Here is a 49,151-nt window from a genome sequence, read left to right as displayed (position 1 = left end):
TCAACATGGAACCCCAGTCCCCCGCCGCCACCATTTCGCCAAGCCATTCCCTGAAAAAAGACATTCTGGCCGGGCTGTTCGTCCTGCTCGTGTCCTCAGCGGTGTTTGTCGTCATCACCCGGCAATGGCAGACTCCCCTTCGTCTGCCGCGAAGTTATTCCAGCGATTATCTGGTTTACCTCACCTGGGTGGAGACGATGATCGAGGAGGGGAGTTATTTGCACAACTCGCGGGTCGGCCGACCCCTGGGCACCGACTGGCGCGCCTTCCCCACTTCCGACGGCTGGCTCAACTGGCAGGTCATCCGCGGGCTCGCGCTCCTCAACCCCGAACCCGCCTGGGTCATGAACTGGTTCTACTGGCTCACATTCCCTTTGGTCGGCCTCAGCGCCTTTGCCGTCGCCCGCTTGCTGGGCCTTTCCCGGTTGATCGCCGTCGCCTTCGCCCTGCTCTATGACTTCATTCCCTACCACCTGATGCGGCATGAACATGTTTTCATGACGGCCTACTACCTCGTCCCGTGGTCTCTGTACGCCTGTCTTCAATGGCGGTCAACCAACACGCTCATCGGAAAGGGGAACCGCCAATCTCTTGTGTTCGTCTTGCTGGCGGTTCTCACCGGATTGGGGTACGTCTATTACGCCTACTTTGCCTGCATCCTCATGCTGGTCGCCGGCATCGCCCGGTCCGTGAATGATCGTTGTCGGCAGCCATTAGTCCTCTCCGCGGGCTGGTGCGCCATCGTAATAGGCACGCTCCTGGCCACGTTGATTCCGGAAATCACTTGCAAGTTGACCACCCAGAAAAACCCGGATGCCCCGCAGCGAAGTCCCGCGGAGTCCGAGTTGTATGCCTTCAAGATCACCCAACTGCTGATGCCGGTCCCCGATCACCAGTTGAAGCCGTTAGCCAAGATTCGGGCCAAATATAGCGGTGTTTCGCCGCTGACCAACGAAAACGAAACATCCAGTCTTGGCATGGTCGGGTCGGCCGGGTTCCTTTTCCTGCTATTTCGGTTCTTGTTTCGCCGGGCCGGGACCGCCGAGCAAAGCGAGGATTTGCTGTCTTTGTTCACCGTGGTCATCGCACTACTGGCAACCATCGGCGGTTTTGCCTCGGTCATCAACTGGACACAGGCCACCATTGGCATGACGCCGTGGATCCGAAGTTATAACCGCATCAGCATCATGTTGGGGTTCATCGTCCTGTTGGGTCTGGCAGCGCGGGCGGAAGCCCGTTGGAACACACTTCGGACAGCGAGAGAAAGAATCGTCTTCGCGGTTCTGACCATCGCCGTGGTTGCCTGGGGGATCTTCGATCAAACGCCACGGCATGTTAGCGCAAATAACGCGGTCAATGCGGAGCAATTTTTGTCGGACGAGGAGTATTTCCCCGCCATCGAATCGCAAGGCTCCCCCGGCGATTTCGTGTTCATTCTGGGCTATCGTTATTATCCCGAGTGCCCCATCGAGCCGTTCACCGATTATTCACACTTCCGGCCCTACCTCCACAGCAAACAACTCACCTTCAACTACGGAGCCTTGCGGGGCGAGGCGAACGACCTGTGGTTCCGGATGGCGGCCAGCCAGCCCGTCCCGGAGATGATCGATCATCTGGCCCGCATGGAGGCCCTCGGGCTCCTCGTCTTCCGGCCCAGCCACAAGGACGGCGGCAAGAAAATCGAGGCCGAGGCCGAGGCACTTCTCGGCGTCAAGCCCTTCGTGAGCCCCGACCGTCAGTTTGCCTTTTTCAACCTCCGAGCCAGGAGCGAACGACTCAAGACCGAAACGCCCGCCGGACAATGGGAGGCCGCCAAACTCCGCATGCGCCAGCCCCTCACCCCCGTCTGGCGAAAAAACTTTAACCCCGAATGGTCGTTGGGCGATCTGTCCGGCATGACGCGGGATTTTGGACGCGAAGCGGAAATCCGGGTGACGAACACACTGGATGTCCCGCGTCAATTGGAACTGCGGTTTTCCGTGAAAGTCATTCACCCAGAGGACGAAGGAGACCCTCGCTGGCTGCGAATCTCACATAACGGACAGGATGACATCGAACCGGTCCCCCGACAAGGCACGGCCATCGTCAAGACCTTCACCATCCCGCCGGGCGAGACCGTCATCAAATGCACTCCGGCCTTCGAGCGGGAACATCTGGCGCCGGGAGGGCGTGGCTCGCCGTGCTGGATGGTCATGAGCAAGATCTCATGGGCTGAAAAATGACACCGCGTGGCGAAGTCAGTCATTCGATCCCGCCCTTCCCTTGTGAAGATGACATATACTGAACGTGGTCGAAATCGCCCGTCGGCCTGAAACAGCCGACATCGTTTACGGAATCTTCGCACGCTGGTGGAATCGAAATGAAAGTGCTTGTGATTGGTCGGGGTGGTCGGGAACATGCCATTGTGTGGAAACTCAGCCAGTCTCCCCGCGTGACGAAGGTGTATTGCGCCCCCGGAAATGCCGGGACGGCCATTGATGGCGAGAACGTCAACCTTGACATCACCGAGTTTGACAAGCTCGTGAGGTTCGCCAAAAAGGAACAGATCGGCCTCACCGTCGTCGGGCCGGAAGAACCGCTCACGCAAGGTCTCGTCGATGCCTTCCAAAAAGAGGGACTGCGCATCTTCGGGCCAAACCGCTCGGCGGCCCGGATCGAGGGGAGCAAAGTCTTCTCTAAGCAACTCATGCGGCATGCCGACGTTCCGACGGCCGAATTCAAGATTTTCGACCACCCGGAACCGGCCAAATACTGGGTGGACACGCGGGAATATCCGGTCGTCGTGAAGGCTGATGGTCTCGCCGCCGGGAAGGGCGTGATCGTTTGCAACACCGGCGAAGAAGCCAAGCGGGCCATCGACCGGGTAATGATTCACGAAGAATTCGGCGGCAAAGCCGGCCGGCAAATTGTGATCGAAAAGCGGCTGGAAGGCGAAGAACTCAGCGTGCTGGCCCTTGTCTCCGGGCGGGCGATTTTGCCGTTGCCGGGGTCGCAGGATCACAAGGCCGCCCTGGACGGAGACAAGGGGCCGAACACCGGCGGCATGGGGGCCTATTGCCCGGCCACGAAGGCCACGCCGGAATTAATGAGCAAAATTGAAAGCGAAGTGTTTGTTCCCGTGGTCCACGGCATGAAGCGGGCGCGTTACCCGTTCAGCGGGTTGATGTACGCCGGGATCATGCTCACGAACCAAGGCCCGCGCGTGTTGGAATTCAACGCCCGCTTTGGCGACCCGGAAACACAACCGCTCATGATCCGACTCAAGAGCGACCTGCTGGATTTGTTGGAAGCGGTGGTCGATGAAAAACTCGGCGACCTGACGGAAGATCAAGTCGTTTGGGACCCTCGCCCGGCGGTGTGCGTCGTGATGGCGGCCGGCGGTTATCCCGGCAAATACGAGAACGGCAAGCCAATCGCCGGACTGGATGAAGCGGCCAAATTGCCGGACGTGAAAGTGTTTCACGCCGGAACCAAGCGGGAAGACAACCGCGTCGTTACTGATGGCGGCCGGGTGCTTGGCGTGACCGCCCTCGGCGACACACTGGCCGACGCCCGAAAACGGGCCTATGAGGCGGTCGCGAAAATCAGCTTCAAGGGCGCCCACTACCGGACGGACATCGGTGACAAAGGCTTGAAGGGGTGATTGTAAACGGTCACTCTGTTTTGACGACTTGAAGCGTGTCCGCCCAATCCGTTTGTTCCATTCGTAATTCGCCGATCTTGCAAGGCTCGTCCGCGAGAAGAGCCAGCCCCACCAAGACCGGCTTGCCGCCAATTTTGGCAACCCCGGCCAGTTTCACCCATTCTGATTTTGGCTTGCCCGCATCCGGCGATTTCACCAGCCGGTGAAACGTCGGGGCGAAGCCCGGCAGCGACAGTTGGGCAGGCCAGATTTTCACGCGGGGTTTGTCGCTTTTCAGCAAGCCCCCCAAGCCCCGAAGCACACTGTCCAGAATTTCCGGAGCCTCATCCGGCGTGACCGCTTTCTGATTGCCCGCCGGGGCGATCACCACCAGCCGAATCCGCACCGGAACGCCGTTCACCTGAAGCTGTTTCGGGCCAACACTCGCCGGTGGCGGCGGGTAATCGGCAAGGTTTTCGTTCATCCCCTTTTCAAGATTCGGATGCTTCTTTTTCCCGGTGAGAATTTTGAACAAGACAAACAACACCACCAGGCCCCCCACAGCCGCTGCCGCGTAGATGACCAGATTGGAGTCCGACTTGACTTTCTCGACCACATCGTTGACCTGTGCGAATAACATTCGTGCCTCGGTTGCTTATGATGAAAGGGGACGAGAGCCTTGAAAGTGTCGATCTTTTCTCCCTGAGATTCAAGAGGATATCGCATGTTTCCGCTGCTTCTGGCCCTGAGCATCGCCGCCGAACCGCCAAAATGGACCGAAGAGGAAAACGCCCATCTGACCAACATCAAAGCGGTCACCTCCGAATACGTGCGGGCCGGGGAAGGCTATTTCTCGCCGGACGGCAAAAAGATCATCTTCCAAGCCGAGGAAAAGGACACCGGCAACCCGTTCTACCAGATCTTCGTGCAGGATCTCGCCACCGGAAAAGCCACCCGCGTCAGCCCCGGCGTCGGCCGGACGACGTGTGCCTATTTCACCGTGGACGGCAAGCGGATTATCTTCGCGTCCAGCCATCTGGACCCGGACGCCAAAAAGCATCAGGAAGAAGAAATCAAGCAACGCGAGGAAGACAAAAAAAAGGGCGTTCGCCGACGTTATTCGTGGGACTTTGATGCCTACATGGATATCTTCGAGGCCGACCTTGACGGCGGGAACATGAAAAACCTCACGAACACCAAGGGTTATGATGCCGAGGGATCGTTTTCCCCGGATGGCAAGCAAATCGTGTTTTGCTCGAATCGCGGTGGCGATCTTCAGCTTTACATCATGAACGCGGACGGCACCGGCGCCCGGCAACTCACGAAGGCCCCGAACTGTTACAACGGCGGGCCATTTTTCTCGCCGGATGGCAAAAAAGTGATTTTTCGCAGCGACCGCAAGGAAAAAGACCGATTGCAACTCTATGTCATCAACGCGGACGGTACCGGCGAAAAAGCCCTGACGGACAACGACAAATGGGTGTATTGGGCGCCGTATTGGTATCAGGACGGCAAACACATCATCTACACGGCCGCCGACCATTCCGATGAAAAAGCCCGGCCGAATTACGACCTATATTGGATGAATCTCGACACCGGCAAAACCACCCGAATCACCCACGCCCCCGGACAGGACGTGTTGCCAGTGTTCAGCCCGGATTACAAAAAGCTCATGTGGACGAGCAGTCGGGACGGGCGATCCCCCACCCAACTCTATATCGCAGACTTCACCCCGCCGAAGGATTGAACTTCTCAAAAATGTGCTAAGCTTGGTCAAATGGTTCGGGCCGTAGTCGCACATGACCGCCGAAGAGGCCGCTTTTCTTGAACTTGTCTGTGCGTCGCCGGAGGACGATGTTCCCCGGCTCGTTTTCGCCGACTGGCTGGACGAACGGGACGACCCTCGCGGCGAGTTCATCCGCATTCAATGCGCCCTTGCCCGGTTGTCCCCCGCTGATCCGAACCGGCCGACGTTACTCGACCGGGAAGCAATGCTAATCGCCCGGTTTCATGCCCCGTGGTCGGAACCCTTGAAGGGAATCGCCGGCTGGACCGAGTTTCGCCGCGGCTTCGTTGAAACCGTGAACATCGAGACCCGGAAATTCCTCAGTCGCGGCAAAGACTTGTTCAATCTGGCGCCGGTTCGCCATGTCCGCTTTCTGGACGTGGGAAGCAACCTTCCGCGCCTGACGGCCTCCCCGCTTCTCAACCGGTTGTCGGCCATCACCATGTACGCCCAGCATCTGGGGGATGAACTGGCCCACTCATTGGTCGATTCGCCGCATCTGGGTGATTTGAGGCAACTAAACATTGGCCGCAACCGCATTCGCGATCGGGGGGTGCAACGACTGGCCCGCTCTCCCCGCTTTGAACAAATCGTCGGCATGGATCTGAGCGACAACACCATCCGAGATCCGGGCATTCGGGCGGTGGCCGAGTCCTCCAATTTGACAAACTTGGTCAGCTTGGAACTTCGCCGCAACGAAATCACCCCCGTTGGCCTCGGCATGTTGTGTTCGTCAGCGACACTTTCCAGCCTTCGAGAACTCGGTGCGGGATTGAACTACATCAGCACCCCTTACGAGGGCAACATTCCAGCGGCGGGGGCCGTCGAACTGCGATCCTTGGACCTCAGTGAAAACGGCCTCACCGTGGAAAGTCTGCGGGAGATGATTCGACTGCCGGGATTCATGCACTTGGAACAATTGGATCTCGGCCACAACGAGGTGGGCAACGCCGGAGCCACGCTGTTGGCCGACTGGTCCGGAGCGGCCAGCCTGCGCATCCTTCGATTAACGCACAACCGTATCGGGGACGACGGCGCCAGAGCCTTGGCCCGCTCCAACTACCTCTTCAATCTGACCGATCTGGATGTCAGCGATAATCCCATGCACGACCCCGGGGCGTTCGAGTTTTTAAACAGTTTGGGCCTCCCCCGCATGAAAAACCTCGCCATGCCCCATCTGGGCCTCACCCCACGAATGAAACGCGCTCTCGCGGGCCGGTACAACTCCTGACGATTTCCCGCTTTTTGAATCGTGCTGATGCCGGGCCGCCCTCTTGCCGAGGCATTTCCCTAAATTAATTGTCTGGACAACCATTCTTCGGACGATTATAGTTTGAACATGGGCCAATCCTCATCGACAACACGTTCAGCCCTGCGGTTTGACTCTCCGGAGCAGGAAGCATTCCTGAATCTGTGGAGAACCTACGACCGTCTTCGGTCTCTTGAAGACGAGTTGTTTGGCCGGTTTGACCTCACCCCGCAGCAATACAACGTCCTGCGTCTTCTGAAAGCCCGCGACCCGGAACCACTGCCGACGCTAACCATCGCGGAAAGCCTCGTTTCCCGCGCTCCGGACATCACCCGGATGATTGACAAACTGGAGACACGGGGTCTAATTCTTCGCACCCGGCCGCCCGAAGATCGCCGCACGGTGTTGGTGGGCATCACCGTGGCGGGGTCAAGTTTGCTGGACGAAATGGCCGGACCGTTGCGGGATTGCCACCGTCGACAGCTTGGACATCTCAGCCGGGCCGATCTCAAAAAGCTTGTCTCCTTATTGGAAGCCGTCCGTTCGCCGCACGAAACCGATGACAGCCCTTGGAAACAATAACCTCTCTTGGAGTTCGATCATGGTTCAGGAAAAACATTCAGAAACCGACGTGATCGTGATCGGCGGCGGGCCGTCCGGTTCGGCGACAGCCACCCTGATCGCCCAGCAAGGGCATAAAGTCACGCTGTTTGAGCGGGAGCATTTCCCCCGGTTTCACATCGGCGAATCGCTGATCCCGCAGACCTACCACGTCATCAAGCGGCTTGGCTTGCTTCCGAAGATGAAGCAAAGCCACTTCATCAAGAAGCACAGCGTCCAGTTCGTGACGGAACACGGCAAATTGTCCGAACCGTTCTATTTTCACGATCACAAGCCCGAAGAATCCTCGCAAACCTGGCAGGTTCGTCGCAGCGAATTCGATCACCTCTTGCTGACGAACGCTCGCGAAACCGGAGTGACCGTTCACGAAGGGGCGCGGGTTCTGGAAGTGTTGTTTGAGGGGCAACGGGCCGTTGGTGTAAGGGTTAAACTGGATGACGGGTCGGAACAGATCGTGCGGTCAAAGATCGTCGTTGACGCGAGCGGCCAAAGCTCCCAAATCATTGACCGGTTCAATCTGCGGGAATGGGATCCGGTTTTGAAGAAGGCCGCCATTTGGACGTATTGGAAGGGGGCCTACCGCGACACCGGCCGGGACGAAGGGGCAACCATCGTCATTCAAACGCAAGGGAAGACCGGTTGGTTCTGGTACATTCCGCTCCACGACGACATTCTCAGCGTGGGCGTGGTCGCCCCGCACGAATACCTGTTCCAAAATCGCGGGAAGGATTACGAGAAGATTTATTTCGAGGAAGTCGCCAAGTGCCCCGGCGTACAACCCCGGATCGCCAACGCCACGCGCTGCGATATCTTCCGGGCGCAAAAGGAATACTCGTATCGGGCGAGCAAAGCGGCCGGAGATGGCTGGGTGCTGGTGGGCGATGCCTTCGGCTTCCTTGATCCGCTTTACTCCTCCGGGGTGCTGCTCGCCCTGACCTCGGCCGGAATGGCGGCCGACGCCATCAACGAGGGATTGGCCAAGGGAGACACCTCCGAGGCCCAACTCCGCAAATGGGAAGCGGGCTACATCGCCGGCATGGACCGAATGCGGCGGCTCGTGGTCGAGTTCTACGATGGCTTCAGTTTCGGCCGGTTTGTGAAGAAGCATCCCACCCTTAAGGGCCTTGTCACGGACGTGCTGATCGGCGACTTATTCAAGGACGATGTGGATGTCCTGTGGCCGTTGATGGATGAAATGCGAGCTGAAAAAGCCCAATACCTGGCCACCAAGGCGGCTCAGGCCGCCACCACGAGCTGACATGGAAACTTCTTCGCCTCGCCCCGTCCGAATCGCGTTGTTCTATGGTCTCACGCTGGCCACCGGGGTCGGGTTGTTTTTCCTGATCCGTCAGACGGGCGAGGGGCTTCAGCCTCCGACCGCTGAATCGACGGCGACGGCCAAATCGGGCGGCGCCAAACTTGATGTCCTCGTCCATGTGCTGGCCACGCTGGCGGCGGTGATCGCCCTCGGTCATTTGCTTGGCCGGGTGTTTCGGTTCATCGGCCAACCGCCGGTCATTGGCGAAATCGTGGCGGGATTGTTGCTCGGGCCATCGTTCTTGGGGGAAATTTCCCCGGATATGATGCACTTGCTGATCCCATCGCCCACCGACGATCCGGCGGGGAAAGTTCGCGGCGCCTTGCAGATGATCGCCCAATTGGGCGTCATCCTTTACATGTTCCTCGTCGGCATGGAATTAAATCTTGGCACGCTCCGCCGAGAGGCAAAATCGGCGGTGGCAATTTCGCACAGCGGAATTCTGCTGCCGTTCGTCCTCGGTTCGGCATTGGCCCTCGGCTTGTTCCGGGATTTGGCCCCGGCGGGCGTGCCGTTCACCAGTTTTGCCCTGTTCATGGGCGTGGCGATGTCGATCACGGCCTTCCCGGTTCTGGCGAGAATCCTCACTGATCTCCGGATGGAAAAGACACCGCTGGGCGTGATCGCCCTCGGGTGTGCGGCGATGGGGGACGCGACCGCTTGGTGCATCTTGGCATTTGTCGTCGGGGTCGCGCAAGCCCGAGTCGGCGGGGCGGTGTTTGTCACCGTCGGGGCGCTGAGCTTTGTGACGGTGATGTTTATCTTGGTGCGACCGCTGGCCACGAAACTGGCCCGCCGGTGGGAGACGGGGCCGCTGCCGCCAATTCTGTTGCCTTCCGTGTTAACAGCCGTCATCCTCTCGGCGCTGGCCACGGAATCCATCGGCATTCACGCCATTTTCGGGGCTTTCCTGCTCGGGGCGGTAATTCCCTCGGAGAGCCGGCTGGCCGCCGAGTGTCATCGGAAACTGCATGATCTGGTGACGATTCTGATGCTTCCCGCATTCTTCGCTATCACCGGGATGAACACCCGTGTCGGCCTCATCCAAGGTGTCGATCAATGGATGTGGTGCGGACTCATCATCCTCGTGGCAACGGCCGGCAAGTTTGGCGGCACCGTGCTGGCCGCCCGTTTCACGGGTCAGAATTGGAAGATGGCCAGCGCGCTCGGAGTGTTGATGAACACGCGAGGACTGATGGAATTAATCGTCTTGAACGTCGGCTTGGAACTCGGCATCATCACGCCGACGTTGTTCGCCATGATGGTGCTGATGGCCCTCGTCACCACGATGGCGACTTCGCCGATCCTCGTCTGGCTTGTCCCGACGCCGAAACCGGCCCCGGTGAAGGCAACCGAACCGGTCGCCGTTTGAATTGAAAGGAACACGGGCCGGAACTTCACGCTCCGACCTGTGTTTCGCCGATCACTTCTTCAAAGACACGCAGACAATTTCCTTGTCGTTTCGCACGAACACGCAGCCATCGGCAAAGGCCGGATGAACCCAGGCGACCGTTCGACGGAAGGCCGTCGTGGTCGGCTCGATGATCTTGGTCCGGCTGATTTCCTCATACCCCTTCGGGCTGAGATGGGCGAAGATCAAGTCCCCGTTTTCCGTGAACAGGATGTGGCGGTCGCCATTCTTCACGATGAAAGCAGTCGCGGCCTTGTTGGCTTTGCCGTTGAACGGCTCGACCGATTCCCACACCCGTTCGCCAGTCTTGCCATCGACACAGCGGAGATGCCCGGTCATGTCCACGCCATAGAGATAGCCCCCTTCAAAGAGCGGCGTCATGTTGAGCGGAAACATCGCGTTGGTCTTTTTGGCCCGCCAGAGTTCCTTGCCCGTGGGGGCGTCTTTGCCAAGCTCGATCATCACGGCGTTCCCGCCTCCCTCGCCCGCCACAAACAGCAGATTACCATCCATTCGCGGTGTCATGATCGACATCTTGTAATCCGCCTGCACCGGGACGGACCAATTCTTCTTGCCCGTCGCCGGGTCCAGCGAGTTGATCGAGGTCGCGTGCCAGACGAGCAATTGCTTCATGCCTCCAGCCTCGATCATTGTCGGGGCACTGTAGCCTTGCTCCTCGGCTGTCAGTGATTTCCAGAGTTCCTTGCCAGTGTCCTTGTCGAAGGCGACCACACAAGAACCTTCGCCGCCGACGACGGAATACACCGTCTTGCCGTCCACCAGCGGATGGCTGCAATAGCCCCACAGGGCGGTTTTCGCCCCGTAGTCGGCCTTGAAATCTTTCTTCCAAATCAAGGAACCTGTCTTGGCGTCCAGACAGGCAAAGTTGCCTTCCGTGCCAAGGAAGTACACTTTGCCGTCCACGACAGTCGGCGTGGTCCTTGGCCCGATGGGGTATGAGACGGTGTACTTGCACTCATACTCGTATTTCCAAACCGGTTTGCCGGTCTTCGCATCGAGGCAATGCAGTCGTTCGATGCCGGTGAAGTCCGTGCGGTCGAAGACTTCCTTCTTCACGTCGGCGGTCGTCAGGTAATCCGGAACGTAAACCAAGCCATTCGCCACGGATGGCCCGGCAAATCCACCGGCGAGCGGAGTAGTCCAAAGGGGTTTCAACCCGTCGGCCGGGAATTTCTCGATCAGGCCGGTTTCATGCCAGACGCTGTCCCGTTTCACGCCCAGCCATTGCGGCCAGTCTTCGGCAAACCCGGTCGCGGCGGCGCTTGCCAGCACAGTGATCGCCAGTAATCGCTTCATCGGTTGCTCCTCGTTGTCATTCCTTCGCCAGAGACACACAGATTAACTCACGGTCGCTCCGAACGAACACACATTTTTCCGCGAATGCAGGCATGGAGAACATGAGATCCCGTCCGAAGGAGTGGCCCGTCGGTTCGATGATCTTTGTCCGGCCGGTCTCCTGGTAACCTTCGCGGGTGAGCTTGGCGATCAGGATTTCACCCAGTTCGTTGAAGATAAAAAAGCGGTCGCCGTTCTTCACCAAGAACGCGGTCGCACACTGGCCCGCCTTGCCGCCGACGGGTTCCAGCGATTCCCACAAGCGTTTGCCGGTTGCCATTTCCATGCAACGAAGCTCTCCCTTGCTGTCGATGCCATAGAGCAACCCGTTTTCCACGAACGGCTGGCTATTCACCGGGTAGACCCCCTTGCGGCGGTCGCCGATCCAGATTTCTTCGGCACCCGGCTGATCGGTCGTCAATCTGAAACCCTTGCACACGCCGTCGTACCCGCCGACAAACAAGTGCTCTCCGTCGCGGGACGGAACCATCACCGCCCCGGCGTTGGTGGCTTTCAACGGCGAAGACCAAAACTTCTTGCCCGTCTCCGGGTCGAGACTGTTCACCGATTCGGAATGCCAAACCAGCAGTTGGCGTGCCCCGCCAGCCTCAATGATCCCCGGCGAGCTATACCCCGGTTCGCGGGCGGTGAGGTTCTTCCAGAGTTCTTTGCCGCTGTCTTTGTCAAACGCGACAACGCAAGCCCCTTCGCCACCGACGATGCAAATGAGTTTTTTTCCGTCGATGAAGGGATGGCTCGCATAACCCCAGAGCGGCGTCTTGGTGGCGTAATCTTTGTTGAAATCTTTCGTCCAAAGTGGTTTTCCGGTCACGGCATCGAGACAGGCGAGATGCCCCTCGGCCCCCAAAGCATATACTTTGCCGTCCGCCACCGCCGGGGTGCAGCGGGGGCCGTTGGGGAAGGAGATTGTGTAAGTGGCGGGCTGTTCGTATTTCCAGAGTTCCTTGCCGGTCTTGGCGTCGAAGCAGATTAGTCGTTCGGTTCCTTTATAGTTCGTTCGCTCGTAGACCTCTTGCTTCGGATCGGCGGAAGAAACGAAATCGGCGAGGTAGACTTTCCCGCCGGCCACCGCCGGCCCCGCATAACCGCCGGCCACTTTCACTTTCCAAAGCGGTTTGAGACCGGCTTTGGGGATCGACTCGATGATTCCGGTTTCCCGCCAGGTATTGTCCCGCTTCGGCCCCATCCATTGCGGCCAATCGTCGGCGGAGACAAGCCCGGTGAGCATGAGCGAACACAAGAGGGTGAGAACGATTCGCATGAAACGGATTCCCCCGAATGAAAGAAACAGGCGATGGCGTAACGCCCACAATCAACCCCGGTCAATCATGGCCATCGCCGCGGCCGCGTATCGAGCCCCGCTGACGGGGGGCAGTTCGTGATTCAGGAAATGGCGGTCGGCTTCGGTGAGCTTGATGGAAGCGGCCGCGATGTTTTCCCGGAGATAGGTCCGGTGTTTTGTCCCCGGAATGGGCACGATGTCCGGTCCCCGGTCGAGCAACCACGCAAGAGCGAGTTGGCTGGCTGTCCGGCCTTGTTTGGCGGCATACGCCTTGAGTGCCTCGGCCCGGCGCATATTGGCGGCGAAGTGTTCTTCCTGAAACCGGGGCATCCCCTTGCGGTTGTCGTTGTCGGCCGCGTACTCGGCGGCGGTCTTCACTGCCCCGGTGATGAAGCCTCGGCCAAGGGGGCTATACGGGACGAAGCCGATTCCGAGTTCTCGGCATGTCGGCAAGATCTCGGCCTCCACTTCCGGCTCGAACAACGAGTATTCCGACTGCAGGGCCGAAATGGGATGAACCTTCATCGCCCGGCGAAGCGTGGACGGCCCCGCCTCTGACAGGCCGATGTAACGGACTTTCCCCTGTTTGACAAACTCGGCCACCACGCCGATGACCTCTTCAATGGGAATATGGGGGTCCACCCGGTGTTGATACAGCAGGTCGATATGATCCGTTCCGAGCCGTTTGAGGGAAGCTTCCACCACTTCGCGAATGTGTTCGGGCTTACTATCCGCTCCGGTGATCTGCCCGGCCGCGTTGAAGGTGAAACCAAACTTCGTGGCGATGAGGACTTTGTCCCGACGATCCCGCACAGCTTTGCCGACGAGTTCTTCGTTGGTGAACGGCCCATAGACTTCGGCCGTGTCCAAGAAGTTCACCCCCAAGTCGATGGCCTCGTGAATCGTGGCAATCGATTCGTTGTCGTCCCGGTTCGTTCCATACGCCCAAGACATGCCCATGCAGCCTAGGCCGAAGGCCGACACCGTAAGACCTTGATTGCCGAGTTTGCGCTGTTCCAAGATGTTCACCGGGAGAAGATGATTTAGATTCGCACCACGACATCCGACGATTTGAAGCGGACCTTGGGAACGGCCGCGTATTTGTCATCTGCCGCCCGATATCCCACCGGGCAGGAAATAACGCTGCGGTAACCCATTGCCGGCAGTCCCAAGATGTCGTCGTACTTCTTCGTGTCAAAACCTTCCATCGGGCAAGTATCCACGCCCATCACGGCGGCAATGGCCATCAATTGCCCGATGGCGATGTAACATTGCCGGGCGGCCCATTCATTGGAGTCGAAGTTTTCGTTCAGCAAAGTCCCGGTCATCGCCTTCCGGAAACCCTTGAGGGCCTCGACCGTCGTGTTCCGCACTTCGGCGATGCGGGCGAGATAAGCATCGATGTCCGGTTCGTTGAGGTCCGTCCTCGCGGCGAAAACCACCATGTGTGAGCAATCGGACGGTTGACATTGCCCCCAAGAGCAGGGAACGAGGCTCGCCTTGATGGCTTGATCGGTGATGACGATGAATTTCCACGGTTGCAGGCCGAAACTGGAGGGCGTCAACACCAATGTGTCTTCGATGGCCTGCCAGACATCATCCGGGATCCTCCGGGCGGTATCAAATTTCTTGACGGCATAACGCCAATGGAACCGGGCAAGTACTTCGGCCGGCGACAGCGTCTTCATGGAATCCTCATGCGGATCGGATCGGCTTTCAATCGAATGATAGGAAGGGACGAAAACTAAGCGACCGCACCGGTCAGGAAGAGTGACCGTTTGTCTGTTCGGGCGATTAAGGATATTACACAACCGTAACCGATGTCTTACAAGAGAGATGAAGTTGCGCGATCATCGGCGGGAAACGAAAAACGGGATCGGCATAAAGCCGATCCCGGTGCGTTGCATTGATCGATTGTGACCCAGACGATTAACGCTTGGAGAACTGGAAGCTGCGGCGAGCGCCCTTGCGGCCGTACTTCTTGCGTTCCTTCATACGGCTGTCCCGTGTGAGGAAGCCCGAATCCCGGAGCTTCTTGGACATGCCGTCTTCGGTGCTTTCCGTGCCGTCCGCGTTGGTGGTCGGCGTTTCGGTCGCGCCGAACATCGTCTTCAGGGCGCGGGCGACGCCTTGGAGCGTGGCGCCAGCCTGACCGGTGTGGCCGCCGCCGGCGACGTTGACGAACACATCAAGCCGGTTCCGCATGTCGAGCAGAAGCAGCGGGCCGACGACGTAGCCTTGGTCTTGCAGGATGGGGAAGAAGTCGGTCAGTTCGCGTTTGTTGATGACGATCTTGCCGGAACCTTCGCAAATCCGCACGCGGGCCACCGAGGTCTTGCGACGGCCGGTCCCGAGATAAAATTTCTTCGCAGCGCTCATGCCTTCAAAATCCTCTGACCGCACCTAGGCGGATGAATGTTCAGGAAAGTTTCAGTTCTTTGGGTTGTTGGGCTTGGTGCGGGTGAGAGTTCCCGGCGTAAATCTTCAGTTTGCCCAACTGAGCCCGGCCGAGACGGCCGCGGGGAACCATCCGCTTCACGGCTTGGTACAGGATTTCTTCCGGCTTGCGGGCGAGCATTTCCTTGGCGGGAATGATCTTCTGGCCGCCGGGGTAACGGCTATAGGTCTGGTAGGTCTTTTGATCCCACTTGTTCCCGGTGAACTTGATCTTCTCCACGTTCGTGACGACCACGAAGTCACCGGAGTCGGTGTGGGAGGTGTAGGTCGGCTTGTGCTTCCCGCGAAGGACGTTTGAGATCAAAACGGCCAGCCGCCCGACGACTTGTTCAGTCGCGTCGATATAAAGCCACTCGTGCTGAGCGGTCTGCGGGTTCAGTAATGTGGTCTTGGTGGACATGCGGATTCTGTCTGCCTGCTTGGTTCGTCAAAAAAATCATCTTAAAATCCCGGCGAATAGCGTCAAGTAGGGGATGGGAGTTTTTCCCCTCCCAAGGCTGAATTTCACGGAGAATCTTCATGAGCGGCCAACTTCCCAAACCCACCACCCCGTTGGGGTTGCCTCCCGGCAGCATCCGGGGATTGCTTGCCGTCCAGATCACCACGATCTTTCTCCTGCTTTTGCTCGTGCCGGAGGCCAATCAGGTGCCGGTGCCCCTGAATTTGTATTTCCTGCTGTCATTGGTCATGGTGTTCTTCGTCGCCCACGGCGCGTCAATCCGCGAAAAGTCCGATCCTTCCCCCTCGCCCCTTTACCTCCCCGGCGGCACCTTACGATTCCTGATGCTTGGCGGAACCATTGGCGCCTTGGTCTACCTCGGCATGAACCATCCCGAACGGTTTGACCGGCTGACACCCGACCCCGGACAGTTCGCCAACTGGAAGTTTTATCTCGGCAGCCTGGCAGGCGGGTTCTTCGTCGGTCATCTTCTGAAGATTTCCCCGCTGCCGCATGGTTGGGCGTTTCAATCGTTTCAGGCTTGGGTGGCGTTGATTGCCATGCTGAGTCTGGTGGTCGAAACGATTCTTCAGGTCTTTGCGAAACCGTCTCTGGTCGAGAAACTCGACTTCGTCACCTGGCAGTGCCTCGTCACCGGCATTACAGCGTTTTATTACGGCGTCCGGTCGTAAATTCCGGCGAAGGGGCGAAATCGAGCAGGATTTTCGATGTTCCCGGTTCTGTCCATTTCATTTAATACCCACATCAACGTTCCCGGAACCGGGAACGATTTTCACCGGCCAGGCCATTAACCCGGCCGGGATTTGATTCCTGTTCGTTTTTTGTCAACCCCATAGCCGTGTGTCTCCGTTTGCTTTCATCAAGATCCCGTGCCCGGTCCGCTGTTCATATAGAGAACTCACCCGTTCCAAGCCGGCCTGCCTGACTTGGTCGCGACGAGTTATTGTCCTCATCCGGTGAACGTGTTTTTCCGCACAGCGAGGTCGGCGACCATTCGTCCCGGCCCCATCCGGTCGGCATCGTCCCTTCGGAGATCTTTGAGAGAGCGCAGGAAGACCGCGAAGGAGCATTCTTCATGTCCCTCGAGGCCGCCATCCTCGGGATTTTACTGGCCTTGATGGCCGGTGTTGGAACGGGCATCGCCGTCGGGCGAGCCCTGATGCAAGGCAAGGTTCGGCAGGCTGAAACCCTCGCCAGGGGGCAGGAAGAACAAGCCGCCGAACGCGCCCACGAAATTCTGGAAACGGCCCGCAAGGATGCCGACCGGATCACCAAGGATGCGGAACTTCGGGCCAAGGACGAGTTTTTCCAGAAACGAGACCAATTCAACCGGGAGACAGACACCCAACGCACCGAACTCCGGGATTTGGAACGCAAGCTTCAAAAACGAGAAGACACCGTCGAAGTTCGGCACAAGGAAGTCGTCAAAAAGGATCGCGCGATCGAGGCGGCCCAAAAGAAACTCGTCGAAAAGCGAGAGCTTGTTGACAAGGAAGCCATCCGGTTGGAGGAGATGGTCCGGGAGGAAATGGAACGCCTCACCAGCCTTTCCGGCCTCACCCGCGATCAGGCGGAAAAGCTGTTGCTCGAACGCCTCGAACATGATCTGACGGAACAAATCGTCGTTCGCCTGCAACGTCACGAAGAACGCCTTAAAGCGGATTCCGAACAAAAAGCCCGCGAAATCCTCGCGTCGGCGATCCAACGATTCGCCTCCCCGCACACGGCCGAGGCGACAGTCAGCACGGTGGACATCCCTTCGGACGACATGAAGGGCCGGATCATCGGCCGCGAAGGACGGAACATCCGCACCTTTGAGAAAATCAGCGGTGTGGACGTGATTGTGGACGACACCCCCGGCGTGGTGATCGTGAGCGCCTTCGACAGCGTCCGGCGGGAGATCGCCCGCATCGCCTTGCAAAAACTCATCCTCGACGGTCGAATCCATCCGACCCGCATTGAGGAAGTGATTGCCGAAACTCAAAAGGAGATGGACAAGCACATCATGGAAGTCGGCCGGGCGGCCGTCGCCGAAGCCGATGTGGGTCTGGTTCACGACAAACTGATCCAACTGCTCGGCCGGTTGAAGTTCCGCACCAGTTATTCGCAAAACGTGCTGAATCACAGTCTCGAAGTCTGCCACCTCACCGGCATGATGGCCTCCGAAATCGGTTTGGATGCCCGGTTGGCCCGGCGTTGTGCGCTGCTGCACGACATCGGCAAAGCCGCCGACCACGAGATGGAGGGGGGGCACCCCAAAATCGGGGCGGAACTCGCCAAACGGTACGGGGAAACCAGCAAAGAAGTCCTGCACGCCATCGTCGGCCACCACGACGACATCACCGTGGATAATATTTACACGGTTCTGGTCGCGGCAGCGGACGCCATCAGCGCCTCCCGTCCGGGCGCTCGTCGGGAAACGCTGGAAAAATACGTCAAGCGACTGGAAGAACTGGAAGCCGTGGCGTGCGGGTTTCCGGGCATCGACCAAGCCTTCGCCATTCAAGCCGGTCGGGAGTTGCGCGTGATCGCCAGTTCCCAGCGGACGACCGATGCGGAGGCGGCGAAATTGTGTCACGACATCGCGAGGGCCATCGAGCAACAACTCGATTACCCCGGCGAAATCAAGATCACTGTCGTTCGTGAGTCGCGGAACGTGGAGTTTGCCCGTTGAGGCCGGCGGCCGGGGAGCGGGATGAGACTGCTGTTTATCGGGGATATTGTGGGGACTCCGGGCGTGAACATCGTCCGCAAGGCTGTCCCTGTCCTGCGGAAAATCCACGCGTTGGATGTCGTGATCGCCAACGCGGAGAACGCCTCGGCGGGAGCAGGACTTTATCCCAACACTTATCGGCAGCTTTCCTCGGCGGGAATCAACGCCTACACGATGGGCGACCACATATACAAACGGGTGGAAATCTTCTCTCTCTTCGACGCCAAAGAACCCATCGTCAAACCGGCCAACTTCCCCCCCGAGGCGCCGGGGCCGGATCATTGGATCGTTGATCTCCCGAGCGGGTTGCGTCTGGCCGTCATTTCACTGCTTGGCCGCACATTTATGCGATCCGTCGATTGCCCTTACCGGGCCGTCGACCGGGTGCTGGCCGGGTTGCCCGCTGATGTTCGCCATATTTTCGTGGATATTCATGCCGAGGCGACGGCCGACAAATATCTGATGGCCCACCACCTGCGGGGCCGGGTTAGCGCCGTGATCGGCACACACACTCATGTCCCCACGGCTGATGAACAAATCATGGAGGGGGGAACTGCCTTCTTGTGCGATGTCGGCATGGCCGGCCCCTACGGCGGGGTGCTGGGCCGCAAACCGGACCGCGTGCTTCCAACTCATCTGGACTTTATTCCCCGCCCCTTTGACATCGCCACCGAAGATGTTCGAATCGGGGCTGTCATTGTCGAAACAGACGACCAGACCGGGCGGGCCGTCTCCATTTCCCGCCTGATGGTCCGTGATTCCGACCTGACAACCCCTTGACAGACCCCGGCCGGAATGGCATAAGCCCGCCTCTCCGGGTTCCGGAGCAATCGGGGGGATGTTATGTACCGGATACGCGCGGCCCTGTTGCTGGGCTCGCTGGCCACCGCAGGGTGCATGAACGGGCCGTTGTTCGACAACCCGATGAAAGTGGATGCGACAAACGCCGATTGCGCCTGCGAAAACCCGGTGCTCATCAACCCGCGCACCACTTCGACCACGGCTTACGCCGATACGTTCGACAAGGTGCTGGATGTCGTCAACGATTTCTTTGAGATCGCCTATTCCAACCGCTATGACGGCCGCATTGTCGCAAAACCGACAGTCTCCCCGGGATTTGAACGATTTTGGAAACCCGGCTCGCCTGATTTTTACGAGCGAACGTTGGTGTCACTTCAGCCTTACCGCTATCTGTGCGAAGTGCGGATCCGTGAAGCCGAGCCGTCGGGTTATTTTGTGCAAGTGACCGTCCGCAAGGAGTTGGCTGACTATCCGGTTCCGTCGGGTCCGTTCACTTCGTCGCCGGTGTTCGGGGATGCGGCAACAGTGGACCGGGATCAATTTGTGATCGTCGCCCCCGACGCCGCCACGCCGCTGTCCGGCGCAAAAGACCGATGGATCCCCAAGGGACGTGACACGGCTTTGGAACAGGTGATTTTGCGGAGACTTCAGAAGTGTCAATGACCGGCGGGGGCAAATCCCGCCGAGGCGCCGAAATGAGAATCAACGGATAATGTGGCTGCAGATGGCCAGGACTTCACACTTCAACACTTCATGACATTCCCGGCTGCCGGGATGTTGACTCACGTTCATCTGGATGACCACCTGATAAATCGCCCGGTCCAGATCAGTCCCGTTCGGGTACATGATCCGCAGATAACCAATGGCGGCGGGTTCTGTTTGATTGAGGGCAAGAAATCCACGCCCGGCCTCTTCCAAGGTGATCTTCTCCGCAATCAGATTCTTCAAGATCTCCTGGCGAAGAGCCATTCGGCTCAGAATTTGTTGGTCGTTGCGATCTATCTCCCGATTGCGGACTTCACCGCGAGAGATTTGGTCTTCCAATTCCCCAAGATTCCAGAAATCAAAGCCAATTTCCTCGGCCGTGACCGGCGACTGAAACCAAATTCCAACGCACAACGCCACGAAACCCAAGCATGTCACGGATCGAGTTCGAATCTTCATCAGAAAAACCTCCAAGATTGGGCGTCTTGATAATGGCGGGGGAGGGAGTTCCGCCGGGGGCAGTTTTCAACGGCAACGCCGTTTTAGGGTGGGAATGCTTGAAACTCACAAGGAAGCGGAGAAAAGCCAGTGAAGTCCTGACCCCGTTTCCACGGGATCACTTAAGGCAAGCTCTGTGCCAAGGCCGGGGACGCCAGAAGCAGAATGTTTTAAACCCCGTGTTTTCATGGAGTTCGGAATCAAAAAAAGATTTGAAGAGGATAAGTCCGGCAAATTTATGTCAACATCGCGAGCAAAATGTGATTACAAACCACCCATGACCACTGCTGAGACCGCCAATATTACGAGCATTATGTGATTACAAATAACGCACACTTATCGCACTCTTGAAGATCATCGCTTGAACTGGCTCGCTGAGTTACAATTTGAAATACTGTCGGGAACAAAAAAAGAGGCAGCAATGACTAACAATTAGTCATTGCTGCCTCTTTTTTAAGCAAAACCAACAATCAAGATTCAAACTATCACTCACTCAACGAATCGAGATAGAAGCATTCACATTTGAGTTCTTCGTAAGAAATCATTGGCTTGTGCTTGCGATCTCCGCTTGATCTGATGCTCGCATAGGAAAGAATTTGGGCGATCATGCTGTCCCGAAATTCATTTGTCGGAAACTCATTGTGACCACGGGTTAGCCCCAGATTGATTGCGCGAAAGCGTTCAAGTGTCTGGCGGGGCGTGTCCAGTCCGTCTAACAGGTCATCCACGGCTTCTTGCTTCATCATCGTGCGATCAAGGGCCATCATCTCCTCGTCGTTCAGGCGAGAAACGACTTCCGATTTTGCCTTGGCGGCTTGTGGATTGTTCCTGTCCGCGTAAGCCGCCAGCCAATCTTGGCTGGCGTCGAACAGCATGACAAAAAACGGAGCAACGGCGGCCAACATGGCCGTGCGGCTGAGAATCGAGGTCAAAGTCATGGATCCAATCTGCTTCGGGCGAAGTAAATCAACGTTTTGAAACGACACCATGCAAACAGCATGAGGGTCGTTGGTGGTGGGAGATCAGTCTCTAAATGACTGATCTTTTCATCTCTCGCTACATGATAGGATGCAGGGGAAGGGCAAAAGGTTCCATTAAGCCATCATGAAGAAACCGGATCAATTTCTGCGCGAATTTTACGGGTTCACTGCGAAAAACGCCCGTGTAAACGACACGGGCGCGGATGGCCTTCACAAAACAATCATCGTCATTTCACAGGTCGTTTTCCAGAAGTGAGTTCCTCGGCCACACTGTCGGCCTGATACACGGATCGCAAGGCTTCAATGATCGCCCGAGAATCCACACTTACCGCACGAGCTTGTTGGTCCTCGAAGATGAAATCCAGCACCAGGCTCTGGATGTTTCCATCGAAAATCAATCCGACCACTTCGCCGTTTTTGTTCACCACCGGGCTTCCGGAGTTCCCGCCGATGATGTCGGCGGTGCAGAGAAAGTTGAACGGCGTTTTGAGGTTCAACTTGTCCTTGCGGGTTTCCCATAGAGCGGGAAGATCAAACGGAGATTGGTTTTTGTGTTCCTTTGAACGGGCGTACAGCCCGTCGAACATCGTGAATGGTTCAATCGTCTTGCCGTCCTCGGTGTAACCCTTCACGGTGCCGAAAGCGAGCCGGAGGGTGAAGGTCGCATCTGGGTAGGAATTAGTCCCGTCGAGGGCAAAGCGAGCCTTGGCGATGGCCCCGGCCGCCTGGCGTTTCGGCTCTTCGATTTGGTTTTCAAATTGTTTGCGGAACTTGCGGGCGTCGGCATCAATCAGGCGGGCCAATTCAATCATCGGGTCTTTCGCCTCGGCAACGGCCTTGGCCCCGCCGTCAAACAGTTTCTTTCGCACGGCCGGATCGGCGACCTTTGTGCCGCTGACCAATTCAAAGGCCCGCTCACGCGGCGATTTCCCGGCGAGGATCTTTTCTACCAGCGAGTCGTTCGCCCCATAGGCCCCGGCCAGGTAGGTCAGCGAATCGGCCAGTTTGATGAGTTCGAGGTCGGGATAGATTTCCTCATCCGAGAGCAATTGAAACTTGAGCGACCCCAACCGGGCGTCGCCGAATTCCCGCAAACGTTCGCCGGAAGGTTTCGGCAGTTCGTCACCGGCCCGCAATAGCGTGCGGGCGATGCCAAACAGGGCACTGTTGAAACCGGCCCCGCCTTCGAGAATGTTGACATCACGGGCAATCTTCAACCGGAGCTTTTCGCACTCCGCGATGGTGTCAAACGCCTTGACCGCTTCTGTCGATCCTTGCTTGCCGACGAATTCCCGCAATCGCTTCTCGTCGGCCACCTTGCGGGCCATGATCTTCGGATCAAGCAATCCACCGAGTCCGCCGATGCGGGCCTTGCGGCTGTTTTGCACACCGAACAGATCATCCTTCACACGCCGGTGATTTTCCTCGCTCCGGCCGCCCCACGCGGAATAGAGCACTTCAAGCCGGTTAAGTCGTTGCAGTTGCAGCGGGTATTGGTAATCCCGCAGGTATTCCAGTTCGGCCACCGTGTTCTGGCGATTCGTGCGGCCCGGATGTCCGGAGACGAACACCAGTTCATCCTTCTGGCTCCCGGCCGGGCTCCACTTGAGGTAATGCTCGACCTTGAGAGGCTTGCCATCTTCGTAGACGCGGAAAAAGCACATGTCGAGGTCATAACGGGGGAACTCGAAATTATCCGGGTCGCCGCCGTAGAACGCGATTTGTTGTTCCGGGGCGAAGACCAGGCGGATATCCGTGTGCTTTTTGTAAGTGTAGAGGTGATAAGCCCCGCCGGCGTACAGCGTCACCACATCAGCCCGGATGTTCTTCTTCTCGTCGGCAACGGATTTTTCAATCTCGCCAACCGCCTTGCGACGGGCGTCCGCCGCCTCGCCGGGGGTCATGCCTTCCTTCACCGCCCCCTGCACTTTGGCGGTCACGTCCTCGATCTTGAGGAGGACGTTCAATTCCAGCCCTTTGCAGGGTTTTTCATCCGCGAGCGTCTTGGCAAAGAAGCCAGTCTTCAAGTAATCGTTCTTCTCGTCCGAGAGCTTTTGAAGGTCATCGGCGCCAACGTGGTGATTGGTCATCACCAAACCATCCGCGGAGACGAACGAACCAGAACCGCCGGAGTTGAACCGCACCGATCCCAGCCGGAGGTGATCCAGCCACGCATCCGTCGGCTCGAAACCGTATTTTTTCTTCAGATATTCCTTGGGGGCATTGGTGTACAACCACATCCCCTCGTCGCCGTACAGATGCGAACTCTCCATGCAGGCTCCCACGATGGCCAGGCACAGCCCGGCCATGATCCGCCGAATCATCATGATGGTGTCTCCCGATTGGTCAATTTGCCGGCCAATCCGCCGGAAAGGTTTTATACGCGAACCGGGGCGGAACTGCGTCTCGGGAAGATTTTGAAATGTTTTGCGCGAGGCGAACTGGCTTCAACTTGAAAAGGCCGGCCGGGTGGCCGGCGAGGGGACGGCCGAGTCCGCCGGGAGGGCGTCTTTCAGAACAGCTTCGAGGATGTTGAGGTATTCATGGAACCGCGTCCGGCCGGCATCGGTGAGATGCACCGTCGTCAGGGGCCGGTTGTTCCGGTTTCCCTTTTCGATGCGGACCAAGCCCCCCTCTTCCAGCAGGTTCAAATGTCGGCTCAGGTTGCCGTCCGTTAGGGCGCACCGGTCCTTGAGTTCGTTGAATGTGAGTCCGGCCGAGGATTCGCGAATCAGGGAGGTGAGAATCCCCAACCGGGCCTTCTCGTGAATGAGCCGATCCAATCCTTCGTAGGCGAATCGCCCCGAAATATCGTCGTCAGGAACGGGCATGGGTGCGCTCCACAGTCCAGTACAACACAGCGGCCGCAATCAATTGACCGACACCAAAAGGAATCGCCATCGCCCACGGATGAAACGCCCACTCCCCGCGAGCCAGCCCCAGCGCGAGCAATCCGGTGCCAAGGTAAAAAAGCCCGACCGACACCGTCAACCGAGGCAACAACCGGCACGCGGCAAACACTCCTTGGCTGAAAAATATCTGCCATAGTCCCGGCAGCAGCCAGGAAACTTCCGGGGCATACCGCACAATCACCAGCGTGGCCAAAGCCGCCGACCCGAGGCATGGGGCAAACTGCGTGATTGCCAGCCAGGTGACCGCCCGCGTCCGGGAAGTTCCGATGAGATTATCCCGCAGGGTCATCGTCAGCCCCGTCAGGCCAATGCTGACGGCCGCGACCACCGACCAGAATAACACATACGCCGCCACATCCGGGACCGGATTGCCCACCAATAATGGCTGCAAAAACCCGGCCACCAACGCCAGGGCCGACGAGCAGGCAACCGGCAAGGCCCGGTAACCCCGAAAGGTTTCCGTTTCGACCAGTTGCCGCCGAATCACTGAAAGGCTGGAAATCGCCTCGTGAAGTTCCATCGTCGTCCCGCATGGGCTTTATAACACAAAGTGTAAGACCAACGGGGGAACTTGTCGATGCCGAACGCGCCGGACTGGGATCGTGTGCTGATTTTGGAAACATCCGGGAACGTGGGGCAAGTGGCCCTGTCTTCTGGCGAAACTCTCGTGGCCACGGGGCACCTCGACCGCGAACGGCGTCGGGCGAGCGACCTCGCGGCAATTTGTCAGGAGTTGCTGACCCGGCACGGCTGGCCCGCCAAGACTCTCACGGCCGTGGTCGTCGGCCTAGGGCCGGGCAGCTACACCGCCCTTCGGGTCGGCGTCGCCTCCGCGAAAATGCTGGCTTATGCGACGGGTTGCGCATTTGTCGGCGTGGAAACCTTCGCCGCTTATGCCAGCCAAGTTTGCTTCCCGAAAGTCACGGTGATTGCCGACGCCCTTCAGGGCGAGGTTTATTGCCGCTCCTACGAGACGGACTCGCGGGGATTGAACCCTGTTGGTGATCTGGAAATTCGCCGACTGGATGAATGGCGGCAACACTTAACCCCGGAAACAATCGTCACCGGGCCGGGTATCCGCTTGTTGAAAGACAATCTGCCAAAATTGGCTGGAGAAGAGTTTCAAACTCTCCAAATCGGTTCCCTGCTAAACGTCGCCCGACAATTCCCTTGGGCGGTCAACATGGATATGTGGACAGCGGAGCCGTATTATCTGCGTGGCAGTTCAGCCGAGGAGAAAAAACGCAAGGAAGGTTTAGCGGTTTGATTTTACGCGAACAGGAGCCAAGGCGGGCAGGCCAAAGAGGTCGGCGGTTTTTTGCAAAAACGTAATTGAATCTTGCTCAGATGTGGGCGAATAACGAATGACCGCTTCGCAAAAAAGTTCCCAAGAACAATCAACCAAGCCATCGATGGTCCGTCGGATCATACGGTTCTCCCCAGATCGTCGCTTGGGTTCGGGTAATACCATTTAGGATCGTCCCTTGGTAGGCGAATCCTGAAGGTCATCCCTGAAAGTGGCGTAATCGCTTGGAAGAACTATGCCTTGAATCTCGCCGGAAGCAAACCAAAGTCGCCCCGGTTTGCCAATTTTGCGTGGTGTGACGCAGAATTGGCAAACCGGGCAAACTGGCTTGACTGTGGCAGTAAGGCAGACAACGACCGACTGGCTAATTTAGCCGGGCGGGAGAATCACCGGCGGGGCATTGCTGGTCGACCCGCAGCTATTGCACGATGGCGACGGTGCCGGGGGATAGTAGGAAGCCGGGCGGTAGGAAGAACTGCCGCCGCAGCACTTGTGACGGCAGCCCATCAGCGGGAGCATCATCAGGCCAATCAAACCGGCCATGAGAATTCGGTTGCGAAACATAGGGTGTCTCTCTTAAGTTGGTAATTCTTTTGGTCTTCACCTCAGTGAAGTCACATGCCCCGGATTGTTCCCTTTTCGGGGCAAATCAGCCGGAAATCCTTTCCGAGTACGAACATCATTAGCCAGTCAACTTGCGTCCTGTCACAACCGTATCTCCCCGATTCTCACCAATCAATCATCACAGCCTGACAATTCGTTCGATCCCGCATAATTCGGGCAAGCTGATCCGGTTATAACGATTGGGAGTGATGATCGTGGTGATTTTGCCAACCCTGCGGCCTCTGACGGTCTCGGAGGATTTTCCTGATGAACAATGACGGCCGACCACCTATTGACGACATCCGCATGCGGGGGTTCGGGAAATTAACGCCCGTGAGCGAGGCCATCGAAACAATTGACCGCCAAAGGGGAGACATCGGGACGGAAACCATCGGCTTGTCATCGGCGGCCAATCGGGTGCTGGCCGGGGAGATCATTGCCCCGGTCAATGTTCCGAACTTCCGGCGATCAGCAATGGACGGATTCGCCGTGATGGCGAGTGAATCAACGACCATCCACCAAATCGTTGGTGAAGCCAAGCCGGGCCGGCCATATCGGGGAAGCCTCCAACCCGGCCAAGCCGTTCGCATCATGACCGGGTCTCCCGTACCCGTCGGGGTTGATGCTGTTGTCCCCGTGGAGAATTGTCGCTCAACCTCCGAATCGGTGGAGTTGCTCGAACCGATCCGGAAGGGCAAACACATCGCCCTGCCCGGCGAAGATGTTCGGACGGGCCAAAAGGTTTTGGAAAAGCATCGGATTCTTCGGCCGCAGGATATCGGCTTGCTCTCTTCGCTGGGCATCTCCGAAGTGACGGTGATCCGCAAGCCTCACGTGAAGATTCTGACCACCGGCGAAGAACTGTTGCCGCCGGGAACACCGCCAACGGAATGGCACATCACCGATAGCAACTCTGTGATGCTGCGGGCCTTGATCGAGCGAGATGGCGGCACCGTATTGGAAGCCAAACAATTGCCGGACAATCCCGAGATGATCCGGGCCGAAATGGGTTCGACGGGTTGGGATCTCTTGCTGGTGAACGGTGGAACCTCCGTGGGAATCGACGATCACGCCCCCCGCGTCCTTCAATCGCTGACAAGAGATATCATTCACGGGATCGACATGAAACCGGGGATGCCGACGGGCTTCGGAATGCTGGAAGATCAGCGGATGGTGTTCCTGCTCCCCGGCAATCCGGTGGCGTGCCTGTTCGGCTACGATTTGCTGGCCCGTCGGGCGTTGCGACGGATGGCGATGAGATCCTTGAGCCTGCCTTATGCTCCACTTCCAGTGATCTTGCGGGACCCCATCTCTTCAAAAGCCGGCCGGGTCGATTATGTCCGCCTGCGGATTAACTTCGACACCAACGAGGCAACCCCGTTGCCGCTTTCCGGGGCCGCCAACCTGAGCAGCACGGTGATGGCCGAGGGATTTGTCATCGTGGAAGAGGATTCAACCGGGCATGAAGCAGGATGTCAGGTGATTGCCCGGCTTTATGAATGACGGATGACACTTGTGTGATTGAACGAGAAAATCCCGCATTCCACTTGTCCGGCCAATCGGGACGTGCTAAATTTTTCAAATCCAAACTTGGAAGGTTCATGCGCAACTTCGTCACGATCTCGGTTTTCGCAGCCGCTGCTAGCGCGGGCTGTGCTGCCGTTGCCATCGCTGCCGTCGTCGCTCTCGAATAACTCCGGGTTTCGATCAACGCACAAACTGATCGGCCCCGGAGTAAAACTCCGGGGCTTTTTCTTTTTACAGGGACGGCCCCAATGTCAGTCAAACCGCTTGAGTTCTCCCGCAAGGCGAAACATACGCCGGAATCGCCGATCAGCTACTTCATGGAGCAGGCGCTTCAGAACCCGCACCTCGTCAGCCTCGCGGCCGGGTTGGTCGACGCCCCCTCCCTGCCTGCCGGTCCGATTGCCAAGGCCATCGCCGACATTCTCGCCGATCCGACGACGGCCAAAGCCGCTTTGCAATACGGGACCACGCAGGGCTATTTGCCGCTGCTTCAAAAGATTGTCAACCATGTCGCCAGCCTCGACGGCCTGACACCGGGCGATTTGGGTGTCACTCCCCGCGATGTCCTCGTCACCACCGGGTCACAACAGTTGCTCTACATGCTGAGCGAACTGATGATCGACGCCGGGGACATCGTCATCACCGAGTCGCCGTCTTATTTCGTTTATCACAGCGTTTTGGCCGGGAACGGCACCCGCGTGATGACGGTGCCGATGGACGAAGACGGGTTAATCGTCACCGAACTGGAGACTTTGCTCCAGCGAATCGAACGCGATGGCGAATTGCATCGGGTGAAACTGCTGTATACGGTCGATTACTTCCAGAACCCCACGGGGCTGACGCTTTCCGCGAAACGGCGGGAAGAGTTGATGGAAGTCATCACCCGTTGGGCGAGCAAGCAACGCATCTTGGTTCTCGAAGATGCCGCCTACCGGGAATTGCGCTATGAGGGGGACGAACTTCCGAGCCTCAAGAGCTTCGACCCTCACAATCGGCATGTGATCTACGCGGGGACGTTCTCCAAGCCCTGCGCCCCCGGCCTGAAGACCGGCTATGCGGTGATGCCCACGGAACTCGTTGAGCCGATGGTCCGGCTCAAGGGAAACCACGACTTCGGGTCAAACAACCTTTCGCAGCATGTGTTGAATCGCTTACTGGAAACCGGAGCGTATGCGGCCCATGTGCTGGAGCTTCGCAAAGTGTACCGCGAGAAGCGCAACACGATGCTCTCGGCCTTGGAAGAGCATTTCGGCGACCTCCCCGGCGTGAGCTGGACCCACCCTCGCGGCGGCATGTTCGTCTGGTTCACGATGCCCGAGGAGATCGCCACATCGCCGAACAGCCCGTTCTTGAAAGCGGCCATCAAAGAAGGAGTGTTGTACATTCCGGGCGAATTTGGCTACGTCTCCGAGACAGGGGAAAAGCCTCGCAGCGAAGCCCGGTTGAGTTACGGCGATGCGTCGCTGGCGATGATCCGCGAAGGGGTCAAACGCCTGCGACACGCCGCCGACGCGGTGATGAAAGCCAGCCGGCAACCGGTGGGCGTCTGATCGCTATTTGCCTTCCAATAGCTCAATCAGGCCTACGTCGATGTATTGGCCGCCGGTAGTTTGTTTGCAACTCACGGCGATCACGTTCTTGCTCGTTTTCAGAGCCTTGCGCCCGGCCTCGCCCACCGGGACCAAGCCGTAATCAACCGAAAATCCCTTCAGCGAAGCCGCCGAGACGCCGTTGATAAAGATCTCGGTGTCTTCGTCGTGATGAACACGGAAGAACAATTCTCCGGCCGGAAGATCCTTGATCTCAAATTCCCGGCGAATCCAAATGTTGGTGGTGTTCCACTCGGTGCCGACGAACGTGTTGGGGGTCATCTTTGTCCCGAAGCCGCCGGGGCCGGTCTTCCAGCCTTCGGCCGCAAATTCGGGTTTCATCCAATCGTCGCCCGGCTTGGCCAGCGTGTAATTCCACGTTTGCGGCTTCGTTTCGGACGTTTCCAATACCGTGCGAATGGGAGCTTTCCCGGAGAAGAGCCGCTTATGCCATTTGGCGGTTTCTTTTTCATCCACCTTGATAATGGCCCGGTCATAGGTCATCAATCCGTTGACTTCGACTTCCACGTCCGTCGTTTGCGTGTAGACGGCCGCCGAGAGGCCGCGATCAATCAGCGGAAGAAGCTGAACCATGAGGCGATGATAGTTTTGCCGAAGTTCCTCGGTCGTTTTGAACGTCTGGTAGCCCCAGTTATCCGAGTTTTTCCATAAGTGATCTTTGATGGGTAGCCCGAGGCCGCCAAACTCGCCGAGGACGCTCACCCGGTCGCTCATTACCGGGAACATGCCGGGGCCGGGGTATTGGTGCAAGTCTTTCATGTGCCCGAAGCCGCGATCCGTCCAGCCGCTCGGGCCGTCCACCAGCCGGGTTTTGTCGTAATCGGTCGTCCATTTCAGGACGTCGTTGGTGTCGTGCTGCCCCCAGCCTTCGTTGAAGGGAACCCACACGACGATGCAGGAAAAGAATGACAAATGATCGATCATCGCCTTTAATTCTTTGAGGTAGAGTGCCTGTTCGGGGGCATCAAACACAGCGTCCGTCTTGGCATCCGGGGCGATGAAATGTTTCTTCGTCCGGTTGATACAACTCGGCATGTCCTGCCAGACGAGAAAGCCCAACCGGTCACAGGCTTCGTAATAAGTCGCCGGTTCGACTTTGATGTGCTTCCGCAGCATATTCATGCCGAGGTTTTTCAGAACTTTGAGGTCATAAATCATCGCCTCGCTGCTCGGCGGGGTGTAGAGGCCATCTGGCCACCAGCCCTGATCGAGCGGGCCGTATTGGAACACCGGTTCATTGTTCAACATCAGCCGGTTGACGCCTTTGGCATCCTTCCCGACGGAGATTTTCCGCATGGTGAAGTAACTGCCCGCCTGATCCAGCGACTTGCCATCGCGAACGAGAGCCGCACGCACGTCGTAAACAACCGGCTTGTCCGGGGTCCAGCGTTTCGCATCGGGAATCTTGATGACCAACGGCTTGCCGACAGGGCCGCTCGCTTTGGTGACTTCCTTGGAGGCATCCATCACGGACACTTGAACAATGTCCGATTCTTTCAGACCTGTGCCAGCAAACGTGAGTGTCACCGTTCCGGCGTCGATGTCGGCCAGTGATTGCACACGGGTGAGATAACTTTCGGGAACTTGCTCCAGCCAGACGGTTTGCCAGATGCCGGTGACCGGGGTGTACCAGATGCCGTGCGGATTGCCGAGTTGCTTGCCGACCGGTTGGCTCCCTTTCTCAGTGGGGTCCCACACGCGGATGACCAGTTCTTGGTCCCCGCCGCCTTGGATCGCCTCGGTGATGTCGAATGAGAAGGGATCGAAGCCCCCTTCATGGATGAAGGTCTTGTCGTTCAGATAGATGGTGGCTTGCCAGTCAACCGCCCCGAAATTAAGGATGGTCCGGGTTCCCTTGGCGGCCACAGGCTTGAACGTCCGGTGATACCACAGAGCTTTCTCATCTCCCACGGTTTTGCCGACGCCGCTGAGCGACGACTCCACGCAAAACGGCACCAGAATTTGGCCATCCCACTTTTCCGGCTTTTTGGCATCCTTCGGGGTGATCGCGTAATCCCACAACCCGTTCAGATTTTGCCATTGGGAACGGCTCAGTTGCGGGCGGGGATATTCCTTCCACACGCCGTCGGGCTTGAGTTCCTTGCCCCATTTGGTGAGCAACGGCCCCGGAGCGGGTTTCCAGTCGGCCGCCGTCAGCGGAGCGCCGATCAGGGCGGTCAGGCCGAGGATGATCCATCGGAGATTCATGGGAGAGATCCCTTGGAGAGAAGAGGCAGAGATGTCACGCAACATGCGTCTGGTGATTTTTAGTCAAAACCGGGCCGAATCACAAACCCGCGAGTTTCCGGGCAACCTCAACATCTCGGTGGATGCGCCGGCGCACCAGAAATTCATCCTCATCCATCCATCGGCGAGTTTGTTCGTCCGAAGAAAAATCATCGGATGAGAGACTCAGCACCACCGCTTCGATGACCGTCAATCGCTGAACCGCCATGCTGTCAAACGAAATACGGGTGAGTTCCAGATTGGAAAAGAGTTCCTCGTAATGCGCAATTGCCAATTGACGCGGAGCCAAACCCAAGGCGAAGGCGTAAGAAGCGGCCAACGCCGTCCGGCTTTCGTGCATCATCTGGCCGTTGAACAGTTCTTCGCGGACCACTTGAATCACCTCTTTGGCCTGCTCCGTCTGGCCGAAGTAGAACCAACCGGCCGCGAGTTTGGCAAACGCGGGCACAAAGACCCCCCGGTTCAGCGCGGGTCGGCTCATCACCTCGGCAATGGTTTGATCGCTCATGCAAGCCGTGGCGGTTTCGTCCAGGAGTTCTTTGGCCTGTTCTTGCAATCCCACGCGGGCCATGAACCGATAGCTGCCCCCGCCGGTGGCGCGGGCAAACAACGCCCCGAGTTCCCCCTTTTGGGTCCGAATCATTTTTCGCAATTCTTCCAGAAGACCGGCAATCAAATTTGTGCGGCCGAAATGGGCCACGGTCACCGCCGCCGTTTCGATCAATTCGACCCGTTTGGCGATCTCTTGAACATCCATCGGCCGGTCGGCACGGGGAAGTGTTTTCTCCAGCAACGAATGGCATTCCAAGGCAAATGATTCGCCAATTCGCGTCGCCAGCGGCATGGCCACCATGAGAATTCGCAGCACTTGCCGGGGCGAGTGGGAAATCTTGAACAACTCCCGGAAGCGGGTTTCCAATTCCTCCGCATAGTTCTCGGCCCGGCGTTTCTTGTTGGCCGTCGGGGTGAGCGAACTGATTTCGTTCAGCGTCGCTTGGAGATGGTCGCCGACAGGCCGGGAGTTGCGGTAAGGGTCGATCCGCTCGAACGGTTCGAGAATCCGCGAGAATTGCAGATAACGCTCGGCCGACTCCCGCTCGGATTTGGCCAGGCTTCCGAGTTCGCGGCGCAAGGCCGGGGGCAACGGCGTTTGGGCATTCTCCCCGCGACATGCCTGCCGGACACGTTCCTGATATGCCTGAAACAGCCACTCTTGGGCCGGTGTTGCCAAAGATGCCACCTTGGCTTCCCAGCGTTTGGTCGAGTCGTCAAGGATCGTCCGGGCCACTCCAGTGTCGCCGAAGCGGGCCAGCGCGGAGGCAAACGTCAGGTCCACCCATGTGCGAAAGACGGACGCCAGTTCGTTCATCTGGCTTTGCGAACACCAAGACCATGCTTTTTCCCGAAGCCGCAAAAACAGATGTGAATCGGATTCTTCGGCGGGGTCTTTGCGGCCGTTTTTGCTTTGAAGAAACAGGGGAAAATCCCGGTCTTTGCGAAGGCCGTATTCCATCAAATCCCGCAAGACGCGATCTCGTGCCCGCGAAAGGGCAAGCACGTCATTTCCCGCCAGTTTCGACAGGGATTCCCAAGCCAGCCAGGCGAGCCGGACGGGCATCCGAACATCGTGCTCCTCCAGCGTTGTCGCAATCGCTGGAATCACATCCGGTGGAAAAGCCGGTTTTGGCCGGGAGGCGGCGTGAATCAGCGCGACGGCCAGCGTCCGCAAGTCATCGGCCGTCGGTTCTTTCCGGTGGCAAATCGCCAACAAGGTTTGCTTGCGGATGGCGGAATGATTGTGCGCCCACGACGGCATCCAAATGCCCTTCGCCTCCTCTTCCCACACGGCAAACGACCAACAACGGTCGGCTTCTTCGTCCAATTGGGCCAGCCGATTTTGCCGGGCGAGGCCGGCCCACCATTCTTGGCGGTAAGCCGAATCCAACGGCAGCGTCGAGTTTCGGAACCGGTTCTCCAACAATCGCAAATGGGCGACGACCTGCTCCGGGGCAGGAATCTCCGTCTCCGGAGGAACCTCCAGCGGGGGAAGGACATTTTCCTTCGGCGGCGCGACGCCCTTGACCACCGCCGGCATGTTCTTCGGCGGCTCGACATAAACGGAGTTGTCTTCACGACCGGGCCGTTTTTTCGTCGAGAGTGTCGGCGATTCTTTCGGTTCCGACCGAACGGCGAAAACTTCGTTCTGAAAAAGCGACCCTGAAAGCTCCATCTGCTTATGAAAGTTGGGTTTAGGACACACGTATGTCACCCATTCCGTCAGAGGGCGAAACGCCTCCCTCGCCGCACGATGGACATGAAACCGTCGCGGGCCATCCGGTTCCAGCCAGGTGAACTCGTGCTTCCGAACCAGCCAATCTCGCAAAAAATCGCGGCGAAGCAGCGGAGTCAACCGGCTATCGCACGGCACAAAGACATTTGGCAATCGAAGAAGGGAGACATATCGGCCGGTGTGAAATGGCAGGGTGGGCGGCCCGTCCGCTGACTGGCAACTCCGAAGAATCACCCGGAACGATCCCGCCAGTTCAAGAAACGCGAATTCGAGACGTTCCACCAGCGTATCGTGGTGCGTCCGGACAAAGTCGTCGAGCGTTTCCAACGGGCGGTTGTCGAGAATCCAGCACTCGGGCCGCTCGGCCGTACGGCCAAGGCCGAGACACACGGCCATCGGGCATCGGATTTCGTCATCATCTCGGGACATGGGGCCGCCGGACGGTCTGCGGGTGATAACCCACGGAGCGGGACACGCTGGCGGGGGTTCGGCCATCCTATCACGACGACTGAAGGCAGTCACACGGGGGCGTTGGATAAAATGCCATCATGGAAAATTACCAATCCCATCCCGAATACCTCGCGTTGTTGGAAACCGTGCTGCACAACCCAGCGGATGACGCTCCCCGCCTCATTATTGCTGATTGGATCGAGGAGGCGGGCGACGACGATCGGGCCAAGTTCATCCGACAACAAATCACTGGCGATCCCGCTTGGCGACAGATGCGTATTCCACAGATGCTAAAATGGTTTGGGGTTTGGTGGCCGGAAAAAGCCTTCTGCCGGGTTATTCGCAAAGATGGCTGCCCAGTCAAGCTCTCAATGCGAAGACCCAAGGATGAAGAAGGCGACTTTGCGACAGAACTGATCATTGAACGGGGATTTTTGTCCGAGTTATGCGTCTCCGGCCAAGTTTTCTTGGAGCAGGCCAAAAAAATCTTTGCTCAAAGTCCCGTCGAACGAGTCCGATTGACAGACGTCGAAGCTCGAAAATGCCGCGAGGACTCCGCAAAAGTTGAAGTCCACAAACATGGTTGTTTGGACCTCAAATGGCGAAAATTCTACGGCTCCTCCGTGTTACATAGATTAGATGAAGTTTTTTACGACTTGCTCGTTGCTGGCACAGGGTTGATGACCGAATATAGCGATGGTCCCAAAGGACTTTTTACGCGAGAGTATGAAACGAGCGAAGATTTCATTGAAGACATCTCAATTGGGTGCGTGAACTACGGCCGTCAGTTCGTCGGTCTGCCTGACCTGCCAGCCAACTGAGCTTCAGCGTAACGAACATTCAATGACGACGCGAAACCCCGCAACAGCGACAATGTGCTGCCGGGCACCGCATTCATTCGCCTCAGTGAACGCCGTTTCTTCGAGCCAGCGATGAAGGCTCCCGTGTCTTGTCTGTCGATAACACAACACCCGACGGCTTACGCCGCTCGGCTCATTTTTGGCACCGCGTGATATGTTCCTGTTCCGCTTCGTGAGAAAGTTTTTTGCGAACCTACTTGATGCCCCCGCCTTCTTTGCATAATGTTGTTCCTTACCAAAATGCGGGCGTAACTCAGTGGTAGAGTGCCACGTTGCCAACGTGGTTGTCGTGGGTTCAAATCCCATCGCCCGCTCTTGATTCTGACCGTTCGTGAGCCGAGAAGACCAGGAACCCAGCGGTGCTTCCGCGGTCCTTTTTCTTCCCGGCTCTTTTTCTTTCTTGGCGAGTTCAAACGTCATGGCCGAAGACATCACCGCAACGATTGACCCCTCCCTCGCGGACGCCGGGAAACTCCCCCAACAAGTGGAAATCACCGACGCGGGTCCGTGCAAAAAGCACGTCAAGATCACTGTCGGCCGGGAAGTGATCGACGGCCGGTTCAAGGAAAAATACGACGACCTTTACAAAGGTGGCGGCGCCCAACTCCCCGGCTTTCGGCCGGGCAAGGCTCCCCGGAAGATTGTCGAACGCAAGTTCAAGTCAGCCGTGCAGGAAGAAGTTCGCCGCGAAGTGCTGATGGCCAGCCTCCAGCAACTCGCCGAAGACAGCAATTTGGCCCCCTTGGCTCCGCCGAACCTGAACCCCGAGCAACTGGTGTTGCCGGAAGAAGGCCCGTTCGTCTACGAATTCGACGTGGAAGTCCGGCCGGAATTCGATCTGCCCGAATACAAGGGCATGAAGCTCAAAAAGCCGGTTCACACGTTCACGGAAAAAGAAATCACCGCCGAAAAGCAGCGGTATTTGGAAAACTTCGGCGAACTCAAGGACAAGCCGGAAGGTTCGACCGTCGAACTGAACGATTTGATCGTCACCAGCCTCAAGACCTACGACGGCGACAAAGAAATCAACTCAGTCGATGAGACGACCATCCGCGTCGAAACAAAACTGGCCCTCGCCGACTCCGTGATCGCGGACTTCGGCAACAAGCTCATCGGGGCCAAGGCCGGCGAATCACGGGACTTCGATCTGAAGCTCGGCGAAACCGTCGCCGACCAGAATCTTCGCGGCAAGACGCTCAAGGCCACTTTCTCGATCAAGGGGATCAAAACGGTTGTTCTCCCCGAGATGACTCAGGCGATGTACGAGGCTTTCGGTGTCCGTAATGATGATCAGATGACGGAAATGATCGCCGCGGCCCTCGAGCGGAACTTGGAATATCGTCAGCGGCAGTCGGCCCGCACGCAAGTGTTGAACGCCGTTCTCACGAACGTGAAGTTCGACCTGCCGCGGGATTTGCTCATCAGCCAGGCCACCCGCACCCTGCAACGCCGGGTGATGGAAATGCGGTCCGGTGGCATGAACGATCAGCAGATCGAAGCCCGGATGGCCGTCCTCCGGCAGAACGTGATGCAAAGCACGGCCGCCGCCCTGATGGAACACTTTGTTCTTCAGAAGATTGCCGAAGTCGAGAAGATCGAAATCGAAGACGGCGACATCGACCGCGAAATCGGCCGGATCGCCATGCAGAACGGCGAGAGCTTCCGCAAGGTCAAGGCCCAGATGGAACGGGACGAGTTGATCGAAGCCCTGGCCACCGATCTGCTGGAACGCAAGGCCCTTGATGTGGTGCTGGCCCATGCCGAATACGAAGAAGTGCCGCTGACGACCGGCGAATTGGAAGACGACGTGGCCAGCATGGAAGCCCAAGCCGTCCCCGGCGAACTGGTCCAGCCGAAGGCCGAGCCGGCCGCCATCACCGAGGGTGAACCTCAAAGCTGATTGGCGACTCTAAAGAAATGGCCATGAGCTTTGAGCCGTGAGCTTTGAGCAAAACCAAGACAGGCCGCAAGCCGCTTTTGTCTTGGTTTTGCTCAAAGCTCACGGCTCAAAGCTCATGGCTGCCGGCAAATTGCCGGTTGCCCGAATGCATAGGATGTTCAATAACTCGACCAGAGTACTGGTTTCAATTCCCGAAAGGCAGATGCCATGAGTTTCGCGTATCCGCCGTCGATGGGTCCGCTCGCCAATGTTCCGCAGGCGCAACGCTACCGCGACTATACGCGGATGCGGCAGATGTCCACCGACGATTTGCTGATGGAAAACCGGATCATCTTCCTGGGCAGCTCCCGTGAAACGGGCGGCAACCCGGAGATCAACGACTACCTCGCCAATCTCACAATTCAAAAACTCCTGTTCCTGCAATACGAAAACCGCACGCAGGAAATCCACATGTACGTGAACTGCCCCGGCGGGTCGGTCACGTCCACGCTGGCGATTTACGACACGATGCAATTCCTCGAATGCCCGATCGCCACTTATTGCATGGGCATCGCCGCCAGCGGGGCCGCCTTGATTCTGGCCGCCGGAACCAAGGGCAAGCGCTTCGCCCTGCCGAACTCCAAGATCATGATTCACCAGCCTTGGGGCCAGGTGGGTTACGGTCAGGTGTCCGACTTGGAAATCGAAGCCCGCGAAATGCTGAAGGACCGGGGCCGGCTCGACGAAATCCTCGCCAAGCACACCGGCCAGCCGATTGAAACGATCAACCGGGAAACCGAGCGTGACCGTTACTTTGGCCCGTATGACGCCAAGGAATTCGGCCTCGTGGACGAAGTGCTGACCAAACAAGCCGAAGCGGCCAAGAAGTAACGAGTTCCAACACCACACCTTCCAACCGGGCGGGCGGGGCCTGATCGCCACCGCCCCCGTGGAGAACCATACATGGCTTCCATACCGACCGTTATCTCGCGGGAAGGCAACCAACCGCCGCTGTTCGACGTTTACAGCCGGTTGCTTCAAGACCGCATTATCTTCCTTCAGGGCCAGGTGGACGACGACAGTTCGGCCTCGCTCGTGGCCCAGATGTTCTACCTTCAACTGGTTGACCCGAAGGCCGACATCCACTTTTACATCAACAGCCCCGGCGGCTCCGTCACGGCCGGGATGGCGATTTTTGACACGATGAAGTATGTGACCTGCGACGTGGCCACCTATTGCATCGGCCAAGCCGCCAGCATGGGCTCGTTGCTCCTGACCGCCGGCACCAAAGGCAAGCGTTTCGCCCTGCCGAACGCCCGCATCATGATTCACCAACCGCTCGCCGGTCTGCGGGGAACCTCGACCGAGTTCCAGATTCACGCGAAGGAATACATTCGGATGAAAAAACATCTGAATGGCATCCTCGCCGAATGCACCGGCAAACCGATTGAAGTGGTCGAAAAGGACACCGACCGGGACAACTTCCTCTCGGCCACCGAGGCGGCTTCCTATGGACTGGTGGATCATGTGATCGACCACATCCCGAACCCGACCATCGTGAACGCACGCTAAATCGTTCGATCACTTGTTGATCCACAACCCCGTTGAGCTTTACTCAACGGGGTTGTTTTGTTTTCAAGCATCTCATCGATCAACTTCCCTTGAAACAACCCCGGAACTGCCTGCTTTCTGCGTGACAATGCCGAATGTCACGGGTAAACTGTGGATCAATCGCCCCCTACCCCGTGATTTCCCACCATGCGATTTTCTCCCTTTGCGGCCCTCCTCGGGCTGTTGTTCGGCATCACCAACCTGAACGCGGACTCTCCCCCCGTTCCGACGAAGTATTGGGCCTTCATCGGCACATATACCGGAAAAATGAGCAAGGGGATTTACCGCATCGAGTTCGACACGGCGACCGGCAAACTCGGCAAGGCCGAGGTGGCGGCCGAGATCGGCAGCCCGTCGTTCCTGGCGGTGCATCCCAAGCTGACGCATTTGTTTTGCGTTTGCGAAGAGGGCATCAAAGGTCAGAAGGGGGGCGGCGTCGGTTCGTTCACGCTTGATCCCAAGACAGGTGAATTGAAAGCCGTCAACGTCGGAAGTTCCGTCGGCGACGGGCCGTGCCACATTGTCGTAGACAAGGAAGCCAAGAACGTGCTGCTCGCCAATTACGGCGGCGGCAGCGTGGCCGTGTTGCCATTGGGCGAAGGCGGCAAGCTCGGGGAAGCCACCTCGTTCGTGCAGCACAAGGGTTCCAGCACGGTCAAGTCCCGGCAATCCGAGCCGCACGCCCACTCGATCAATTTGGACAAGGCCAACAAATTCGCCATCGTCGCCGATCTTGGCCTCGACAAGGTGCTCGTGTACAAATTCGACGCCGCCCACGGAAAGATCGCTTTGAACGACCCGGCCGGCGTCGCCCTCGAAAGCGGCGACGGCCCCCGGCACTTCGCCTTCCACCCGTCGAAGCCGTTCGCCTATGTGAACAACGAACTGAGTTCCAGCGTGACGGCCCTGACCTACGACGCCGAGCATGGAACCTTCAAGAAATTGAACTCCCTCTCCACGCTGCCGGAACCGACGAAAGGGAACTCCACCGCCGAAACGGTCGTGCATCCGAGCGGCAAGTTCGTTTACGTTTCCAATCGCGGCCATAACAGCATCGCCATGTTCGCGGTCAATCAGGACACCGGCGAATTGAAAGCCCTCGGCCATCAAGGCGAAGGGATCAAGGTTCCCCGAAACTTTAACATCGACCCGAGCGGCCAATGGATGCTCGTCGCCAACCAAGACGGCCATAGCGTGATCGTCTTCAAGATCGATCCTGAAACCGGCAAACTCTCGCCGACCGACCAAAAGGCTGAAGTTGGCTCCCCCGTGTGCATCAAATTCGTCCCAAAACTGTGACCGCTTTATAAGGAGAAGAGCTTCACGTAAAGTGCGCCAAGGGTCGAAGGAATCAAATGAAGTCCTTTGAGATACAAGGACATAAATTCATTTCACCGACCCTTGGCGCACTTGGCCTCTTGGCGCACTTGGCGTGAAACTCTTCTCTTCAAAAATCCTACCTTCCGAGTTCTCTCATGTCCCGATTCTTGATTCCGCTGGCCGCCATTCTCTTCTTCACATCGCTATCCGCTGCCGAGAACTGGCCGATGTGGCGCGGCCCTCGCGGAGATGGAACCTCTCACGACAAGGGCTTCCCCACCAAGTGGGATGCCACGTCGAACACGAACGTGGCTTGGAAGTGCGAGATTCCCGGCAAAGGGCATTCGTCGCCCATCGTGTGGAACGACCGCGTGTTCCTCACGACCTGCCTGGAAGACAGTGATCCGAAGAAACCGCAGGACCGTTTGTTGATTTGCATTGATCGCAAGGACGGCAAAATCCTCTGGCAAAAGACGGTGCTCTCGGCCCCCAAGGAACAAATTCACAAGTTGAACAGTTTCGCCAGTTCGACCCCGGCGACGGACGGCACACATGTGTTCGTCACGTTTTTCGAGAATCCGAACGTCGTCGTTGCGGCCTACGATTTCAAGGGAAACGAAGTCTGGAGGAAGTCACCGGGAGAGTTCCAATCGCAACACGGCTTTTGCAGCCCGCCGATCCTTTACAAGAATCTGGTGATCGTGAATTGCGACCAAGACGCCTTCGGCAAAAAGAAGCCCGCCTATGTGGTGGCTTTCGACGGGAAGACCGGCGAGGAAAAATGGCGGATCGACCGGCCGAACCGCATCCGTTCTTATTGTCCGCCGCTAATCGCCGAAGCGGGCGGCAAAACTCAAATGGTGATGACAGGTTGCCTGACTGTGGCGAGTTATGACCCGGACACCGGCAAACAATATTGGATCATCAACGGGCCAACCGAACAATTTGTGGCCAGTATGATCTATCACAAAGGATTGTTCTTCCTGACCGCCGGTTTCCCGACTTATCACGTCATGGGCATCAAACCGGATGGCGAGGGAAACATCACCAAGACGCACGTTGCCTGGCACGAGGAAAAGGGGGCGGGCTATGTCCCGTCACCGGTCGCCTCGGGGGACAACATTTTCCTCGTTCACGACGACGGCCGGGCCACCTGCCGGGACGCCCTGACCGGCAAGCTCCAATGGTTTGAACGTCTCGGCAAGCACCACAGTGCTTCACCCGTCGCGGCCGAGGGAAAGATCTTTTATGCGGACGACGACGGCGTGATGTTCGTGGTGAACGGATCGGAGAAATTTGATCTGATCGAGAAGAACAAAATCGGGGAAACGGTCTTTGCCTCCCCGGCATTCTCGGAAGGACAGATTTTCCTGCGAGGAAGCAAGCACTTGTATTGTCTGGCCGAGAAGAAGTAAGCAAAGAAAAGACTTTTCTTTGCTTACTTCTTCAGCGAACTGCTTCTAGAACACCGCAATGCACCATTGTCGGTGTGATCTTTGCCGTCGGCTTCAGACCGACGGTCATCAACCATTTGCGGTATTCTTCCGCGGCATATGCCCGCCCTTCCGTGAGGGTGAACAAAGCCGCCGAATACATGGCGATGGGAAACGGGCCGCCCAAATCGTCGTCCAAGAATACGTCGTGAACCAACAAGCGGCCGCCATCGAGAAGATCATCAGCACAGCGTTTCAGCAATCGCAGGCATTCAGGTTCGTCCCAATCGTGGAGGATGTTCGAGAGCAACATCACATCCGCCGACGGAACCGGATCGGTGAACATGTCCCCCGGCACGAGTTCCAGCCGATTGGCGACGCCGTAGCTGACGGCCATTTCTCCGGCCACTTTCAGCACCTCGGCCCGATCCCACACGATGGCCTTCAGGTGCGGATTCTTTTGGAGGAAGGCAATCGCATAGATGCCGGTGCCGCCGCCGATGTCGAGAAGTGTCTTCGCCCCCGAAAGATCAACGGCTTCCGCGAGATAGGGGGCGACATTTTTGGCCCGACCGGCGAGGGCCATCGTGAGTCGGCGGGCCGAGTCGCTTTGATCCATCGCCGATTCGAGGCCGGGCCGGAAGATGAACGCGGCCCCCGTGTCTTCCTTGCGGTTCTCGGCCGGTTTGTTGGTCTTCAACCGCTCGGCCATCGCCCGCACTTGCGGAGCTTCAGCCACCAAACCGACATAGCCGCCCACCTCGAAATATTCTTCCGGAACCAAATGTTCGCGGGCCTCCGGCGTGAGGGTGTATTTGCCGACGGAATCAATTTCGATGAGTTTCATCGACCGCAACGCCGTGAACAGCACATTCGCCGCTCGATTCGCCAGGCCGGTTTCCCCGCTCAACTCCGTGAAGGTTTTCGGCCCCTTCGCCAGCTTGCCGAAGATGTCGAAATCCGTGCAGGCGACCGTGAGAAGTTCCGTCCCGTAGCCATTGCGGAAATGCTCGAAGATTAGCGTCGGATCGGTCGTCGGTTTCGTCAGCGCTGAGAGAGGCATCATGGAATCCTTGAAAGGGGTCACACGCTTCGCCCGGCCAGCCAGCCGGTGCTCCACGCTGCCTGAAAATTGAAGCCGCCGATGGGGCCGTCCAAGTCCAGCACCTCCCCGGCGAGGAACAATCCCGGCACAATCTTGCTCTGCATCGTGCGGGAATCAACCTCGTCCAGCGACACACCGCCGGCCGTCACTTCGGCTTTCTCGAAGCCGAGCGTGCCGCGGACAGGGATGCGAAGATGTTTGATAGCGGTCACTAATTGAAGGCGGTCGGCCTTGGCCAGCCCGCTGGCTTTTCGGTCAAGCGGCTGTTTTGTAAGCGTTAGAATCGTGTCGGCCAGCCGGCGGGGGAGTTGCTCACTCAGCACGCTGGCGAGTTGTTTCTTCCCGGAGTTCAGCGATTCGTTTTTCAGAAAATCATCAACCTCGGCATCGATGCGGCCGGGGAGGAAATCCAACTCGAGTTCGAGACTCTTCGGGTCTGCGTGCAGGCTGATGGCTTTGCTGATATTCAACGGCGCCGGGCCGGTGAGGCCGAAATGGGCGAAGAGGAAACCGCCGCGTTTCGCCGAGAGGGTTTTGTCTTTTTCCAAAACCTTCATGCCGACATCTTCGAGGGTGACACCCCGAAGTTCATTGACCCAAGGTACATCAATGGTGATCGGCACGAGCGAGGGTTTCAGGGCGACAATGGCGTGACCCAATTTGGCCGCAAAACGATAACCATCCCCGCGCGTGCCGCAACCGGGGAATGACTGGCCGCCGGTGGTCAGAATCACATGCGAAGTGTTGATTGTCCGTTTGGGAGTGACGATTCGCAAGCCAGCGTCGGCGCGATCAAGTTCGTTGACCGGTTCCTCCAAGGCCAGCGTGGCCCCGCTGCGACGAAGCCGGGAGAGCAAGGCCTCCAGCACATCAAGGGCTTTATTGCTGACAGGGAAGATTTTCCCCGTGTCCTCGACCTTGGTGGCGACCCCCTCGGCCTCGAATAATTGAATCGTTTGTTGAACGGAAAACGCCGCAAGCGCGGAGTGCAAAAATTTGCCGGGTTTGCCGTAGGCGGCGACGATTCCCCGGTTATCGCAAGAGTGGGTGATGTTGCAGCGAGTGCCGCCGGACATCAGGATTTTCACGCCGGGCTTGCGGTTCTTTTCAAGCAACAAGACCCGCCGGCCCCGCTCGGCGGCGTGGATGGCGGCCATCAGCCCGGCCGCGCCGCCGCCGATCACGACCACGTCCCAATCCGGCGGCGCTAGGTTTTCCATGATTGACGGTCAGACGACTTCCAACTGTGGCTGTCCGGACTTCACGTTGAAGTATTTCGCCTGCGGGTGATGGAATACAATCGCCGTTGTCGATTGTTCCGGTTCCAACAAGAACTGTTCGGTCAGCGTAATGCCCACCCGCTGCGGTTCAATGAGGTTGAACAGCCCGGTCTGGTCTTCCAGATTCGGGCAAGCCGGATAACCGAAGGCATACCGGCGACCGCGATAGTGCCCCTTGAAGAGCTTTCGCACTTCTTTGGAGTCCGAATCGCCAATGCCCCATTCCATCCGCATCTGCTGATGGAAGTATTCGGCCAGCGCCTCGGCCGTTTCCACGCCCAGCCCGTGCAAGAACAAATAGTCCTGATATTTGCCGCTGTCGTACAGTTCCTTGCAACGCCTGCTCACTTCGTGTCCGGCGGTGACGGCCATGAAGCCGACGTAATCGACCGCCAAACCATCGCGAGCCGGTTCGACATAGTCGCTCAGGCAAAGAAACTCGGCAAAGTCCTGACGCGGAAAATCGAACGACTGCTTCGGCGTCTTGCGGTCGTCTTCGTAAATCGTCAGCGTGTTCCCCTCGCTCGCGGCCGGGAAAAATCCGTAGGTCACGGCGGGCTGCATCACGTTTTCCGCAAGGCACATCGCCTTGAGCCGGTCCAGCGCCGGGCGGGCGGTGTTCTCGATTTGATGGCGATACTCGGTCGGGTTCACGCCCCCTTTGACGAACTGCCATTGGGTGCTGAACAAGGTCGTTTCGTTGAGAAACCGGAAGATTTCCTGAACATCGAAATTCTTGCGGATGCGACTGCCGAGAAACGGCGGTTCCGGCATATCGGGGGCCGGCGGCAACGACGGCGACCGGCGGGTGCGGATGGTGGCCGCCAGATCATGGGCCGGACAACATCCGGGGCAAACCAAATGATGGCTGACCGCGTCGATCGTGTCGAGTGTGGCAGCCTTGGGCACGGTCCGGCCGTCGTTTCGCCGACTGGCCTCGGCCACGCCCTTCAAAGCGGCGCTGCCAACCGTGGCGAGTTTTTTCTTGGCCACCAACTGGTCCATGATGCGCAGGCCGTCGAAAGCGTCTTCGCCGTAGAAAAGCTGGCCTTTGTAAATAGCCCGCAAATCCTGCTCGACGTACTTGCGATTGAGGGCCGCCCCGCCGAGAATCACCGCCGGGTTCAGCCCCCGTTCGTTCATGGTGACGAGGTCTTCTTTCATGATGACCGTCGACTTCACCAAGAGGCCGGACATGCCAATGGCGTCCGCGTTGGACTTTTGGAACTCGGCAATCATCGCATCCACGGATTGCTTGATGCCGAGGTTGAAGACCTTGTAACCGTTGTTGGTGAGGATGATGTCCACGAGATTCTTGCCAATGTCGTGAACGTCGCCCTTCACGGTGGCGAGAACAATTTTCCCCTTCTCGGCCCCCTCGACCTTCTCCATGAATTTTTCGAGATAAGCGACCGCCGCCTTCATCACCTCGGCTGATTGCAGCACGAAGGGAAGCTGCATCTTGCCGCTGCCGAACAGTTCGCCAACGACCTTCATGCCATCCAGCAGAATCCGGTTGATGATATCGATCGGGGAATATTGCTGTCGGGCGGTGTCGAGGTCGGCGATCAATGTTTCTCGCCGACCTTGGATAATGGCTTCCTTGAGGCGTTCCTCCACGGTCTCGCCGAGCGATTGCCCCTTTTTCGATTCGGTCTTTTTGTCCGCATAATGTTCGATCAACATTTGCAGGGGATCTTCGACGCAATTCCCCTCGGCGTCGAACTTCCGCTCGTCAAACAAGAGACGGCGGCACAACTCCATGCCGACCGGATCGATATTGGCCAGCGGCATGATTTTGGCCGCGTGCAGAATCGCAGAGTCCAGCCCATATTCGAGCGCGTAGTGCAGATAGACCGAGTTCAACACCTGCCGAGTGTACGGCGACAAGCCGAACGAACAATTTGACAGGCCAACGTGGGTCAGCGCGCCAGGCAGTTCCGTTTTGATTCTTCGGATCGCTTCAAACGTGGCGATGGCCGATTTGCGTGTTTGTTCCTGCCCTGTGGTCACCGGGAACACCAGCGGGTCGAACATCAAGTCCGTGGGGGGAATGCCGTATTCATGCACCACAATGTCGTAAATGCGTTTGGCGACTTCAAACTTCCATTCAACCGTGTCGGCCTGCCCCTTTTCGTCGATCGTCAGGGCCACCAAGGCGGCCCCGTATTTTTTGGCGAGAATCGTCTTGGGATCGAGCGTCTTCCGGCCGTCTTCCAAGTTGATGCTGTTGATGATCGTCTTGCCGGAACAGAGCTTGAGCGCCGCCTCGATCACCGGCACTTCCGTGCTGTCGAGCATCAGCGGCTTGGTCAGCACCTCGTTGTAACGCTTGATGACCTCTTTCATGTCCCGCACGCCGTCGCGGCCGACATAATCGACGCACACATCTAGAACGTGAACGCCTTCGCGTTCTTGTTCACGGGCCATTTCAACCAGCCCGTGCCAGTCGTCCTTCTCCAGCAGTTGCTTGAACTTTCGTGATCCGTTGGTGTTGGTTCGCTCGCCAACCAACAGCGGACGTTGATCGACAATCAACTCTTGGGCAGATTGGAGACTGCAAACAGCCGGAAGATAAGTCACCTTCCGGGCGGCGGGGCGAGTGCCGTGCAATTTTTTGACCACGGCGGCAAGATGTTCGTGCGTTGTTCCGCAACACCCGCCGATGATGCTGGCCCCGTACTCATTGACAAAGCGGGCCAGCCAGTCGGCCAGCCCGGCCGGGTCAAGCGGGAAGTATGTTTCATCTCCGCGAGTTTCCGGCAACCCGGCGTTTGGCAACACACTGAAGCGTTTGCTGCTGTGGCGGCTCAGGTGACGAACATCGTCGTTCATCAAGTCCGGGCCGACGCCGCAGTTCATGCCGAGAATATCAATCTCGCTGATCGGTTCGAGGGCGACGAGAGCCGCCGGGATGTCGGTCCCCGGCAGCATCTTCTTGTTCGCGTCAATGATGGTCAGTTGAACCATCAGCGGCAAACGCACCCCGGCCCGCTTCATTTCTTCAATGGCGGTGATGGCCACACACTTGGCTTGCAACACATCAAAACAGGTTTCGATCAGGATAGCATCGACCCGCTCTTCGATCATGATCTGCAATTGACGACGATACGCTTCCGCAAGAGTGTCGAAGTTCGCATAAATGGCCGGATCGGTGAGCGAGGGCATTTTAGTGCCGGGGCCGACCGAACCGATGACGAACCGGGGGCGATCCGGCGTGGCGAACTCGTCGGCGGCTTCCCGAGCCAGACGAATATTCAGCCGGTTGATCTCCTCCAGCTTGTCGCCCATCCCGAATTCATCGAGAACCAGTTGGGTGGCATTGAAGGTGTTTGTTTCGATGCCATCGCATCCGGCGGCAAAGAAACCGCGGTGAATGTCCTTGATCCACTCCGGGTGGGTATAGACGAGGGCATCCGAAAGGTTGAGGAGGGATTTGCCGTTCGGGGCGTACCCCCAGTCCTTGTCGGTCGGCTTGTAGCGGTGGAGGCTCGTGCCCATGCCGCCGTCAAGGATCAGAACTCGTTCGTCGAGCAGGCTCAGGAAATCAGCCGGCATGGGTCATCGCTTCCGCAAGGGGGCAATCTAGAAGTATAGGAGAGGATAAGAGGGCGAGGGTTCGTCATCCAGTGGACGAACCCATTCAATGCGTGTGAAACGAAAGAGAAAAAGCGGCCCCTCCCTTCGGACGAATCCTTGTCCCGGGAGGGGCCTTACGAGGCGAAAGGCACGTCATGCGCCCCCCGATTGCCTCATTTCCAACTGGTCTCAGGTCGCGGAGGGAGCAAAGGCTCCCCGACCCACGCGCTTCTGTGGCGAATACCTGGGGACATCCATGCCCCGGATGACCTGAGCCAGCGGTCTCATGGTCGCCGGAACCGGCCTCATGTTTCCGCATGGAAACATGGCACGGCTTCGCGGCGAGGCGTTTCGTGGCCGTTCGTTTTCGAACGACGATGGATTGAAATCAACGATTTTCGTTGATCGGGGTAGAGAGATTACCGCGTTGGAGATTCCGAGTCGCGGTGTCGGTGTTCCGGTTCGGCGAATGCCAAACCAATCGTGGTCATGGCGAAGCGGCAAGCAGGGCTTTCGGGAAGGGCGGTCCCGTTGTCGTTCTTGCGAAGAGCCATTCTGAATCCCGTCGATGGGTGGAGGGCGACCAAGCGATGGCGAGATGTTACATTGGCCTGCGGCCTTGTCAAGCCTTACTTTTTCGGAATCATCGGCACAACCGCCAAACTCCTTGTTTTTAACGGAGTTTCGGCTTTGCGGAAATTTCACATCAACTAATCTTCATGTGTTCACACGTGATTTTGTTGATTAATTTCCGCCTCCATCGGACAGCCTCCCGGCCGAAACGCATCAATGAATGCCGATGCGTTTTCACTATCCCTTCGCCTTCAATCTCCGTTCTCAGATTTTCCCCGGACATGAAATCTTCGCCAAGAGAAAAACTCGCCTGAATTCGCCGAAAAATTTGAAGCAGTTGTTTCAGGGGCACACGCCGGACGGGTGAATTTTCACAACAAGTTTGGAGAAAGGAAGAAACGACTCGATCCCTTCGTTTTCACTCGGGGAGTCGCGTCATTACTGATGGATGTTGTCTGCCGTCCGACAAATTTGCCGGGCGGGCTCATCTGTAAAGCACAGATGAGACAGCAAAATGAAAAACACCCCCGCCTGTGCCGTGTGGAACGTTTTGTGGGAACCCGAAATTAAAGTGGAAACCTCCCGGCTGGATATTTGGATCACCACTACGATTCCCTCCGAAAAGGGGCGGTGGGCTTGCAGCACCAATCGGATTTTGAAAGGTCTCCATCGGGTTTCACATCGGTTCGCCGCAAAATGTTCGTGCCAATCTCGAACACCGCAGGGGTGACCCAATCATAGCCATTTTTCGGACACGTGACAAGTTATCCTGTTCCCGTCTCGCCCGACATGGTATCCTTCCCCTCGGGCGTGACGGCTTTGACGCTTGTGACGCCCGGTTTGCTCGTCTCCCGACATCCGGAAACTGACGGAACGGCCGTCGTTTTTCAAGCGACACAGCCGGTTCCTTGGGAAGATTTTCCATGTCATTGATTCTGATTGCCGAGGACAGCCCGACCCAAGCCTTCCATTTCAAAAAGCTCATCGAAAAGGAAGGCTACGTCGTCGAATTGGTCTTAAACGGCCCTGACGCGCTGAAACGAATCGGACAGTCCGTGCCGGACTTGCTCCTCACCGATCTCATGATGCCGGGAATGACCGGGCTTCAATTGATCGAAGCCTGTACCCGCGAGCATCCGATGCTTCCCAGCATCCTGATGACCGACTTCGGTTCAGAGGATGTCGCGGCCGAGGCTTTGCAAAAGGGAGCGGTGAGCTACGTCCCCAAGCGCCGCGCGGATCAGGATCTTCTGCGAACAATCAACAACATCCTTGGACTCACCAGA

The 49,151-nt window shown here is 57.7% G+C and carries 39 protein-coding genes and 1 tRNA gene; 22 read left to right on the top strand and 18 right to left on the bottom strand.

Annotated features, from left to right (window positions below; all coding sequences use genetic code 11):
* Nucleotides 1-2,222, top strand: a 2,222-nt coding sequence (locus BGIM_RS52015) for a hypothetical protein (RefSeq protein ID WP_020472168.1), incomplete at its 5' end; no start/stop codon positions are given.
* A 137-nt stretch (nucleotides 2,223-2,359) separates the two neighbouring features.
* On the top strand, nucleotides 2,360-3,643 hold the full coding sequence (purD, locus tag BGIM_RS0123465) for a phosphoribosylamine--glycine ligase (protein ID WP_020472167.1): 1,284 nt from the start codon (nucleotides 2,360-2,362) through the stop codon (nucleotides 3,641-3,643).
* A gap of 10 nt (nucleotides 3,644-3,653) precedes the next feature.
* Here purD and BGIM_RS0123460 read toward each other — a convergent pair whose 3' ends face one another.
* Nucleotides 3,654-4,262: a hypothetical protein gene (locus BGIM_RS0123460; protein ID WP_020472166.1), complete on the bottom strand. Its 609-nt coding sequence runs from the start codon at nucleotides 4,260-4,262 to the stop codon at nucleotides 3,654-3,656.
* 84 nt (nucleotides 4,263-4,346) lie between these two features.
* Between BGIM_RS0123460 and BGIM_RS0123455 the strand changes: the two genes are divergently transcribed.
* The 5 genes from BGIM_RS0123455 (at nucleotide 4,347) to BGIM_RS52010 (ending at nucleotide 9,968) form a co-directional block, all read left to right on the top strand.
* A complete protein-coding gene (locus BGIM_RS0123455; RefSeq protein ID WP_020472165.1) occupies nucleotides 4,347-5,369 on the top strand; it encodes a TolB family protein in 1,023 nt (340 codons plus the stop codon).
* Between the two features lie 52 nt (nucleotides 5,370-5,421).
* Nucleotides 5,422-6,639, top strand: a complete 1,218-nt coding sequence (locus tag BGIM_RS0123450) for a TIGR02996 domain-containing protein (RefSeq protein ID WP_029630347.1) — start codon at nucleotides 5,422-5,424, stop codon at nucleotides 6,637-6,639.
* 108 nt (nucleotides 6,640-6,747) lie between these two features.
* Entirely contained in the window at nucleotides 6,748-7,239 is a 492-nt protein-coding gene (locus tag BGIM_RS0123445) for a MarR family winged helix-turn-helix transcriptional regulator (protein WP_020472164.1), read from the top strand.
* A gap of 19 nt (nucleotides 7,240-7,258) precedes the next feature.
* Complete coding sequence (locus tag BGIM_RS0123440; RefSeq protein WP_020472163.1) at nucleotides 7,259-8,536, top strand: NAD(P)/FAD-dependent oxidoreductase; 1,278 nt, start codon at nucleotides 7,259-7,261, stop codon at nucleotides 8,534-8,536.
* 1 nt (nucleotide 8,537) lies between these two features.
* Nucleotides 8,538-9,968 (top strand): cation:proton antiporter domain-containing protein, encoded by a 1,431-nt coding sequence (locus BGIM_RS52010; protein ID WP_020472162.1) that lies wholly within the window; start codon nucleotides 8,538-8,540, stop codon nucleotides 9,966-9,968.
* A 51-nt stretch (nucleotides 9,969-10,019) separates the two neighbouring features.
* Here BGIM_RS52010 and BGIM_RS0123430 read toward each other — a convergent pair whose 3' ends face one another.
* The 6 genes from BGIM_RS0123430 to rplM all read right to left on the bottom strand — a co-directional run bounded on the left by BGIM_RS0123430 (nucleotide 10,020) and on the right by rplM (nucleotide 15,523).
* On the bottom strand, nucleotides 10,020-11,324 hold the full coding sequence (locus BGIM_RS0123430) for an outer membrane protein assembly factor BamB family protein (protein WP_020472161.1): 1,305 nt from the start codon (nucleotides 11,322-11,324) through the stop codon (nucleotides 10,020-10,022).
* Between the two features lie 16 nt (nucleotides 11,325-11,340).
* Nucleotides 11,341-12,645: a PQQ-binding-like beta-propeller repeat protein gene (locus BGIM_RS0123425; protein ID WP_020472160.1), complete on the bottom strand. Its 1,305-nt coding sequence runs from the start codon at nucleotides 12,643-12,645 to the stop codon at nucleotides 11,341-11,343.
* Between the two features lie 51 nt (nucleotides 12,646-12,696).
* Entirely contained in the window at nucleotides 12,697-13,686 is a 990-nt protein-coding gene (locus tag BGIM_RS0123420; RefSeq protein ID WP_029630345.1) for an aldo/keto reductase, read from the bottom strand.
* A gap of 23 nt (nucleotides 13,687-13,709) precedes the next feature.
* Nucleotides 13,710-14,354: an NAD(P)H-dependent oxidoreductase gene (locus tag BGIM_RS0123415; RefSeq protein ID WP_020472158.1), complete on the bottom strand. Its 645-nt coding sequence runs from the start codon at nucleotides 14,352-14,354 to the stop codon at nucleotides 13,710-13,712.
* A 241-nt stretch (nucleotides 14,355-14,595) separates the two neighbouring features.
* The gene (gene rpsI, locus BGIM_RS0123405) at nucleotides 14,596-15,045 is read right to left on the bottom strand and encodes a 30S ribosomal protein S9 (protein ID WP_020472157.1); all 450 of its coding nucleotides are present in this window, start codon (nucleotides 15,043-15,045) and stop codon (nucleotides 14,596-14,598) included.
* 40 nt (nucleotides 15,046-15,085) lie between these two features.
* Nucleotides 15,086-15,523 (bottom strand): 50S ribosomal protein L13, encoded by a 438-nt coding sequence (gene rplM / locus BGIM_RS0123400; RefSeq protein ID WP_020472156.1) that lies wholly within the window; start codon nucleotides 15,521-15,523, stop codon nucleotides 15,086-15,088.
* A 119-nt stretch (nucleotides 15,524-15,642) separates the two neighbouring features.
* On the opposite strand from rplM, the gene BGIM_RS0123395 reads away from it, so the two are divergent.
* The 4 genes from BGIM_RS0123395 (at nucleotide 15,643) to BGIM_RS0123375 (ending at nucleotide 19,760) form a co-directional block, all read left to right on the top strand.
* On the top strand, nucleotides 15,643-16,254 hold the full coding sequence (locus BGIM_RS0123395; RefSeq protein ID WP_020472155.1) for a hypothetical protein: 612 nt from the start codon (nucleotides 15,643-15,645) through the stop codon (nucleotides 16,252-16,254).
* Between the two features lie 404 nt (nucleotides 16,255-16,658).
* Nucleotides 16,659-18,257 (top strand): ribonuclease Y, encoded by a 1,599-nt coding sequence (gene rny / locus BGIM_RS0123385; protein WP_020472153.1) that lies wholly within the window; start codon nucleotides 16,659-16,661, stop codon nucleotides 18,255-18,257.
* A gap of 21 nt (nucleotides 18,258-18,278) precedes the next feature.
* Nucleotides 18,279-19,076 (top strand): TIGR00282 family metallophosphoesterase, encoded by a 798-nt coding sequence (locus tag BGIM_RS0123380; RefSeq protein ID WP_020472152.1) that lies wholly within the window; start codon nucleotides 18,279-18,281, stop codon nucleotides 19,074-19,076.
* 63 nt (nucleotides 19,077-19,139) lie between these two features.
* Nucleotides 19,140-19,760 carry a hypothetical protein gene (locus BGIM_RS0123375; protein WP_020472151.1) on the top strand — a complete coding sequence of 207 codons (621 nt, stop codon included), beginning with the start codon at nucleotides 19,140-19,142 and terminating at the stop codon, nucleotides 19,758-19,760.
* Between the two features lie 39 nt (nucleotides 19,761-19,799).
* Here BGIM_RS0123375 and BGIM_RS0123370 read toward each other — a convergent pair whose 3' ends face one another.
* From BGIM_RS0123370 to BGIM_RS0123340, 5 genes are all read right to left on the bottom strand, one after another.
* A complete protein-coding gene (locus tag BGIM_RS0123370; RefSeq protein WP_020472150.1) occupies nucleotides 19,800-20,261 on the bottom strand; it encodes a hypothetical protein in 462 nt (153 codons plus the stop codon).
* Nucleotides 20,262-20,785: 524 nt separating this feature from the next.
* The gene (locus BGIM_RS0123365) at nucleotides 20,786-21,238 is read right to left on the bottom strand and encodes a hypothetical protein (protein WP_020472149.1); all 453 of its coding nucleotides are present in this window, start codon (nucleotides 21,236-21,238) and stop codon (nucleotides 20,786-20,788) included.
* Between the two features lie 269 nt (nucleotides 21,239-21,507).
* The gene (locus tag BGIM_RS0123355) at nucleotides 21,508-23,607 is read right to left on the bottom strand and encodes a S46 family peptidase (protein WP_020472147.1); all 2,100 of its coding nucleotides are present in this window, start codon (nucleotides 23,605-23,607) and stop codon (nucleotides 21,508-21,510) included.
* Between the two features lie 120 nt (nucleotides 23,608-23,727).
* Nucleotides 23,728-24,111: a transcriptional regulator gene (locus BGIM_RS0123345; protein WP_020472146.1), complete on the bottom strand. Its 384-nt coding sequence runs from the start codon at nucleotides 24,109-24,111 to the stop codon at nucleotides 23,728-23,730.
* On the bottom strand, nucleotides 24,098-24,712 hold the full coding sequence (locus tag BGIM_RS0123340; protein ID WP_020472145.1) for a hypothetical protein: 615 nt from the start codon (nucleotides 24,710-24,712) through the stop codon (nucleotides 24,098-24,100). Before BGIM_RS0123340 ends, BGIM_RS0123345 begins: the two co-directional genes overlap by 14 nt.
* Nucleotides 24,713-24,769: 57 nt before the next feature.
* Here BGIM_RS0123340 and tsaB point away from each other — a divergent pair, with 57 nt between their 5' ends.
* Nucleotides 24,770-25,459, top strand: coding sequence for a tRNA (adenosine(37)-N6)-threonylcarbamoyltransferase complex dimerization subunit type 1 TsaB (gene tsaB / locus BGIM_RS58110; protein ID WP_020472144.1), 690 nt, complete (start codon nucleotides 24,770-24,772; stop codon nucleotides 25,457-25,459).
* A gap of 408 nt (nucleotides 25,460-25,867) precedes the next feature.
* Here tsaB and BGIM_RS0123325 read toward each other — a convergent pair whose 3' ends face one another.
* A complete protein-coding gene (locus BGIM_RS0123325; RefSeq protein ID WP_020472142.1) occupies nucleotides 25,868-26,062 on the bottom strand; it encodes a hypothetical protein in 195 nt (64 codons plus the stop codon).
* Nucleotides 26,063-26,368: 306 nt separating this feature from the next.
* Between BGIM_RS0123325 and BGIM_RS0123320 the strand changes: the two genes are divergently transcribed.
* Nucleotides 26,369-27,604, top strand: coding sequence for a molybdopterin molybdotransferase MoeA (locus BGIM_RS0123320; protein ID WP_020472141.1), 1,236 nt, complete (start codon nucleotides 26,369-26,371; stop codon nucleotides 27,602-27,604).
* 272 nt (nucleotides 27,605-27,876) lie between these two features.
* Complete coding sequence (locus BGIM_RS0123310) at nucleotides 27,877-29,178, top strand: aminotransferase-like domain-containing protein (RefSeq protein ID WP_020472139.1); 1,302 nt, start codon at nucleotides 27,877-27,879, stop codon at nucleotides 29,176-29,178.
* Nucleotides 29,179-29,181: 3 nt separating this feature from the next.
* On the opposite strand, the gene BGIM_RS0123305 is transcribed toward BGIM_RS0123310, so the two are convergent.
* On the bottom strand, nucleotides 29,182-31,446 hold the full coding sequence (locus BGIM_RS0123305) for a glycoside hydrolase family 2 protein (protein WP_020472138.1): 2,265 nt from the start codon (nucleotides 31,444-31,446) through the stop codon (nucleotides 29,182-29,184).
* Nucleotides 31,447-31,525: 79 nt separating this feature from the next.
* Nucleotides 31,526-34,204: a hypothetical protein gene (locus BGIM_RS0123300; protein ID WP_029630337.1), complete on the bottom strand. Its 2,679-nt coding sequence runs from the start codon at nucleotides 34,202-34,204 to the stop codon at nucleotides 31,526-31,528.
* Nucleotides 34,205-34,323: 119 nt separating this feature from the next.
* Here BGIM_RS0123300 and BGIM_RS0123295 point away from each other — a divergent pair, with 119 nt between their 5' ends.
* The 7 genes from BGIM_RS0123295 (at nucleotide 34,324) to BGIM_RS0123265 (ending at nucleotide 41,310) form a co-directional block, all read left to right on the top strand.
* Nucleotides 34,324-35,046 (top strand): TIGR02996 domain-containing protein, encoded by a 723-nt coding sequence (locus tag BGIM_RS0123295; protein ID WP_020472136.1) that lies wholly within the window; start codon nucleotides 34,324-34,326, stop codon nucleotides 35,044-35,046.
* 281 nt (nucleotides 35,047-35,327) lie between these two features.
* Nucleotides 35,328-35,399: transfer RNA gene (locus tag BGIM_RS0123290), tRNA-Gly, on the top strand.
* 104 nt (nucleotides 35,400-35,503) lie between these two features.
* Nucleotides 35,504-36,985 carry a trigger factor gene (gene tig, locus BGIM_RS0123285; RefSeq protein ID WP_020472135.1) on the top strand — a complete coding sequence of 494 codons (1,482 nt, stop codon included), beginning with the start codon at nucleotides 35,504-35,506 and terminating at the stop codon, nucleotides 36,983-36,985.
* Between the two features lie 207 nt (nucleotides 36,986-37,192).
* Nucleotides 37,193-37,855, top strand: coding sequence for a ClpP family protease (locus BGIM_RS0123280; RefSeq protein WP_020472134.1), 663 nt, complete (start codon nucleotides 37,193-37,195; stop codon nucleotides 37,853-37,855).
* A 72-nt stretch (nucleotides 37,856-37,927) separates the two neighbouring features.
* The gene (locus BGIM_RS0123275; RefSeq protein ID WP_020472133.1) at nucleotides 37,928-38,536 is read left to right on the top strand and encodes an ATP-dependent Clp protease proteolytic subunit; all 609 of its coding nucleotides are present in this window, start codon (nucleotides 37,928-37,930) and stop codon (nucleotides 38,534-38,536) included.
* Nucleotides 38,537-38,722: 186 nt separating this feature from the next.
* The gene (locus BGIM_RS0123270; RefSeq protein WP_020472132.1) at nucleotides 38,723-39,874 is read left to right on the top strand and encodes a lactonase family protein; all 1,152 of its coding nucleotides are present in this window, start codon (nucleotides 38,723-38,725) and stop codon (nucleotides 39,872-39,874) included.
* A gap of 176 nt (nucleotides 39,875-40,050) precedes the next feature.
* Nucleotides 40,051-41,310: a PQQ-binding-like beta-propeller repeat protein gene (locus BGIM_RS0123265; RefSeq protein WP_020472131.1), complete on the top strand. Its 1,260-nt coding sequence runs from the start codon at nucleotides 40,051-40,053 to the stop codon at nucleotides 41,308-41,310.
* 31 nt (nucleotides 41,311-41,341) lie between these two features.
* Here the strand turns inward: BGIM_RS0123265 and BGIM_RS0123260 are convergent, their stop codons facing one another.
* The 3 genes from BGIM_RS0123260 to metH are packed head-to-tail and all read right to left on the bottom strand — an operon-like array spanning nucleotide 41,342 to nucleotide 47,271.
* Nucleotides 41,342-42,394 carry a methyltransferase gene (locus BGIM_RS0123260; protein WP_202947292.1) on the bottom strand — a complete coding sequence of 351 codons (1,053 nt, stop codon included), beginning with the start codon at nucleotides 42,392-42,394 and terminating at the stop codon, nucleotides 41,342-41,344.
* 17 nt (nucleotides 42,395-42,411) lie between these two features.
* Nucleotides 42,412-43,653: a BaiN/RdsA family NAD(P)/FAD-dependent oxidoreductase gene (locus tag BGIM_RS0123255; protein ID WP_020472129.1), complete on the bottom strand. Its 1,242-nt coding sequence runs from the start codon at nucleotides 43,651-43,653 to the stop codon at nucleotides 42,412-42,414.
* Between the two features lie 9 nt (nucleotides 43,654-43,662).
* Nucleotides 43,663-47,271 carry a methionine synthase gene (metH, locus tag BGIM_RS0123250; RefSeq protein ID WP_020472128.1) on the bottom strand — a complete coding sequence of 1,203 codons (3,609 nt, stop codon included), beginning with the start codon at nucleotides 47,269-47,271 and terminating at the stop codon, nucleotides 43,663-43,665.
* 1,517 nt (nucleotides 47,272-48,788) lie between these two features.
* Here metH and BGIM_RS0123230 point away from each other — a divergent pair.
* On the top strand, nucleotides 48,789-49,151 hold a 363-nt coding region (locus BGIM_RS0123230), incomplete at its 3' end, for a response regulator (RefSeq protein WP_029630334.1).

It is taken from the genome of Zavarzinella formosa DSM 19928 (genome assembly GCF_000255705.1).
GTDB classification, from domain to species: Bacteria; Planctomycetota; Planctomycetia; order Gemmatales; family Gemmataceae; genus Zavarzinella; species Zavarzinella formosa.
The sequence above is the reverse complement of the archived record's forward strand: the minus strand, read 5'-3'. Positions and strand labels throughout refer to the sequence as shown.

Excerpts from the sequence above, each read along its gene's own strand:
- BGIM_RS0123455 (WP_020472165.1), top strand. The coding sequence starts at position 4,347 with ATGTTTCCGCTGCTTCTGGCCCTGAGCATCGCCGCCGAACCGCCAAAA.
- rplM (WP_020472156.1), bottom strand. The coding sequence starts at position 15,523 with ATGTCCACCAAGACCACATTACTGAACCCGCAGACCGCTCAGCACGAG.
- BGIM_RS0123430 (WP_020472161.1), bottom strand. The coding sequence starts at position 11,324 with ATGAAGCGATTACTGGCGATCACTGTGCTGGCAAGCGCCGCCGCGACC.
- BGIM_RS0123355 (WP_020472147.1), bottom strand. The coding sequence starts at position 23,607 with ATGATGATTCGGCGGATCATGGCCGGGCTGTGCCTGGCCATCGTGGGA.
- BGIM_RS0123325 (WP_020472142.1), bottom strand. The coding sequence starts at position 26,062 with ATGTTTCGCAACCGAATTCTCATGGCCGGTTTGATTGGCCTGATGATG.
- BGIM_RS0123365 (WP_020472149.1), bottom strand. The coding sequence starts at position 21,238 with ATGACTTTGACCTCGATTCTCAGCCGCACGGCCATGTTGGCCGCCGTT.
- rpsI (WP_020472157.1), bottom strand. The coding sequence starts at position 15,045 with ATGAGCGCTGCGAAGAAATTTTATCTCGGGACCGGCCGTCGCAAGACC.
- BGIM_RS0123275 (WP_020472133.1), top strand. The coding sequence starts at position 37,928 with ATGGCTTCCATACCGACCGTTATCTCGCGGGAAGGCAACCAACCGCCG.
- BGIM_RS52010 (WP_020472162.1), top strand. The coding sequence starts at position 8,538 with ATGGAAACTTCTTCGCCTCGCCCCGTCCGAATCGCGTTGTTCTATGGT.
- BGIM_RS0123445 (WP_020472164.1), top strand. The coding sequence starts at position 6,748 with ATGGGCCAATCCTCATCGACAACACGTTCAGCCCTGCGGTTTGACTCT.
- BGIM_RS0123345 (WP_020472146.1), bottom strand. The coding sequence starts at position 24,111 with ATGCCCGTTCCTGACGACGATATTTCGGGGCGATTCGCCTACGAAGGA.
- BGIM_RS0123340 (WP_020472145.1), bottom strand. The coding sequence starts at position 24,712 with ATGGAACTTCACGAGGCGATTTCCAGCCTTTCAGTGATTCGGCGGCAA.
- metH (WP_020472128.1), bottom strand. The coding sequence starts at position 47,271 with ATGCCGGCTGATTTCCTGAGCCTGCTCGACGAACGAGTTCTGATCCTT.
- BGIM_RS0123440 (WP_020472163.1), top strand. The coding sequence starts at position 7,259 with ATGGTTCAGGAAAAACATTCAGAAACCGACGTGATCGTGATCGGCGGC.
- BGIM_RS0123300 (WP_029630337.1), bottom strand. The coding sequence starts at position 34,204 with ATGTCCCGAGATGATGACGAAATCCGATGCCCGATGGCCGTGTGTCTC.
- BGIM_RS0123450 (WP_029630347.1), top strand. The coding sequence starts at position 5,422 with ATGACCGCCGAAGAGGCCGCTTTTCTTGAACTTGTCTGTGCGTCGCCG.
- tig (WP_020472135.1), top strand. The coding sequence starts at position 35,504 with ATGGCCGAAGACATCACCGCAACGATTGACCCCTCCCTCGCGGACGCC.
- BGIM_RS0123255 (WP_020472129.1), bottom strand. The coding sequence starts at position 43,653 with ATGGAAAACCTAGCGCCGCCGGATTGGGACGTGGTCGTGATCGGCGGC.
- BGIM_RS0123265 (WP_020472131.1), top strand. The coding sequence starts at position 40,051 with ATGTCCCGATTCTTGATTCCGCTGGCCGCCATTCTCTTCTTCACATCG.
- BGIM_RS0123295 (WP_020472136.1), top strand. The coding sequence starts at position 34,324 with ATGGAAAATTACCAATCCCATCCCGAATACCTCGCGTTGTTGGAAACC.
- BGIM_RS0123260 (WP_202947292.1), bottom strand. The coding sequence starts at position 42,394 with ATGATGCCTCTCTCAGCGCTGACGAAACCGACGACCGATCCGACGCTA.
- BGIM_RS0123305 (WP_020472138.1), bottom strand. The coding sequence starts at position 31,446 with ATGAATCTCCGATGGATCATCCTCGGCCTGACCGCCCTGATCGGCGCT.
- rny (WP_020472153.1), top strand. The coding sequence starts at position 16,659 with ATGTCCCTCGAGGCCGCCATCCTCGGGATTTTACTGGCCTTGATGGCC.
- BGIM_RS0123395 (WP_020472155.1), top strand. The coding sequence starts at position 15,643 with ATGAGCGGCCAACTTCCCAAACCCACCACCCCGTTGGGGTTGCCTCCC.
- BGIM_RS0123370 (WP_020472150.1), bottom strand. The coding sequence starts at position 20,261 with ATGAAGATTCGAACTCGATCCGTGACATGCTTGGGTTTCGTGGCGTTG.
- BGIM_RS0123380 (WP_020472152.1), top strand. The coding sequence starts at position 18,279 with ATGAGACTGCTGTTTATCGGGGATATTGTGGGGACTCCGGGCGTGAAC.
- BGIM_RS0123375 (WP_020472151.1), top strand. The coding sequence starts at position 19,140 with ATGTACCGGATACGCGCGGCCCTGTTGCTGGGCTCGCTGGCCACCGCA.
- BGIM_RS0123270 (WP_020472132.1), top strand. The coding sequence starts at position 38,723 with ATGCGATTTTCTCCCTTTGCGGCCCTCCTCGGGCTGTTGTTCGGCATC.
- purD (WP_020472167.1), top strand. The coding sequence starts at position 2,360 with ATGAAAGTGCTTGTGATTGGTCGGGGTGGTCGGGAACATGCCATTGTG.
- BGIM_RS0123415 (WP_020472158.1), bottom strand. The coding sequence starts at position 14,354 with ATGAAGACGCTGTCGCCGGCCGAAGTACTTGCCCGGTTCCATTGGCGT.
- tsaB (WP_020472144.1), top strand. The coding sequence starts at position 24,770 with ATGCCGAACGCGCCGGACTGGGATCGTGTGCTGATTTTGGAAACATCC.
- BGIM_RS0123460 (WP_020472166.1), bottom strand. The coding sequence starts at position 4,262 with ATGTTATTCGCACAGGTCAACGATGTGGTCGAGAAAGTCAAGTCGGAC.
- BGIM_RS0123425 (WP_020472160.1), bottom strand. The coding sequence starts at position 12,645 with ATGCGAATCGTTCTCACCCTCTTGTGTTCGCTCATGCTCACCGGGCTT.
- BGIM_RS0123280 (WP_020472134.1), top strand. The coding sequence starts at position 37,193 with ATGAGTTTCGCGTATCCGCCGTCGATGGGTCCGCTCGCCAATGTTCCG.
- BGIM_RS0123310 (WP_020472139.1), top strand. The coding sequence starts at position 27,877 with ATGTCAGTCAAACCGCTTGAGTTCTCCCGCAAGGCGAAACATACGCCG.
- BGIM_RS0123320 (WP_020472141.1), top strand. The coding sequence starts at position 26,369 with ATGAACAATGACGGCCGACCACCTATTGACGACATCCGCATGCGGGGG.